This window comes from Streptomyces sp. IMTB 2501, from assembly GCF_001953885.1.
Lineage (GTDB): Bacteria > Actinomycetota > Actinomycetes > Streptomycetales > Streptomycetaceae > Streptomyces.
In genome coordinates this window covers 1-57,671 of sequence record NZ_MQUS01000006.1, presented here as the reverse complement: position 1 = coordinate 57,671, position 57,671 = coordinate 1, and the positions used below count along the sequence as shown (strand labels likewise).

50 protein-coding genes and 1 pseudogene (1 of these 51 running past the window's edge) are annotated in these 57,671 nt (G+C 70.3%); 19 read left to right on the top strand and 32 right to left on the bottom strand.

The annotated features are described in order from the left end of the window. From AV521_RS12420 to AV521_RS12405, 4 genes are all read left to right on the top strand, one after another. Positions 1-183, top strand: partial view of an isoprenyl transferase gene (locus AV521_RS12420; protein ID WP_076087573.1) — the 3' portion only. 591 nt of this gene lie to the left of the window's left edge; 183 of the gene's 774 nt are visible here — the last part of the coding sequence; its start codon lies off the left edge, out of view; the stop codon is at positions 181-183. Positions 184-557: 374 nt separating this feature from the next. After that, entirely contained in the window at positions 558-1,883 is a 1,326-nt protein-coding gene (locus AV521_RS12415) for a PhoH family protein (RefSeq protein WP_076087571.1), read from the top strand. Positions 1,884-2,283: 400 nt separating this feature from the next. Next, positions 2,284-2,985: a transglycosylase SLT domain-containing protein gene (locus tag AV521_RS12410; protein WP_256725519.1), complete on the top strand. Its 702-nt coding sequence runs from the start codon at positions 2,284-2,286 to the stop codon at positions 2,983-2,985. A 140-nt stretch (positions 2,986-3,125) separates the two neighbouring features. Beyond that, on the top strand, positions 3,126-4,493 hold the full coding sequence (locus AV521_RS12405; RefSeq protein WP_076087567.1) for an AI-2E family transporter: 1,368 nt from the start codon (positions 3,126-3,128) through the stop codon (positions 4,491-4,493). A gap of 4 nt (positions 4,494-4,497) precedes the next feature. Here AV521_RS12405 and AV521_RS12400 read toward each other — a convergent pair whose 3' ends face one another. The 5 genes from AV521_RS12400 to AV521_RS12380 all read right to left on the bottom strand — a co-directional run bounded on the left by AV521_RS12400 (position 4,498) and on the right by AV521_RS12380 (position 10,970). Further along, entirely contained in the window at positions 4,498-4,821 is a 324-nt protein-coding gene (locus tag AV521_RS12400) for a DUF6234 family protein (protein WP_076087566.1), read from the bottom strand. A gap of 75 nt (positions 4,822-4,896) precedes the next feature. Further along, on the bottom strand, positions 4,897-8,862 hold the full coding sequence (locus tag AV521_RS12395) for a GDSL-type esterase/lipase family protein (protein ID WP_076087564.1): 3,966 nt from the start codon (positions 8,860-8,862) through the stop codon (positions 4,897-4,899). 133 nt (positions 8,863-8,995) lie between these two features. Then, positions 8,996-9,538: a hypothetical protein gene (locus AV521_RS12390; protein WP_076087562.1), complete on the bottom strand. Its 543-nt coding sequence runs from the start codon at positions 9,536-9,538 to the stop codon at positions 8,996-8,998. A gap of 331 nt (positions 9,539-9,869) precedes the next feature. After that, positions 9,870-10,412 (bottom strand): alkyl hydroperoxide reductase, encoded by a 543-nt coding sequence (locus AV521_RS12385; RefSeq protein WP_076087560.1) that lies wholly within the window; start codon positions 10,410-10,412, stop codon positions 9,870-9,872. Positions 10,413-10,415: 3 nt separating this feature from the next. Then, complete coding sequence (locus AV521_RS12380) at positions 10,416-10,970, bottom strand: peroxiredoxin (protein ID WP_076087558.1); 555 nt, start codon at positions 10,968-10,970, stop codon at positions 10,416-10,418. A 135-nt stretch (positions 10,971-11,105) separates the two neighbouring features. Here AV521_RS12380 and AV521_RS12375 point away from each other — a divergent pair, with 135 nt between their 5' ends. The 3 genes and pseudogenes from AV521_RS12375 to AV521_RS50705 form a co-directional block, all read left to right on the top strand. Further along, positions 11,106-12,059 (top strand): hydrogen peroxide-inducible genes activator, encoded by a 954-nt coding sequence (locus AV521_RS12375; RefSeq protein ID WP_076087556.1) that lies wholly within the window; start codon positions 11,106-11,108, stop codon positions 12,057-12,059. 174 nt (positions 12,060-12,233) lie between these two features. Beyond that, positions 12,234-12,515: a hypothetical protein gene (locus AV521_RS47615; protein ID WP_305965165.1), complete on the top strand. Its 282-nt coding sequence runs from the start codon at positions 12,234-12,236 to the stop codon at positions 12,513-12,515. Between the two features lie 116 nt (positions 12,516-12,631). Further along, positions 12,632-12,868 (top strand): annotated as a pseudogene (locus AV521_RS50705) (hypothetical protein); the annotation flags it as partial. Positions 12,869-12,931: 63 nt separating this feature from the next. Here the strand turns inward: AV521_RS50705 and AV521_RS12360 are convergent. The 5 genes from AV521_RS12360 to AV521_RS12340 form a co-directional block, all read right to left on the bottom strand. Further along, positions 12,932-15,244 carry an ABC transporter permease gene (locus AV521_RS12360; RefSeq protein WP_076087554.1) on the bottom strand — a complete coding sequence of 771 codons (2,313 nt, stop codon included), beginning with the start codon at positions 15,242-15,244 and terminating at the stop codon, positions 12,932-12,934. A gap of 83 nt (positions 15,245-15,327) precedes the next feature. Beyond that, complete coding sequence (locus AV521_RS12355; protein WP_076087552.1) at positions 15,328-16,020, bottom strand: ABC transporter ATP-binding protein; 693 nt, start codon at positions 16,018-16,020, stop codon at positions 15,328-15,330. Next, positions 16,017-16,541, bottom strand: coding sequence for a PadR family transcriptional regulator (locus tag AV521_RS12350; RefSeq protein ID WP_076087551.1), 525 nt, complete (start codon positions 16,539-16,541; stop codon positions 16,017-16,019). The genes AV521_RS12355 and AV521_RS12350 overlap by 4 nt, the downstream gene beginning before the upstream one ends. Positions 16,542-16,635: 94 nt before the next feature. Then, on the bottom strand, positions 16,636-16,920 hold the full coding sequence (locus AV521_RS12345; protein WP_371917025.1) for a hypothetical protein: 285 nt from the start codon (positions 16,918-16,920) through the stop codon (positions 16,636-16,638). Further along, positions 16,866-17,801 carry an SPFH domain-containing protein gene (locus tag AV521_RS12340; protein ID WP_076087549.1) on the bottom strand — a complete coding sequence of 312 codons (936 nt, stop codon included), beginning with the start codon at positions 17,799-17,801 and terminating at the stop codon, positions 16,866-16,868. The genes AV521_RS12345 and AV521_RS12340 overlap by 55 nt, the downstream gene beginning before the upstream one ends. A gap of 230 nt (positions 17,802-18,031) precedes the next feature. Here AV521_RS12340 and AV521_RS12335 point away from each other — a divergent pair, with 230 nt between their 5' ends. After that, the gene (locus tag AV521_RS12335; protein ID WP_076087547.1) at positions 18,032-20,389 is read left to right on the top strand and encodes a transglycosylase domain-containing protein; all 2,358 of its coding nucleotides are present in this window, start codon (positions 18,032-18,034) and stop codon (positions 20,387-20,389) included. An 86-nt stretch (positions 20,390-20,475) separates the two neighbouring features. Here AV521_RS12335 and AV521_RS12330 read toward each other — a convergent pair whose 3' ends face one another. From AV521_RS12330 to AV521_RS12320, 3 genes are all read right to left on the bottom strand, one after another. Beyond that, a complete protein-coding gene (locus AV521_RS12330) occupies positions 20,476-22,578 on the bottom strand; it encodes a SpoIIE family protein phosphatase (protein WP_371917024.1) in 2,103 nt (700 codons plus the stop codon). Between the two features lie 265 nt (positions 22,579-22,843). Further along, positions 22,844-23,533 carry a DUF402 domain-containing protein gene (locus tag AV521_RS12325; RefSeq protein WP_179023038.1) on the bottom strand — a complete coding sequence of 230 codons (690 nt, stop codon included), beginning with the start codon at positions 23,531-23,533 and terminating at the stop codon, positions 22,844-22,846. A gap of 94 nt (positions 23,534-23,627) precedes the next feature. After that, positions 23,628-25,025, bottom strand: a complete 1,398-nt coding sequence (locus AV521_RS12320) for an aspartate ammonia-lyase (RefSeq protein WP_076087545.1) — start codon at positions 25,023-25,025, stop codon at positions 23,628-23,630. A 103-nt stretch (positions 25,026-25,128) separates the two neighbouring features. Between AV521_RS12320 and AV521_RS12315 the strand changes: the two genes are divergently transcribed. Then, positions 25,129-26,634, top strand: a complete 1,506-nt coding sequence (locus AV521_RS12315) for a ricin-type beta-trefoil lectin domain protein (protein WP_076087543.1) — start codon at positions 25,129-25,131, stop codon at positions 26,632-26,634. A 112-nt stretch (positions 26,635-26,746) separates the two neighbouring features. On the opposite strand, the gene AV521_RS12310 is transcribed toward AV521_RS12315, so the two are convergent. Further along, positions 26,747-28,135: a macro domain-containing protein gene (locus tag AV521_RS12310; RefSeq protein ID WP_256725518.1), complete on the bottom strand. Its 1,389-nt coding sequence runs from the start codon at positions 28,133-28,135 to the stop codon at positions 26,747-26,749. Positions 28,136-28,197: 62 nt separating this feature from the next. Here AV521_RS12310 and AV521_RS12305 point away from each other — a divergent pair, with 62 nt between their 5' ends. Further along, positions 28,198-29,094 carry a macro domain-containing protein gene (locus tag AV521_RS12305; protein ID WP_076087541.1) on the top strand — a complete coding sequence of 299 codons (897 nt, stop codon included), beginning with the start codon at positions 28,198-28,200 and terminating at the stop codon, positions 29,092-29,094. A 72-nt stretch (positions 29,095-29,166) separates the two neighbouring features. Here AV521_RS12305 and AV521_RS12300 read toward each other — a convergent pair whose 3' ends face one another. From AV521_RS12300 to AV521_RS12285, 4 genes are all read right to left on the bottom strand, one after another. After that, on the bottom strand, positions 29,167-29,886 hold the full coding sequence (locus tag AV521_RS12300; RefSeq protein WP_076087540.1) for a TIR domain-containing protein: 720 nt from the start codon (positions 29,884-29,886) through the stop codon (positions 29,167-29,169). After that, a complete protein-coding gene (locus tag AV521_RS12295; RefSeq protein ID WP_076087538.1) occupies positions 29,883-31,472 on the bottom strand; it encodes a hypothetical protein in 1,590 nt (529 codons plus the stop codon). The genes AV521_RS12300 and AV521_RS12295 overlap by 4 nt, the downstream gene beginning before the upstream one ends. A 21-nt stretch (positions 31,473-31,493) precedes the next feature. After that, positions 31,494-32,147 (bottom strand): hypothetical protein, encoded by a 654-nt coding sequence (locus AV521_RS12290; protein WP_076087536.1) that lies wholly within the window; start codon positions 32,145-32,147, stop codon positions 31,494-31,496. Between the two features lie 209 nt (positions 32,148-32,356). Beyond that, on the bottom strand, positions 32,357-34,054 hold the full coding sequence (locus AV521_RS12285) for a fumarate hydratase (RefSeq protein ID WP_076087534.1): 1,698 nt from the start codon (positions 34,052-34,054) through the stop codon (positions 32,357-32,359). Between the two features lie 167 nt (positions 34,055-34,221). Here AV521_RS12285 and AV521_RS12280 point away from each other — a divergent pair, with 167 nt between their 5' ends. Then, entirely contained in the window at positions 34,222-34,956 is a 735-nt protein-coding gene (locus AV521_RS12280; protein ID WP_076087532.1) for a DUF1707 domain-containing protein, read from the top strand. Between the two features lie 174 nt (positions 34,957-35,130). Further along, entirely contained in the window at positions 35,131-35,508 is a 378-nt protein-coding gene (locus AV521_RS12275) for a WhiB family transcriptional regulator (RefSeq protein ID WP_076087530.1), read from the top strand. A gap of 171 nt (positions 35,509-35,679) precedes the next feature. Here the strand turns inward: AV521_RS12275 and glpX are convergent, their stop codons facing one another. Then, positions 35,680-36,714, bottom strand: coding sequence for a class II fructose-bisphosphatase (glpX, locus tag AV521_RS12270; protein WP_076087528.1), 1,035 nt, complete (start codon positions 36,712-36,714; stop codon positions 35,680-35,682). 127 nt (positions 36,715-36,841) lie between these two features. Between glpX and AV521_RS12265 the strand changes: the two genes are divergently transcribed. Next, positions 36,842-37,369, top strand: coding sequence for a DUF4245 domain-containing protein (locus AV521_RS12265; RefSeq protein WP_076087526.1), 528 nt, complete (start codon positions 36,842-36,844; stop codon positions 37,367-37,369). 67 nt (positions 37,370-37,436) lie between these two features. Here AV521_RS12265 and AV521_RS12260 read toward each other — a convergent pair whose 3' ends face one another. The 4 genes from AV521_RS12260 to AV521_RS12245 all read right to left on the bottom strand — a co-directional run bounded on the left by AV521_RS12260 (position 37,437) and on the right by AV521_RS12245 (position 41,016). Then, positions 37,437-38,027: a malonic semialdehyde reductase gene (locus AV521_RS12260; RefSeq protein WP_076087525.1), complete on the bottom strand. Its 591-nt coding sequence runs from the start codon at positions 38,025-38,027 to the stop codon at positions 37,437-37,439. Between the two features lie 143 nt (positions 38,028-38,170). Beyond that, entirely contained in the window at positions 38,171-38,395 is a 225-nt protein-coding gene (locus AV521_RS12255) for an exodeoxyribonuclease VII small subunit (protein WP_076087523.1), read from the bottom strand. Positions 38,396-38,406: 11 nt separating this feature from the next. Next, positions 38,407-39,615, bottom strand: coding sequence for an exodeoxyribonuclease VII large subunit (gene xseA, locus AV521_RS12250; RefSeq protein WP_076087521.1), 1,209 nt, complete (start codon positions 39,613-39,615; stop codon positions 38,407-38,409). A 42-nt stretch (positions 39,616-39,657) separates the two neighbouring features. After that, a complete protein-coding gene (locus AV521_RS12245; RefSeq protein WP_076087519.1) occupies positions 39,658-41,016 on the bottom strand; it encodes an APC family permease in 1,359 nt (452 codons plus the stop codon). A 65-nt stretch (positions 41,017-41,081) separates the two neighbouring features. Between AV521_RS12245 and AV521_RS12240 the strand changes: the two genes are divergently transcribed. Continuing rightward, a complete protein-coding gene (locus AV521_RS12240; RefSeq protein ID WP_107480889.1) occupies positions 41,082-42,098 on the top strand; it encodes a 4-hydroxy-3-methylbut-2-enyl diphosphate reductase in 1,017 nt (338 codons plus the stop codon). A 29-nt stretch (positions 42,099-42,127) separates the two neighbouring features. Next, positions 42,128-42,874, top strand: coding sequence for a polyphosphate--glucose phosphotransferase (gene ppgK, locus AV521_RS12235; RefSeq protein ID WP_076087517.1), 747 nt, complete (start codon positions 42,128-42,130; stop codon positions 42,872-42,874). A 26-nt stretch (positions 42,875-42,900) separates the two neighbouring features. Here the strand turns inward: ppgK and AV521_RS12230 are convergent, their stop codons facing one another. Further along, positions 42,901-43,428 carry a DUF6542 domain-containing protein gene (locus AV521_RS12230; RefSeq protein ID WP_179023036.1) on the bottom strand — a complete coding sequence of 176 codons (528 nt, stop codon included), beginning with the start codon at positions 43,426-43,428 and terminating at the stop codon, positions 42,901-42,903. Positions 43,429-43,612: 184 nt separating this feature from the next. On the opposite strand from AV521_RS12230, the gene ychF reads away from it, so the two are divergent. Further along, positions 43,613-44,701 (top strand): redox-regulated ATPase YchF, encoded by a 1,089-nt coding sequence (gene ychF / locus AV521_RS12225; RefSeq protein ID WP_076087515.1) that lies wholly within the window; start codon positions 43,613-43,615, stop codon positions 44,699-44,701. Positions 44,702-44,755: 54 nt separating this feature from the next. On the opposite strand, the gene AV521_RS12220 is transcribed toward ychF, so the two are convergent. Next, on the bottom strand, positions 44,756-45,127 hold the full coding sequence (locus AV521_RS12220; RefSeq protein WP_076087513.1) for a hypothetical protein: 372 nt from the start codon (positions 45,125-45,127) through the stop codon (positions 44,756-44,758). Here AV521_RS12220 and AV521_RS48630 point away from each other — a divergent pair. After that, entirely contained in the window at positions 45,121-45,411 is a 291-nt protein-coding gene (locus tag AV521_RS48630; protein WP_143658601.1) for a hypothetical protein, read from the top strand. The genes AV521_RS12220 and AV521_RS48630 overlap by 7 nt on opposite strands. Before the next feature lie 240 nt (positions 45,412-45,651). On the opposite strand, the gene AV521_RS12215 is transcribed toward AV521_RS48630, so the two are convergent. Next, on the bottom strand, positions 45,652-46,899 hold the full coding sequence (locus tag AV521_RS12215) for an aspartate aminotransferase family protein (RefSeq protein ID WP_076087511.1): 1,248 nt from the start codon (positions 46,897-46,899) through the stop codon (positions 45,652-45,654). A gap of 248 nt (positions 46,900-47,147) precedes the next feature. On the opposite strand from AV521_RS12215, the gene AV521_RS12210 reads away from it, so the two are divergent. Then, a complete protein-coding gene (locus tag AV521_RS12210) occupies positions 47,148-48,161 on the top strand; it encodes a ferritin-like domain-containing protein (protein ID WP_256725517.1) in 1,014 nt (337 codons plus the stop codon). Positions 48,162-48,337: 176 nt separating this feature from the next. Here AV521_RS12210 and AV521_RS12205 read toward each other — a convergent pair whose 3' ends face one another. Genes AV521_RS12205 through AV521_RS12180 form a run of 6 tightly spaced genes read right to left on the bottom strand, consistent with a single transcriptional unit; the run spans position 48,338 to position 55,028 of the window. After that, positions 48,338-49,303 (bottom strand): TauD/TfdA family dioxygenase, encoded by a 966-nt coding sequence (locus tag AV521_RS12205; RefSeq protein ID WP_076087507.1) that lies wholly within the window; start codon positions 49,301-49,303, stop codon positions 48,338-48,340. Between the two features lie 5 nt (positions 49,304-49,308). Beyond that, a complete protein-coding gene (locus AV521_RS12200; protein WP_076087505.1) occupies positions 49,309-50,130 on the bottom strand; it encodes a thioesterase II family protein in 822 nt (273 codons plus the stop codon). Then, the gene (locus AV521_RS12195; RefSeq protein ID WP_076087503.1) at positions 50,127-51,722 is read right to left on the bottom strand and encodes a condensation domain-containing protein; all 1,596 of its coding nucleotides are present in this window, start codon (positions 51,720-51,722) and stop codon (positions 50,127-50,129) included. The genes AV521_RS12200 and AV521_RS12195 overlap by 4 nt, the downstream gene beginning before the upstream one ends. A 50-nt stretch (positions 51,723-51,772) precedes the next feature. After that, positions 51,773-52,120 carry an acyl carrier protein gene (locus AV521_RS12190; protein ID WP_076087501.1) on the bottom strand — a complete coding sequence of 116 codons (348 nt, stop codon included), beginning with the start codon at positions 52,118-52,120 and terminating at the stop codon, positions 51,773-51,775. 32 nt (positions 52,121-52,152) lie between these two features. Further along, complete coding sequence (locus tag AV521_RS12185; RefSeq protein WP_076087499.1) at positions 52,153-53,373, bottom strand: acyl-CoA dehydrogenase family protein; 1,221 nt, start codon at positions 53,371-53,373, stop codon at positions 52,153-52,155. After that, a complete protein-coding gene (locus AV521_RS12180) occupies positions 53,370-55,028 on the bottom strand; it encodes an AMP-binding protein (protein WP_076088005.1) in 1,659 nt (552 codons plus the stop codon). Before AV521_RS12180 ends, AV521_RS12185 begins: the two co-directional genes overlap by 4 nt. 261 nt (positions 55,029-55,289) lie before the next feature. Here AV521_RS12180 and AV521_RS12175 point away from each other — a divergent pair. After that, positions 55,290-57,671, top strand: a 2,382-nt coding sequence (locus AV521_RS12175) for an AMP-binding protein (protein WP_179023034.1), incomplete at its 3' end; no start/stop codon positions are given.

The window sequence follows — 57,671 nt, the reverse complement described above, 5'->3', positions numbered from 1 at the left end:
CAGCCGGATCCGGACCTCGTCATCCGCACCAGCGGAGAGCAGCGGCTGTCCGGATTCATGCTCTGGCAGACCGCGCACTCGGAGTACTACTTCTGCGAGGTCTTCTGGCCCGCCTTCCGCAAGGTCGACTTCCTGCGCGCGCTGCGCGACTACGCCGCACGTCACCGCCGCTACGGCGGCTGAGACCCATTCGGACACCCCGCTGACCGCCACGGCAGCGGGGTGCTCCGTATACCCCGGTTCGGGTGGACGTAACAAGGAGTTCACCGGCAGGCTGTTGGCTGCTTTTGCATGGCAGTGCATGTTCGAGGGCATAAGGCAAACAGGTCGACGCCCGAACCACGGGTGTCGGATCTCAGCGGACGGCACGGGGCCGTCCGCCCGGGAGGCCCTTTGCACCAGCCCGATCGTGCGGTCACTGCACGGAAGCAGCCGCGGGGGACCGGTTCTCGGCCCGCCGTACGCGGGGGCCGGACACCGGCCGTGCTACTCCCATCCTCCCGGCCCGGCTTCCACTCCGTCGCTCCCCGACCTCATCCGAGGGGGTACGTCCTTCCGTGGTGACCAGCACAAAGCGCCACAAGCCAGACCGGCGCACCTATGTTCTCGACACCAGCGTCCTGCTGGCCGACCCGAACGCCCTGACCCGCTTCGACGAGCACGAGGTCGTGCTCCCGATCGTGGTGGTCACGGAGCTGGAGGCCAAGCGGCACCATCCGGAGCTCGGCTACTTCGCCCGCCAGGCACTGCGCCTGCTGGACGACTACCGGGTGAAGAACGGTCGCCTCGATGCCCCCATCCCGATCGGGGAACTCGGCGGGACGGTCCGGGTCGAGCTCAACCACTCGGACCCCAGCGTGCTGCCCACCGGCTACCGCCTGGGGGACAACGACTCCCGCATCCTCGCGGTGGCCCGCAATCTGCAGGCCGAGGGGTACGACGTCACCGTCGTCTCGAAGGATCTCCCGCTCAGGATCAAGGCGTCCTCCGTCGGTCTCCTCGCCGAGGAGTACCGGGCCGAACTCGCCATCACGGAGAACTCCGGCTGGACCGGAATGTCCGAACTGACCCTCTCCGGCGAGCAGGTGGACATCCTCTTCGAGGAAGGCCACGCGTATGTGCCGGAGGCCTCCGACCTCCCCGTGCACACTGGCCTGACCATCCAGTCCGAGCGCGGCAAGGCGCTCGGACGGGTGACCTCGGAGGGCAACGTCCGTCTGGTGCGCGGCGACCGGGAGGCGTTCGGCATCAAGGGCCGCAGTGCCGAGCAGCGCATCGCGCTCGATCTGCTGCTCGACCCGGACGTCGGGATCGTCTCGATGGGCGGCAGGGCCGGCACCGGCAAGTCGGCGCTGGCGCTGTGCGCCGGCCTGGAGGCGGTCCTGGAGCGCCGCCAGCACCAGAAGGTGATGGTCTTCCGGCCGCTGTACGCGGTCGGCGGGCAGGAGTTGGGCTATCTGCCGGGGTCCGAGGCGGAGAAGATGAGCCCATGGGCGCAGGCCGTCTTCGACACGCTCTCCGCGGTCACCACCCGCGAGGTCATCGAGGAGGTCACCGCGCGCGGGATGCTGGAGGTGCTTCCGCTCACCCACATCCGCGGCCGCTCGCTGCACGACGCGTTCGTGATCGTGGACGAGGCGCAGTCCCTCGAACGGAATGTCCTGCTCACCGTTCTGTCCCGAATCGGCGCCAATTCACGGGTCGTTCTCACCCATGACGTGGCACAAAGGGACAATCTGCGGGTCGGCCGCTACGACGGTGTGGTCGCCGTCGTGGAGAAGCTGAAGGGGCACCCGCTCTTCGCGCACGTTACGCTGACCCGGTCCGAGAGGTCCCAGATTGCCGCGCTTGTGACCGAAATGCTGGAGGACGGCCACATCTGACCCCACCCGCACAGCAGTTGGCGCCGTCCGGCAAAGGCCAAGAGCCTAGCCGGGCGGCGCCTTCGCGCGTGGAGCTTTCCAGAAATCCCCTGGGGCAAACGAGATGTGAGCTTTCACACGCAACACAGAATTGCCACGCGGCGTCCGGTTACGGCAGAGTCTCACTCCTGTCAGGCCCCGCATACGACACACCTGTACCGCCAGCGGTACGGCACCACAGAAGCACCACCAACTCCATAAAGTTCGTCGTATGCCGCCCGAGCACCACGCGGCGCTCCCCGGAGGGGGAGTTGCCCACCGGGTCCGTGCCTCCCGTGACCCCGCAGTTGGGAGGCCAGTGTCAGGGGCACGATTGCGTCCGCCAGGGTCACCGAAGCGGGCGATGCTGGAAGGAAACCGTGTGAGCCGGATTTCGGTCCGGGGATTCGCAGTGGCCTCGGCCACCGCGGTCACCGCCGTTGGAAGCGTCGTCGGAGTTGCCTCGGGCAGCGTCGCGCAGAACAACAACGACGCCGAGGCGACGGCAGCCGACACCACGCTCCTCGCAGACATACCCGCGGGTCAGCAGGCCCAGGTCCAGTCCGCGTCCCTGACGCAGCAGGCCGACTCCCAGGCCATCGCCGCCGACGCGAGCGCCAAGAAGGACGCCGAGGAGGCAGCCCGCAAGGCGGCCGCCGAGACTGCCATCGCGAAGCAGGCGGCCGCGAAGAAGGCGGCCGACGAAGCCAAGCAGCGCGCCGAGGCGAAGTCCGCCGCGGCCAGCCGTGACAGCTCGCGGGCCTCCACCGACTTCCCGGTCCAGAGCAGCTACACGGTGGCGCAGGTCCAGGCCATCGCACGGCAGATCGTGCCGGCCGGGCAGTTCCAGTGCTTCAGCAACATCGTGGACCACGAGTCCACCTGGAACTACCAGGCGGTCAACGCCTCCTCCGGCGCCTACGGCCTCGTCCAGGCTCTGCCCGGCGGCAAGATGGCCTCCGCGGGCGCCGACTGGCAGACCAACCCGGCCACCCAGATCAAGTGGGGCCTGAGCTACATGAACGAGCGTTACGGCAGTCCCTGTGACGCCTGGACGTACTGGCAGGCGAACGGCAACTACTGAGCCGCGCCGCCGCTCTCAACCTCGCGTAGCCCCTCCCCGTCCTTCGAGGAGGGGCTTTCGCCCTGTACGGTCGTACCCGAATACCTCCAGGGGGAGGAGAGGTGGCGAGCACGCGGGGACGCGGGGGAAGAGGACGGATCATGTCGCGAGTGCCTGGGTGGCTCGGCAGGCTCGGTGCCGGTCTCACCGAGATGAGCGAGCGCCTGGACGAGCGCCGCGCCGAGGTGGAGCGCGAGCAGGTCGAGCAGCCTTCGGACGCCCCGCCACCCGCACCCGAACCGGCCGTCCCGGCCGACCCCGCTCCCACTGCCGAGGCCGTCGCACCGCCCGTCCCTCGGCCCGCGCCGTCGGCCGGCCCCCGCCCGGACCCCGCCGAGGCCGTCCCCTGGGGCGTACGGGTCGCCGCCGAGGCGGGCTGGCGGCTGCTGGTCCTCGCCGGCACCGTCTGGGTCCTGATGCGGGTCATCAGCGCGGTCCAGCTGGTGGTGTTCGCCTTCGTCATAGCCCTGCTCGTCACCGCGCTGCTGCAGCCGACGGTCGCCCGGCTCACCCGCCGCGGAGTGCCGCGCGGCCCCGCCACCGCGCTCACCGCGATCAGCGGGTTCGTCGTCATAGGGCTGATGGGCTGGTTCGTGACCTGGCAGGTCATGGAGAACATCGACACGCTCTCCAACCAGATCCAGTCCGGCATCGACGACCTGCGCAACTGGCTCCTGAAGAGCCCCTTCCACGTCACCGACAAACAGATCAACCAGATCGCCAAGAACCTGCGCGAGGCGATCGGTGCCAACGCCGACCAGATAACGTCCTTCGGCCTGGAGGGCGTCCAGGTCATCGTCGAGACCCTGACCGGCATTCTGCTGGTGTTCTTCTCGACGCTGTTCCTGCTCTACGACGGCAAGCGCATCTGGGAGTGGTTCCTGAAGCTGGTGCCCGCCGCGGCCCGCCCGGGCGTGGCCGGCGCCGGTCCGCGCGCCTGGCGCACCCTGACCGCCTACGTCCGCGGCACGGTCCTGGTCGCCCTGATCGACGCGACCTTCATCGGCATGGGCATCTACTTCCTGGACGTGCCGATGGCCGTCCCGCTGGCCGTGTTCATCTTTCTGTTCTCGTTCATCCCCCTGGTCGGCGCGGTCGCCTCCGGCGCGCTCGCGGTGATCGTGGCGCTGGTCACCCAGGGCGTCTTCACCGCCGTCATGACCCTGGTGGTCGTCCTCGCGGTCCAGCAGATCGAGGGCCACGTCCTGCAGCCGTTCATCCTCGGCCGCGCCGTCCGCGTCCATCCGCTCGCGGTCGTCCTCACGGTCGCGGCCGGCGGCATGGTGGCCGGCATCGGCGGCGCGGTGGTCGCCGTACCGCTGGTGGCGGTGACGAACACGGTGGTGGGGTATCTGCGCGTGTACTCCGAGGAGATGGCCATGAACCGGACCACGCCCGTGGCGGAGTCCGAGGCGGTGCCCATGACCACCGCGGAACCGGCGTCGCCCGGCGCGAGGGCGGACGGCTAGCCCGTCATAGGGTGAGGTGCCCGCTGAAACCGGCGGTGCAGAAGGCCAGTGTCGCGGTGGCGGCCAGGACCTGGGCGCCCACGCTCACCCGGTATCCACCCCGGTACAAGCCGATCGCCGAGAGCAGGACCACTCCCGCGAAGCCCGCCACATAGGAGAACACCGGCGTCATGTCCGCATGGCGATCCGGCTCGAACATGTTGAAGCCGGTCGACCCCAGAGCGGTCAGCAGGACGACGATCCCGACGATCGCGTCCAGAACCCACAGCAGTACGGCGAAGAAGACGTCCTCGCCTGTTGTGCGGCGGGAAGGCGCATGGTCACTCATGGCGGCAAGTCTCTCCGTTCGAGACGGGTGGGGCCTGAGTACGCGTACTCAGGCCCCACCACCGATCAGGGGCTGTTACTTGAGGGCGCTCTCCAGCACGTTCGCGTAGAGCCGCGCACCGGCGATCTTCGGGTGGAAGGACGCCATCCCGACCTCAAGGATGCCGCTGTTGTCCGCGTGGGACAGGCCGGTCTTGACGATGCCGTTCACGTCCTCCGGGTCACCGCACACGGTCTTGCCCTCGAAGTCGTCGCGCGGGTCGGCGAAGACCACCTTCGCGCCCGACTGGGTTCCGGCGTCCGCGGCGGCACCCTTCATCTCCTCGTCCAGGGTGTCCGCGACCGAGTTCAGCCAGGGAGCCTCCTCGGTGCCGATGCCGGGGATGCACTGCCCGCCGGCGGACAGCAGCCGCGGGTAGCCCATGAGGACGATCCGCGCGTTCCTGGCACGCTTGTGGATCTCATTGAGGACGTTCGCGATACGCGGACGGACCTGGTCGTGCAGCCACTTGGGCGCCCAGTCCTTGAGCGGACCGGTGTCACCGGCGGCGTCCTTCCCCGTGTCCGGATCCTTGTTGCCGATCGAGGAGTCCTGGCACAGGTCCAGCCCGGCCTTCCACACACACTGGTTGAACACGTCCGTGAACCGGGCGTCGTTGCCGCCGACCGACAGGGTGACCACGGTGGTGTTGTCGTCGAGGTAGCCCGCGTCGATCTGCGCGATCTCGCTGTTCTGGCCGTCGCGGAGCATGTTGAAGGTGCGTGCTCCGGAGCAGGCCACGAAGTGATAGTCCATCTGCGGGTCGAGGGCGTCGGCCATGGCCCCGATGGAGACCGATTGGCCCGGCATGACGGCCTGCCTGGACCAGGCGAACTTGGAGCGGTGGCAGCTGTCCCACGCCTTGTCGCTCTGCTTCTCGTAGTGGTCGGTCTCCGGATAGAAGTCCACACCGCCCGGAGCGCTGGCGCCCTCACCCGAGGAGTAGGAGTCACCCATCGCGACGACGGAGTTGGCCGGCTTGCCCGGAAGGGGCTGGAAGGCGACTGCGCCCCAGGCGACGTCCTCGTCCGCGGTCCCGTCCTTGGCCGTGTTCGACAGCTCGACCCGCGGGGTGCCGGTGAAGTGGAACGCGCCCAGGCTGACCCATCCGCCCGCACGCTGGAGCACGACCCGCTGTGGGCTCGTGCTGTCCGTGCCCAGCACGCTGTACGTGGCCTGCCGGGTCTGGGCGCCGGTGTCGGGCAACTGGACCAGGACACGAGCCCAGTTGAGGTTCTGGCCGAGCGTCCAGGTGCCGTCGATGGTCATGTAGCCGCCGTCACCGCCGAAGTGGGCGGCGTCGCGGGTGTGGGTGTACCAGTAGTGGCCGCCGTAGCCGCCGCCCACCTGGTGCAGGTCCGCCTTCGCTTCGTAGCGGCCCTCGGTGCCGGGGTTGAACGAGAACTGGAAGCTTCCCGCGGACGAGACCGACCCGCAGTCGCTCCAGGTCGGGGTTCCGTCCGGGACCGAGGCGACGACCTTGGACCCGCTCGGCGCGCCGGAGCACACCGGCGTACCCGTCTGGAGCCGGTAGCCGCGCCCCGGTTCCTGCACCAGGGACTGGTACTTGATGTTCTCGTGGCCGCAGGTGGTGGCGCAGTCGGCTTTCCAGCTCACGTTGGGCTGGTTCCACCAGTACTGCGCGTAGCACTCGGCGTCCGGGCACTTCGGCGGCGTGCTGGTGTCGCAGTTGTTCTTGGAGTTGCAGAACGCCTCCAGCGGCGGCTGGACGGCGGTGCGGTCGGTGGTCAGGGTCCACCAGGCGGGCCGGAAACCGGCCGAGGAGAAGCCGGACTCACCGGGCCAGTCCTGGCGGCCGGAGGTGGCGTAGGAGAAGCCGGTGTCCTGGGACCAGGCGGCCCAGCCCATCACCTTCTCCTCGTACGGCCAGTCCTGCGGATGGGCCGCGTCCTTGTTCGCCGCCGGTCCGTCCACGTCGGTGTTCATGAACGGATGGCCCCAGCCCTTGGCGTAGATCGGGTTGGCCGGGTTGTTGTACCAGCCCAGGCCCCAGTGCCCGGAGTGCTGGCCGGCCTGCGACGGAGGGTTGAAGCCGAGGTTGTAGTTCCACACGGCGGTGAACCAGTTCTCCACCATGGCCGGATCGTCGTTGTTGACGGTGATCTTCTGGCCGTCCTGGTGGACCTCGTTCCACTTGTCGGCGAGGATCTTCAGCGAGGCGGCGATGTTCGTCGCGTAGTCGACCGCGACCAGCTTCTGCAGGGCCGGGGAGAGGCTGGTCTCGTGGTCCTTCTCGTGACCGGCCAGCCGCATGCCGTCGGTCACCTGGCCGACGCCGTAGCCGCAGTCGGACTTGTCCCAGTTGATCTGCCAGTAGGCGGCCGGGTCGCTGGGCACGGCCTTGTGGCCGTAGTAGCCGTCGACCGCGGCCAGCGGGTTGCCCATCTGCCCGGGGATCGACCCGCCCTCGGCCTGCCACAGGTTGGACTCCTGGGCCATGATGCCGAGGATCACGTTCGCCGGGATCCTGCCGCCGCCGCTCAGCTTCGGCAGCGGGAACAGAGCCTGCGGGTCGACGGTGCCCAGGCCCGCCTGCGCACGGTAGCCGCCCTGTCGGATGTAGCCCGCGCTCAGATCACCGCGTACGGCCATGTCGACGGCCCACTCGACCTGGTTGGAGGTCGGCTGCAGCGCCTGGACGTTGACGTCGTTGCGGGAGACGGCGCACCAACGGTCGTCGTCGGTCGGGGAGTTCGAGACGACGGCCGTCTTCGCGGAGGTGCGCTTCGGCCGGTTGTGTGTCCCGCCGGCCGTGGCGAGGGCCGGGGAGGGACCGTTGCCCGAGCCGTCCACGGCGTCCTGCTGCACGCTCTGCGTCAGCCTGGTCCCGGTGGTGGTGGCGGTGCTGGTGACCGTCAGGGGTTCGTCGGCGGCGGTGTCGGGTGTCGCGGTTCGCGGGGCGGGCTCCTGGGACCTGGTGAAGCCCTTGCCCGCGTCCTTGACGTGCGTCAGACCGGCGTGCACACCGGGCGTGAGGACCGGGTCGATCGCGAGACGGCCGTGGGAGGACACATCGGTGCCGGCCGGGGCGGCGAGGCGGGTGACGCCGGTTCCCGCGGTGGCGGGAGTGCCCTTGGGGTGGCCGGTCAGGAAGACCCGGCCCGCATCGCCCTGCATGAGGTCGAGGTCGCCGAGCCTGCCCGAGGCGATGCCCTTCGGCTTGCCGTGGCCGGTGAACAGCTCGGCGCTAGCCGTGGAGTCGCCCTTGCGGTCGACGAAGGCGATCGTGCCGTCGGCCGCGGGCCGGATGTCGAACGGCGTGCTGCCCGCGTCCGCGAGGTTCTCCACCCTGCCGGAGCGGTCGAGGTGGACCAGCCGGCTGCCGAGTGCGCCGACCGTGCCGTCCTTCACCGGTACGGCGCTCGTGATCTCGCCCTTGGCCGCCACCGTACCCGTGGTCTTCCCGGACGCGTTCACGGTGATGATGCGCGTGCGTGTGCTCGCGGCGTCGTTCATGTCCCGGAAGCCGGTGAACGCGGCCTGGTGCGTGGTCGTGTCGCAGGACGGGTCGAAGGACGCCAGCGACGCGGTGAAGGGCAGCTTCGTCACCTTGCCGGTCGTCAGATCGACTACGGCGGCGAACGCGCCGCCCTGCATCAGGTCGGGTTTGTTGGTGAAGGCGCGCGGCGCGTAGACGACGGCCGCGTGCGCGTGGTCCATCAGGCACTGGTTGCCGATCCACGAATCCGCCGGCATGCCCGGTTCCGACAGCAGCGCGACGGTCTTCCACGCGTACGCCTTGTCGCTGTCGGCGACGAGAATACGCAGACCGTCCGCGTCGGCCGCGGCGGTGACCGCACGGTCGGGACTGTTCTGCCAGCCCTGGCCGAGCTTCTTGCCCGGGTCCGGTATTCGGCCAGGGGGCGCCGGTGGTGTGGTGGGGTGGGCGGAGGGGTGGGAACTGGGAGTGGCGCTCGCGGGTGCCGCCTGGAGCAGACCGCCGGTCACAGCGGCGCAGGCCACAAGGGCCACCAGGGGCATGCGAGTTCGTCTCTTGGATCTCAAGGAAGTTTTCCCCGTTTTCCTTCGAGTGTTTTCCTTGGAAGGGGCACAACAAGACGGACTCCACGCGAGAGACGCGTGGAGTCCCGGTTCAGAGGTCGTTCAGCAGCTGCTAGTCGCAGGCCGTGCTGTTCTGGACGTTGTTGACGATGAGCGGGCTGGAGCTGGAGGTGGTGCCGCTCATCAGCGACGTGACCGTGCCGCAGCCGCCGTGGTTGCGGTAGACGGGCCCGGCGTACTGGGAGTAGACGCCCGCGTCACTCGCGCAGCCCTCATCGGTGTAGTTCGAGCAGAGCTTGATTTTCATCCACTTCGCGCCGGACATGTTGTTGTCGAGGATGGCGCACGTGGGGGCGTCGTTGCTCGCGGGGTTGTCTCCCTTGACGTAGACGAAGAGAGTCGCGAAACGCCGGGCGTCGGGCAGCTGCTGCGCGTTGTAGAGGTCGTATCCCGCACCGCAGACGGTCGCGCCCGCCGCGGCGGCGGTGGGATGCGCCGCCGCGATCGCCCTCGTGTGCTGGTCGGCCTTGCCGGAGATGCTGGGAACCGGCTGGTCGGCGGCGGCGACCTGCGGAGTGGCCAGGCCGAGGATGCCCAGACCGGCTGCGGCCGCGGCGAGCGCGGTTCTCCCCGAGACATGGCTGAGTACGGACATGAGGTTCCCCCTCTGAAAAGCAATCAAGTAGCCGCCAAAGCATGCGCTTTGGCGGCTTGAAAGTGGTCGGTAGGAGCCAATCAGATCGCTTCTGTGGCTGTCGAACGGAAATTTCGGCGGGGAAATGGAGAATTTAATTCCGTTATGACTCTACGCGTGTGGATCTTCCTTACCCGAAGGGAGGAATCGGGCAATAGTTCGATGCTTTGCTTACGCGTGGTCTCCGATGCCGAGCGGGGTGAGTGGTGCATGTCACGTCGAGGGATGGTGAGGGGCATGTGAAGGCCCCTGCCCATCGGGTGGGCAGGGGCCTTGATGCGCCGGGACGGAGTTACTCGGCCGACTCGGCCAGCACGGCCTCGGCGTCCAGCGTGACACCGACGGCCTGAACCACGGAGGCGATCTTGAACGCCTCCTGGATCACGTCGCGCTCCACGCCGGCCTTGCGCAGCACCTGCTCGTGCGAGTCCAGGCACATGCCGCAGCCGTTGATCGCGGAGACCGCGAACGACCACAGCTCGAAGTCGGCCTTCTCCACGCCGGGGTTGCCGATGACGTTCATCCGCAGGCCCGCGCGCAGGGTGCCGTACTCGTGGTCGGACAGCAGATGACGCGTCCGGTAGAAGACGTTGTTCATCGCCATCACCGCGGCGGCGGCCTTCGCGGCCGTGTACGCCTCGGGCGAGAGGTTCGCCTTCGCCTCCGGCTCCAGCTCACGCAGCACGATCGGGGAACGCGAGGCGATGGCGGTCGCCAGCACGGTGCCCCACAGCTGCTGCGCCGGCAGTTCGGAGTTGCCTATGACCGAGCCCAGGTTGAGCTTGAGGTCCTTGGCGTAGTCCGGGACGCGGGACTTCAGCGAGTCGAGCGACATGGGTCACTCACCGGCCAGCAGCGCGACCGGGTCCAGGGTGTTCTCGCCCTTGCTCCAGTTGCAGGGGCACAGCTCGTCGGTCTGCAGGGCGTCCAGGACCCGCAGGACCTCCTTGGGGTTACGGCCCACGGAACCGGCGGTGACCATGGTGAACTGGATCTCGCGGTTCGGGTCGACGACGAAGACGGCACGCTGCGCGAAGCCGTCCTCACCCTCGATGCCGAGGTCGCGCATCAGCTCGTGCTTGGAGTCGGCCATCATCGGGAACGGCAGGTCGGTCAGGTCCGGGTGGTCCTTGCGCCAGGCGTGGTGGACGAACTCGGAGTCACCGGAGAAGCCGAGGATCTGGGCGTCGCGGTCGGCGAACTCGTCGTTCAGCTTCCCGAACGCGGCGATCTCGGTCGGGCAGACGAAGGTGAAGTCCTTCGGCCATGCGAACACGACCAGCCACTTGCCCTCGTAGGACTTGTGGTGGATCTGCTCGAACTCCTTGCCCTTCTCCAGCGAGACGCAGGCGGTCAGTTCGAACTCGGGGAACTTGTCACCGACAGTGAGCACACGCTCTCCTTGCAGCGAAGAAACACCCCTTTTGGGGGAGTTTCCCGTATGGGTTGGACGTTGCTGATGTTGGCACAGGGTGCATTGATTAGTGAAATAGCTACACTCGGTCGTGTTGATCGGAGGTAGTTATCAGTGACCATCAGTAACGGCAAGCGGAGGCAGCCGAGCCTCGCCCAGCTGCGTGCCTTCGCCGCCGTGGCCGAGCATCTGCACTTCCGGGACGCCGCGGCCGCCATCGGGATGAGCCAGCCCGCCCTGTCGGGTGCGGTCTCGGCACTGGAGGAGACCCTCGGGGTGACCCTTGTCGAGCGTACGACGCGCAAGGTGCTGCTCTCGACCGCCGGTGAGCGCCTCGCCGTGCGGGCGAAGGCGGTGCTGGACGCGGTCGGGGCGCTGCTGGAGGAGGCCGAGGCGGTCCGGGCGCCGTTCACGGGCGTCCTGCGTCTCGGGGTGATCCCCACCGTCGCGCCGTACCTTCTGCCCGCCGTGCTGCGGCTGGTGCACGAGCGCTACCCGCACCTCGACCTCCAGGTGCACGAGGAGCAGACCGCCAGCCTGTTGGAGGGCCTCAACTCCGGCCGTCTGGACCTGCTGTTGCTGGCAGTCCCGCTCGGTGTCCCCGGAGTCGTCGAACTCCCGCTGTTCGACGAGGACTTCGTGCTCGTCACCCCGCTCGACCACTGGCTCGGCGGCCGCGAGGGCATCCCGCGCGAGGCCCTGAAGGAGCTGAACCTGCTGCTCCTGGACGAGGGGCACTGCCTGCGCGACCAGGCCCTGGACATCTGCCGGGAGGCGGGGCGGGAGGACGCGCCGGTGACCACGACGGCCGCCGGGCTGTCCACCCTCGTCCAGCTCGTGGCCGGCGGCCTCGGCTGCACACTGCTACCGCGCACGGCGCTGAAGCTGGAGACGGCCCGCAGCAGCCAGCTCCTCACCGGGTACTTCGCCGAGCCCGGCCCGAGCCGCCGTGTCGCTCTCGCGATGAGGACGGGGGCGGCGCGCTCCGCGGAGTACGAGGAGCTGGCCGGGGCGCTGCGCGGGGCGCTCGGCGCGCTGCCGGTGCGGGTGCTCGACCCGGACGCCTGAGCCCGCCGGTCGATCAAATGAGTGTCGAACAAAGCAAGGTGAACGGCTCGAAACTCCAACTTCCGTCAGTCCGGGCCAGGTGGGGAATCACCGGCTGAAACATGCCGATCGGCTGATACGCATACCCCCTCGGTGCGACGCGTCAGGCGTCTGCGCGAAATACCGAGGGGACTGATGGATCACGGCGGGCTCGCGCACGCGTTGACCGCGTGCGGGCGTGACGGATTCACGGGGGAGCTGCGGTTACCGGGCAGCCCCGGCGGTGCCTTTCATCTCCGGGACGGACTCGTCGTGGCGGCCGAGAGCCCCGGCGCCCCGGGTGCCGAGGCGCTGCTTCCGCGCTCCGGGCGCATCGACGGGGAGCAGTGGGCGGGGCTGGTGCGCGAGTCCGCGCAGCGCTGGCCGGCCGCCGGGCTGATCGCGCACGGCTGCGCCGGGGCCGCCACACCGCCCTGATGGTGGTCCTCGGTGACGAGGGGATGGACGTGAAGCGTCTGCACCAGGCGACCCACCCGGCCCTTGACCGCATCGGATCGATCCTGACCGAGAAGACACCAGAGGGGGTGTGACGGATGGCGACGAAGCGCATGACGGGCTTTTCCGACCAGGTGATGAGCCTGTTCGAGTCGCTGCGCGCCGAGACGCCCGACTGCGTCGCGGCCGGAGTGGTCGACATGTCCACCGGGATGCTGCTGTCGTACGAGACCGTCGACAACCACCCGCCCGAGGTCCTGGACCTGGAGATCCTCGTCAACAGCGAGAACCTCACCCACCTGTTCCTGCGGATGAACGAACAGCAGGACGTCGTGGTGAGGAACCGGCCGTGGGCCCCCTCCGGGAGGGAGGGGGCCCACGGCGCACCGCGCTCGCTCCTACTCCGTACGCAGTCCCTCCGGGCGCATCATCCGGACCAGAGGCGGCAGACTCAGCGCGGTGACCGTGAGGACCACCGCCGCGCCCGCGCCGGTCAGGGACAGCACGCTCGGCCAGTCCACGCCGACCGTCGCGCCCACCATCTTCAGCAGTACCGCGCCCAGCGTCAGGCCGACGGCCGAGGCGAGCAGCAGGCCCAGGGCGATCGGGATCGCCGTCTGCCAGAGCACCGACATGCTCAGCGTGCGTCGCCGGGTGCCGAAGGCGACCAGCGACGACAGCAGCTTCCTGCGTTCGCGTAGCTGCTCCAGCTGGGAGACCAGCAGGCTCGCGCCGATCAGGGCCAGCACACAGATGGCGCCGGCGAGCGTTCCGGTGCGGATGGAGGTGAACTGCTTCGACCGCTCGGTGGACGACCACACCATCGCGTCCGCCAACGGGTCCATCCGCGCGGCCGTGTTGCGGACGTACTCGTGCGCGTCCGGCAGCGACTCGTCCAGCGAGAGGTACACCGATCCGGTCAGCGTCGTGCTCATCCGCTGGGACACGGCCGCCGGTGTCATCAGTACACCGCTCTCCTTGTACCCGACCGGGCCGGTGAGCGCGCGGCCCCGTTTCATGTCGCCCGGTACGGTCCACACGACGTCCGGGCTGTCGCCCGTGCCGTAGCTCGCGTTGAGGTGGAGCGTGCGGCCGGGCCGGGCGAGCTTCGCCACGTCGGCGTCCCGGTCCCCGCCGGTCACCGCGAAGACGTCCCCGTCGCGGCAGCTGGGCAGGTCGGCCATCTCGCGCAGCGAGGCACAGGTGCCGACGGTGAGGCCGACGGTGTTGTCCGGCCCCTTGTCGGGGCTCCAGCGCCGGTCGCCCAGTTCGGTGCTGCCCAGCGAGGTGGCCTTCCGTACGCCCTGGGTCGTGGTGAACTTCTCGGCGGCGGGGACGAAGGGAACGCCTCGCGGCAGGTTGACCTGCATCTGCACCCGGTCGGTGTGCTGCGCGGTGACCTTGGTGTAGTCGCCCTGGATCCCCGCGAACAGCATCTGCATCGCGATCGCCCCGGCCACCGCGACCGCGATGCCGTTCACCATGCGCGCCGCCGTACCGCTGCTCAACTGCAGCCTTCGTACGGCCAGTTGCCAGGCGATGCCGCCCCGGCCCAGCCGGGCCACGACGGCCTCGACGACCCAGGGCAGCAGCGCGGTGACGCCGACGAGCAGCAGCAGGACGCCGCCGATCACCAGGTACTGGTTGAAGTTGCCGTTGTTGCGGCCCTGTCCGACCATCGGCGTGAGGCACGCCAGGCCGCCCAGTGGCAGCAGCAGCCGCCACCACAGCCGGCGGCGTGTGGGCTTGGCCGTACGGACCACGCCCAGCGGCTCGATGACCACCCCGCGCAGCGCGAACAGCGTGACCAGCACCGCCGCCGCCGGAACGGCGATCGCGACCAGGGCGGCCAGTGCGGGCGAGGGGTTGAGGTAACTGGGGAAGACACTGATGCCCACGACCTCGACCGAGCCCGCGAGCTCACGGCCGAGCAGGAAGAAGACGGTGCCGAAGACCAGCCCGACGAGCGCTCCGGCGAGTGCCTCGCCCGCCGCGATCCGGCGGGTCATCCGGCTGTCGGAGCCCACCAGCCGCAGCGCGGCCAGCCTGCGGTCGCGGCGCTCGCCGCCGAACCGTACGGCGGTGGCGATGAACACGGCGACCGGCATCAGCAGCACCGCGAAGACGACCAGCACCAGCAGGATCAGGACCGGGTCCATCGGATTGGTCGGGGACGATGTGTCCGGGTGCCCGAACTGGCTGATCCGGGCCGTCCGGTAGCCGTCGATGTGCGGGGCCAGGTTCGTCGCGCCCGCGTAATAGGCGAGGTCCTGCGAACCGACGAGCCCGCTCTCGCCGATCGTCCCGGCGATCCGGTACGGCAGCCGCTCGCGCAGCAGCTTGCCCTCGCCGGAGCCGAGCAGGTCCTTCAGCGCGGGGGAGACGACCATCTCGCCCGGCGCCGGGTACTTCGACAGACCCGGGGCGAGCGGTGCCCGCGGCCCCTCGGGCTCCACCAGCCGGCCGCGGACGTCCTCGCCGCGGTACGTCGTGTCGGTGTCGGAGATCAGCAGGGTGTTCGCGGCCTTCGCCCGGTGCGGGCCGTAGGTGTAGTCCAGACGGGCCTCGGCGCGCTGGTCGCGTACCGCAAGCGCGTTCGGGATCGCGGTCGTCAGCAGCAGCAGCGCCACGCCCAGGCCGACGCCGACCGCCGTCAGCAGCATCCGGATCCAGCCCTCGCGCCCGCCGGTGAAGGCGAACCGGACGCCCATGCCCAGATCCCGGGACCATTTGGATTTGGAAGGGGCGGCGCGCAGCGCCTCAGGCAGGGTGGTGGTGGGTGACGGGCGGGAAGTCACAGCGCGCGCTCCATGTCCCGAGACTTGCCGTCGCGTACGACGATCTCCCGGTCGGAGTAGGCGGCCACCCGGGCCTCGTGCGTGACCAGGACGACGGCCGCGTTGGTGGAGCGGGCCGCGTCGGTCAGCAGCTCCATCACGCGCTCGCCGTTGAGGGAGTCGAGCGCGCCGGTCGGCTCGTCGGCGAACACCACGCGGGGTCCCGTGACCAGCGACCGCGCCACCGCGACGCGCTGCCCCTGGCCGCCGGAGACCTCGCCGGGCCGCTTGTCCTTGAGGTCGTCCACCTCCAGGCGCTCCATCCAGCTGAGCGCGGCCCTCTCGGCCTGCTTGCGGGAGGTGCCGTTCAGCCGGAGTGGGAGGGCCACGTTCTCCACACAGGTCAACTCCGGGACGAGCTGGCCGAACTGGAAGACGAAACCGAACTCGGACCGGCGCAGGGCGCTGCGTTCGGCGTCGTTCATGCCGGACAGTTCGCGGCCGTCGTAGGTGATGGACCCGGAGTCGGGCGGCACGATGCCGGCGAGGCAGTGCAGCAGCGTCGACTTGCCGGAGCCGGAGGGGCCCATCACGGCGACGACCTCGCCGGGGTGGATGGAGAATTCGGCGCCGTCGAGCGCGACGGTGGGGCCGTAGGCCTTGTGCAGGTTCTCGGCGGCGAGCAGGGAGCCGGCAGGGGGAGGAGTCACTTGGCCACCGCCTCACGGAGCTTGTCGAGGCGCGCTGCGGTCAGTTCCAGCCAGCGCAGGTCGGCCTCCAGGTGGAACAGCGCGTGGTCGCAGATCAGCTGGTCCGCGAGATCGCCCTTGCGCTTGCGGTCGGTCAGGATCCGCATGCTGCGCAGGTGCTCGGAGCGCTGGGCGTCGAGGATGCCGGCCGCGTTCCGGTGGGTCAGCAGCGCCAGGACGACCTTGGTGTAGAGGGTCGACTGGAGGTACTCCTCGGGCTTCTCCGGGGTCGCGAGCCAGCGCTCGACGTCGGTGATGCCGGCGTCGGTGATGGCGTACCGCTTGCGCTCGGGGCCGCCGCCGGCCTCGATGCCGTCGACCTCCACATAGCCGTGCTTCAGCAGCCGGGACATCGTGGAGTAGACCTGGCCGTAGTGCAGTGGCCGGTCGTGACCGAACTTCTCGTCGAAGGCCCGCTTCAGGTCGTAACCGTGACGCGGGCCGGATTCCAGGAGCCCCAGGAGGGTGTGACCGATGGACATGCGAAGCACTCTACACATGGTGTATACGCGGCATGTATACGCGGAGTGTGCAGATCATGGCCCGTAGTACGGCAGTGCAGGTGGGAGCCGATTGTCACGGTTCCGAAACGGGCGGCCTGCCTCTGCGCGGCAGTGGGCTGGTGTCCCGAGGCAGCCGGCCCGCGTCCGCCAGCGCCTTGCGCAGCAGGAACTCGATCTGCGCGTTGGCCGACCGCAGCTCGTCCCCGGCCCACCGCGCGAGCGCCTCGTACACGGACGGGTCCAGCCGCAGCAGCACCTGCTTGCGCTGCTGCGGCCGTCGCTTCGGAGCCTGCGAAGGGTCCGTCACTGGTAGAGGGATCCCGTGTTGAGGACCGGCTGCGGGCCCCGGTCCCCGCACAGCACGACCATCAGGTTGGACACCATCGCCGCCTTCCGTTCCTCGTCCAGTTCCACGATGTCGGCCTCGGCGATCCGGGCGAGCGCCGCCTCGACCATGCCGACCGCGCCGTCCACGATCTGCCGCCGCGCGGCCACGACCGCCCCCGCCTGCTGCCGCTGGAGCATCGCCGAGGCGATCTCGGGAGCGTACGCGAGATGCGTGAAGCGGGACTCGATGATCTCAACTCCGGCCGCCTCCACGCGCACTTGCAGCTCGACGGCCAGCTTCTCGGTGATCTCCTCGGCGTTGCCGCGCAGCGACAGGCCGTCCTCGTCGTGGGCGTCGTAGGGGTACTCGATCGCGATGTGCCGGACGGCCGTCTCGGTCTGCGTGGCGACGAACTCGGTGAAGTCGTCCACCTCGAACGTGGCCTGCGCGGTGTCCTGGACCTTCCAGACCACGACCGCGGCCAGCTCGATCGGGTTGCCGTAGGCGTCGTTGACCTTCAGGACGGCGGTCTCGTGGTTGCGCACCCGGGTGGAGATCCGGGTCCGCGAGGTGAAGGGGTTCACCCAGCGCAGGCCGTCCTGCCGGATCGTGCCCCGGTAGCGCCCGAAGAGCTGGACGACCCGGGCCTCGCCGGGCGCGACCGTGTTCAGGCCGCGCAGCGAGATGATCGCGGCGAGGAAGACGACGATCCCGGTGACGATGAGCCCGGCCTTGGCGCCGGAGGAGGAGGTGGCCGAGGCGCCGGCGAGCAGCGCGGCGGTGGCGCCGAGCCCGAGCAGGCCGAGCAGCAGGGCGAGCCCCCCGCCGATGCTGTGCGCGGTGAACTCGCGCACCCGCGGCGCGGGCATCTCGGGTACGTCCGCGGTGGCGGCCGGGTCGAGTGCGGTCATGGGTGGGCCCCGTTTCTCATGAGGCCTGCAGTGGCAGGCCTAGCTTTCTTCTATCTAACTGATAACACTTTTTGCGGTCCAGGCAACCCTCTGGCTTCCAGATCCGTCGGTTCCCTTGGAGCAGGTGCTGATTGTCACGTCCGTAAAAGAACGGATCGGGCGTCCTTTGTCATATAGACGGGTGTTAGCTTTCGGAGCTGACCCCGAGACGGAAGCGAGCGTAGGGACCGATGGGACGAGCGGAAGAGAGACGAGCGCGACAGCGCGGTGGCCACCGCGCGGCGCCCAGGCGCCACCGCTCCGCGCCCACGGCGGCCACCCCGGCCGAGGGCAGGCCCGGCAGGCCCCCCAAGGGTCGCGGCGGCAAGCCCCCCAAGGGCCGAATACGCAGGCTGTTCACCTGGAAGAAGATCCTCGGGACGTTCTTCGGGCTCTGCCTGCTGGTGATCGCCGCCTTCATCGGGCTCTACATGTACGTGGACATCCCGGCGGGGAACGCCGACGCCCAGTTGCAGAGCAACATCTACAAGTACAGCGACGGCACGATGCTCACCCGCACCGGCTACCTCAACCGTGAGAGCGTCGACCTCACCGAAGTCCCCAAGGACGTCCAGCGCACCTTCGTCGCCGCCGAGAACAAGAACTTCTACCACGACGCCGGCGTCGACCTTCAGGGCACCGCCCGCGGTCTGCTCAACACCGTCATGGGGCGCGGCACACAGGGCGGTTCGACGATCACCCAGCAGTACGTCAAGAACTACTACCTGGACCAGAACCAGACCGTCACGCGCAAGCTGAAGGAACTGGTCATCTCGCTGAAGCTGGACCGCCAGAAGTCCAAGGACTACATCCTCGCGGGCTACATCAACACCAGCTACTACGGCCGCGGCGCCTACGGCATCCAGGCAGCGTCACAGGCGTACTACCACAAGGACGCCAAGAACCTCACCGTCCAGGAGGGCGCCTACCTCGCGGCGCTGCTCCAGGCACCGAACCAGTACGACTGGGCGATCGCCAGCGACACGGGCAAGAAGTTCGCGCAGGCCCGCTGGAACTACGTCCTGGACAACATGGTCAAGCAGCACTGGCTGGACGCGAGCAAGCGCCAGGCCATGAAGTTCGAGGTCCCCAAGGCGCCCAAGGCCGCGCCCGGTATGAAGGGCCAGACCGGCTACCTGGTGGACGCGGCCAACACCCAGCTGGAGAAGCAGCTGGTCGCCCAGGGCAGGGCCAACTCCCTCGGTGACGCCGAGGCGCTGGTGAAAAAGGGCGGCTGGACCATCACGCTCAACATCGACAAGAAGAAGCAGCGCCAGCTGGAGCAGGCCGTCAAGGAGCAGCTGACCAGCAAGCTGAACGCGAAGAAGCGCTCCGTCGACGGCGACGTCCAGCCGGGTGCCGTGTCCGTCGACCCCAAGACGGGCAAGGTGCTCGCCATGTACGGCGGCGCGGACTACTTCCAGCACTACACCAACAACGCGACCCGCCGCGACTACCAGCCCGCCTCCACGTTCAAGCCGGTGATCCTGGCCGCGGCTCTGGCCGAGAGCGCCCAGACGCAGGACAACCAGCCCATCACGGCGAGCACGATCTACGACGGCACCAGCGGGCGCGAGGTCGTGGACCACGGCGGCAAGGTCGGCTTCGGCCCGCCGAACGAGGACAAGCAGGACTACGGCCCCATCACCGTCCAGACGGCGATGAACAAGTCCGTCAACTCCGTCTTCGCGCAGATGGGCGTCGACGTGGGCATGGACAAGGTGATGTCCGTGGCCGGCAAGCTGGGTATGGACACCAAGGGCATGGAGGCGGTCCCCGCACAGACGCTGGGCTCGATGGGCGCCAGCCCGCTGGAGATGTCCGGCATCTACGCGACCCTCGCCAACCACGGCGTGAAGGTCACCCCGGCGATCATCAAGTCGGCCGACCACAAGGACAGCAGCGTCACCCTGCCGGACCCGATCGGCGACCAGGTGATCCCCCGCGAGGCCGCCGACACGGTCACCTCGGTGCTCACCGGTGTGGTCGACGACGGTACGGCCAGCGACTCGGTGGCGCAGAACCCGGCGCGCAACGGCCAGCAGGTCGCCGGCAAGACGGGTACGTCCGACAACAACAAGTCGGCCTGGTTCACCGGCTACACGCCCGGCCTGGTCACCTCGGTCGGCCTGTTCGGCGAGTCCGCCAAGTCCCACGCCCAGGTTCCGCTGACGGGCGCCACGGGCCTCATCACCACGGGCGGCGGCCGCATCAACGGCGGCGGCTACCCGGCGAAGATCTGGGCCGCCTACACATTCAACGCGATGGGCGACGTCAGCAAGTTCGACCTGAACACCACGCAGGGCGCGGCCGTCCAGCCGACCTACACGCCGACGCCCTCCTCGACGCCGTCCCGCACCCCGTCGCACACGCCGTCCAGCACGCCGTCGACCTCCACGTCGCCGTCCCACAGTCCGTCGCACACACCGACCCAGTCGCCCACGCAGTCGCCGACGCAGAGCCCCACGCAGTCGCCGACGCAGTCGCCGACGGGCGGTATCTCGGGCAACCCGCTCGATCCGGGCGGCGGACAGAACTTCGGCCAGTAGGAGCGCATACGCGAAGGGCGCCCGGGACTCCCCGGGCGCCCTTCGTGTCGTAGATCCAGAAGAGCGGCTGGATCCACAGGACCGGCTCAGCTCCGGTTCAGCTCGAACCAGACCACCTTGCCCGTGCTCAGCCGGGTCGCGCCCCAGCGCCGGGCCAGCCTGTTGACCAGGTACAGGCCGCGGCCGCCCTCGTCCGTGGCCCGCGCCTGGCGCAGCCGCGGCAGTTGCGGCACGTCGTCGCCGACCTCGCAGCGCAGCACGTCCGTGCGCAGCAGCCGGAGCGTCACCGGCCGGGACGCGTACCGTACGGCGTTCGTCACGACTTCGCTGACCAGCAGCTCCACCGAGTCCGACAGATCCTCCAGATCCCAGCGGGCGAGCGCGCGCCGGGCCAGCCGGCGGGCCTGCCCGGGGGCCGTCTCCTCCGGCTCCAGCCGCCAGAACGCGACATCGCTCGGCGCGATCCCGTCGAAGCGGGCCGCGAGGAGCGCGATGTCGTCGTCCCGGTCGCCCGGTCCGAGCATGTCCAGGACCTCGTCGCACAGGGCTTCCAGCGGCGGCGGATGGTCGGGGCCGGTCAACTGGGCGGTCGCGGCGAGCTTTTCCCGCAGCTGCTCTATGCCGGTCCACACGTCCCGCAGCCGGGACTCCACCAGGCCGTCGGTGTAGAGGAGCAGCGTGGCCCCGGCGGGCGCGTCCAGCTCGACCGCCTCGAAGTCGACCCCGCCGACCCCGATGGGCGCACCCGGTGGCACCCGCAGCACCTCGGCCCGGCCGCCCAGATGCAGCAGCACGGGCGGCGGATGGCCGGCGTTGGCGATGGTGATGCGGTGTGTGACCGGGTCGTAGACGGCGTACAGACAGGTGGCCATGCGGTCGGTGCCGAGCCGCTGCGCCTGCTCGTCCAGGTGGTGCAGCACCTCCTGCGGCGGCAGATCGAGCCCCGCCAGCGTCTGCGCGGTCGTGCGCAGCTGGCCCATGATCGCCGCCGAGGTCATGGAGTGCCCCATGACGTCACCGACGACGAGGGCCACCCGGCTGCCCGGCAGCGGGATCGCGTCGTACCAGTCGCCGCCGACCCGCGCGGTCTCGGCGGCCGGCAGGTAGCGCGAGGCCAGCCGCACCCCGGTCGGGCGGGGCAGGGTCTCGGGCAGCATGGTGCGCTGCAGCTCGTCGGCGATATAGGCCTCCCGGCCGTACAGCACCGCCTTGTCGATACCGAGCGCGCTGTGCGTGGCCAGCTGGGCCGCCACCAGCAGGTCGTCGGCCTCGAACGCGAGCCGCTCCGGGCGGCGCAGGAACAGTGCCGCGCCGATCACCCGGCGCCGGCCGCGCAGCGGCGCGAGGATCGCGTGCTGCCCGGACGGTACGACCGTCTCGGTGCCCTCGCCGAGCAGTTCGGGCAGCGCGGCCCGGGCGGCGGGCGCTTCCGCGAACACCGGCCGCACCCCGCGCAGCACCTCGTTCAGCGCGCCGCCGGGGCGCACCTCGCACAGCTCGGTGGTCAGGGAGGACAGCTCGGCCAGCGCGCTCGGCTCCGGCTCCTGCTCGAAGGCGGGCGGCAGCAGCACACCGTCGTTGTCCCGCTCCTCCGGGATCCGGTCGGTACGGCGCAGTCGCAGCACCACGGGCCCGGTGGGCCGCTCGTCGCCGACCGGCAGCGGGTCGCGCAGATAGACCAGGATCGCGTCCGAGAACGTCGGTACGGTCGCCCGGCACAGGCCCATCACGATCTCGTCCAGATCGAGGCCGCGCGCGATCCGCCGGGTGGCCGCGCCCACGAATCTCAGCCGGTCCCCGTCGCGCCGCATCGGCGTCGGCCGGCCCGGCGGCAGAGCGTGCCCGGTACGGCGGTCCTGACCGCCCGGTGCCCGCTCCTGCTCGGCGCCGGGCTGCGGCGGGATGCCCTCCGGTGCGGGGCGCGGGCGGTGTGCGCCGGGTTCGGCGGCGGCGGGCTGGGAGTGCTCGGGGCCGTTGACTGGGGGCTCCTTCCCCTTGTTCCCCTTGCCGCAGGGCGTGGTCGTCCCCGGGCCGGAGGGCGTGCCGTCGGTCCGGGCCTGGACCGGTAAGGCGGCGGACCCGCCGAGCTGCTTCGGGGTATGCCGGAGCGCCCCGCGGCCCTCCGCGGGGTCGGCGCCCTGGGGGCGCTCGAAGGAGGTGGGCTGCTCCGTCACGCGTGTCGCATCCATCCGTACGGCACTGCGCGCCGGGCGCGCAGTTGCTCCCGCAGAAGTCCCGATACCCGCAATACGTGCCCCAGGAACGGAATTTCCGCGTGCTCAGAGGTTTCCGTGCCGCCTCCGATCGCGGTGGTTACGCCGTCGTACCCCTCGCTCACGTGCTGCCGCCCCTCGGTGACGATAGGTCAAGCCCGGCGCATGCTCCGGGAGTTGCACTGGTGCGCCCTTGCGGAGGACGATCCTACGTTTTGTGCCCGGGGGCGCATCAAGGGTCTCATGAGGACACGTGCGCGGGCGTACGGTCCCAGTCCTCGGGGAGAGAAGGTACCGCCCAGGACGGATCCGGGCGCCAGTGCTGCCAGCCGTCCGCGAACGGCGGTCCCCAGGCCTCGATCACGTCCACCGCGTCCCGCCCGGCCACCCGGACCCGATCGGCGGTGGCCGCGTCCATCAGCCCGTCCCGCTGGGCCTGCGCGAACTCGTCCTCGTCACGCCAGTGCCAGCTGCGGTCGGGGTGCACGGAGATGTCCAGGAAGTAGTCCTCGGAGTCCACCCCGCCCGCCCAACGGGCCAGGGGCTGTTCGAGGTTGACGTACCAGTTCTTGAACCGCCAGCCCGGATCCCAGAACAGCCACACCGACCAGGGCCGGCCGGGCTGGGCCAGCTTCAGCACGCCCGTGCCGAACCAGCGGTCCCGCTGCACCGTGCGCGGCTTGGTGTAGCGGGACTGCAGCGGCTCCAGATGCACGGGCGTGCCGTCGGCCAGGGCCGGCTTCATGCACTCGGTGCCGGGGGCCAGCCACACCGCGAGCAGATCCTCGTCGTCGCGTACGACGGTGACGGGCCGGGCGATGTGGAAGTGCTCGCCCGCGTTCTCCCGGTAGCGCCACAGGATCCCGGTCCCGGGGGTCCAGTGCGTCGCAGGTCCCGCGTCCACGCGTGTCATCGCTCCGTCGTCCGTCATGGACAGATATTAGGTGCCGTAGGCATACGACGCTGCGGCGCACATCACGGTCCGCGCGACCGGGCCGCCGGTGGCCGGAAATGTTCGCTCGCGGTTACGGACGCGTCATCCGCAGGACATCCAGCGCCTCGTCGAGCTGCTCCAGCGTCAGATCGCCGCGCTCCACGTACCCGCCCTCCAGCACGACCTGCCGGATGGTCTTGCGCTCCGCGAGGGACTTCTTGGCGACCTTCGCGGCCTCCTCGTAGCCGATGTACTTGTTGAGCGGGGTGACCACGGACGGGGAGGACTCGGCGTACTCGCGGGTCCGCTCCCGGTCAGCGGTGATGCCGTCGACCGTCCGGTCGGCCAGCAGCCGCGAGACATTGGCGAGCAGCCGGATCGATTCCAGCACGTTCTTGGCGATGACCGGGAGCATGACGTTCAGCTCGAAGTTCCCGGCGGCTCCGGCGGTGGCGATGGTGGCGTCGTTGCCGATGACCTGCGCGGCGACCATCAACACGGCTTCCGGTACGACCGGGTTGACCTTGCCCGGCATGATGGACGACCCCGGCTGCAGATCGGGCAGCCGGATCTCGGCGAGCCCGGTGCGCGGCCCGGAGGACATCCAGCGCAGATCGTTGGCGATCTTCGTCAGCCCGACCGCGATGGTCCGCAGCTGTCCGCTGGTCTCCACGATCCCGTCCCGGGCGCCCTGCGCCTCGAAGTGGTCGCGGGCCTCCGTGAGCGGCAGCCCGGTGGTCCGGGCGACCTCCTGGATGACGGCGGCGGAGAATCCGGGCGGGGTGTTGATGCCGGTGCCGACGGCGGTGCCGCCCAGCGGCAGCTCGGCGAGGCGGGGGAGGGAGGCCCGAAGCCGCTCGATGCCGTACCGCACCTGGGCCGCGTACCCGCCGAACTCCTGGCCGAGGGTCACGGGCGTGGCGTCCATCAGATGCGTCCGCCCCGACTTCACGACGTCGGTGAACTCCTCGGACTTGCGGGCCAGGGAGCCGGCGAGGTGTTCCAGCGCCGGGACCAGGTCGTGCGTGACGGCCGCGGTGGCGGCGATGTGGATCGAGGAGGGGAACACGTCGTTGGACGACTGCGAGGCGTTGACGTGGTCGTTGGGGTGTACGTCCCGGCCCAGCCGCTCGCTCGCCAGGGTCGCGATGACCTCGTTGGTGTTCATGTTGGACGAGGTCCCGGACCCGGTCTGGAACACGTCCACCGGGAAGTGCTCGTCCCACGTCCCCGCGACGACCTCCGCGGCGGCCTCCTGGATCGCCTCGGCCACCTCCTTGTCCAGCACGCCGAGTTCGGCGTTCACCTGCGCGGCGGCCGCCTTGATCCGCGCCAGCGCCTCGATGTGCGCCCGCTCGATCCGCTGTCCGGACACGGGGAAGTTCTCCACGGCGCGCTGCGTCTGCGCCCGCCACTTGGCATGGGCCGGGACCCGGACCTCGCCCATCGAGTCGTGCTCGATCCGGTACTGCGGCTCTTCGGTCGTCATCGTCGTACCTCCGAAAAAGTGAGCACATGTCGCCGCATGTGTATTCCCTATGGGACTACCCGCCAGTAAATACCCCGGGTAACACCTGCTTCGGGGAGGCGTCATGCACCGCTTCAGATCCAGGATCAGAGGGACGGCCGTCGCTGTCGCGGCGGCCGCCACCGTGTTCGCGGGCCTCACGGCCCCCGCCGCCCACGCGGCCCCGGCCGCCACCGCGCTGCCGCCAGACCTGGAGCGCATCCGCGCCGCCGAGGCGGGCGCCCTCTACGGCGACCCGGCCGAGCGGCCCCTGGCCGACCGCAGGACCGCCCTGATCTCCCTCGGCGACAGCGAGATCTCCGGCGAGGGCGTCGGCACCTACGAGGCCGGCACCGACGGCCCCGACAACTGGTGCCACCGCTCGCCCGACTCCGCCATCCACCGCACCGGCATCCCCGCGGACCTCACCTACAACGTCGCCTGTTCGGGTGCCTCCACCGGCAACATCCGTATCGGCGGCAGCAAGCAGTACGCCGACGAACTCGTGCAGAGCGACAGCCTCGCCATCAAGGCCCGCAACACCCGGATCAAGATGATCGTGCTGGTCATCGGCGCCAACGACGACCTCCAGTTCGGCCCCGTCATGACCGACTGCGTCACCCGCTACGTCACCCTCCAGGGCCCCTGCCGGCCGAAATACGACCCCGGCTGGCAGGCCCGGGTCGACGGGCTGGTCCCGAAGGTGGAGGCGACCGTCGCCGACCTGAAGACGGTCATGCGCGACGCGGGCGACGGCGACGGCGACTACAAGCTCGTCCTCATGGGCTATCCGAGCCCGATCGGCCCCGACATCCACGACAACCCGAACTTCCCGGGCAAGCTGGCGGGCGGCTGCATGGGCTACGACTCCGACGCCGCCTGGGGCCGGAACACCGCCGTCCCGCTCTTCGAACGCGGGATGCGCGAGGCCGCCGAGCAGAGCGGCGCGTACTACCTCGACGACTCCCGGCTCTTCCACGGCCACGAGGTCTGCATGGAGGACACCTGGGCGCGCGGCCTGTACATCGACCTCACCAACCCCTTCCCGCCCGACTCCAACTCGGTACGGCAGTCCTTCCACCCCAACTACCGGGGCCACGGCGCCTTCGCGTCCTGCCTGACCCAGTTCTACGACTCCGGCTACCGCGAGGCGGGCTGCGCCGACCCGGCGAGCACCGGCAGCCCGAAGCTGTACCCGGGCGCCTGGGACGACGCGTTCCGCCCGCTGACCGACGCGGCCACAGGCAACTGCCTCGACGCATCCGGGGGTTCGAGCACGAACGGAACGGAGGTACTCGGCTGGGACTGCCACGGCGGCCGCAACCAGGGCTGGTGGTACGACCCCGGGCAGCGCTCCTTCCATCTGGAGCTGACCCACGACCGGTGCCTGGACGTACCGGGTGCGTCCTACACGGCCGGCACCGGCCTGATCATCTGGAACTGCCACGGCGGCACCAACCAGCAGTTCGTCCGGGAGGCGGGGACGATACGGCCGGCGGCGGCACCGGGGCTGTGCCTCACCCAGGCGGCGGTGAGGGACCGGGTCCGGCTGCAGACCTGCGACGGCTCGGCGGCCCAGCGCTTCAGCTGACCGACCCGGCCCGCTGAAAAGCGATCCGCTGCCCGCTTCCGGAAGCGTTCCGGAAGCGGGCGGCGGCTGTCGGCGGAAGCGGGGACCGGCCTTTGCTGGAGGGGTGAGCAGATCAGCGCACCGTGGCCGGCGGGGAGGCCGGACCCCGTTCGTCGACGCCGCGCAGGTACGCCTCGACCGCCGAGAGATCGGTCCGCTCCAGCTCGTCGGCGCGGATGACGATGCGCAGCTCCGGGGAGGCTGCCGGGTCCTGGCGCAGGCTCGCCGTGAAGGTCTCGACGATCAGCAGCACGAGCTGGGTGCGGTCCAGTTCGACTATGCGGGACAGACCCGCGCCGATCAGCGGTATCGCCACCGGTTTGAACAGCCCGTGCCGGGCGACCGACGGCCACAGCCGCTCCAGGCTCAGCCGCAGGTCCGCCGGTCCGGACCGGGCGCGCAGGTCGTTGCCCAGCCGGGAGTAGGCCACGGCGAAGACCCGGCGTCGGCCGACGGGCACCGCCACCACCGTCCCGATGGGAAAACGGGTGCGCCGGCCGCGCCGCTTCGTGTGGACGCTCTCCCTGCCCAGCGGGGTGAACGCGCCCAGCCCGCGGCGCAGCTTGTCGTCCAGGAGCCGGTGCCGGCCCTGGAAGAGGCGGTCGACCAGCTGGCCCTGCACGCTCTCCCGGCTGATCACGACGTCGTCGGCGAAGGTGTCGAAGGTGTCGGAGAACCCCACGACCAGGTTGGCGTCCTCCTGGTCGAACAGATCGCCGCGCACCACGACCACGTCCACCCGCAGCCCGCGCAGGGTGTGGCGCAGCAGCTCGTCGCCGTGCCGCTCACGCAGCCGGGCGTTCAGCCGGGCGAGGACGGCGGCGGCCTCGGGGTCGTCGGGCCGTTCCCGGACGGTCTGTTCGGCCACCGGCAGGGCGAGGTCGTAGCGGGCCAGCGCGGTGTGTCCGTTGATCAGTTCGCGCCGCGCCGTCTCCCGGAGCTGGGTCAGCCGTCGGACCGGGGCGAACGCGAAGTCCTCCTCGTGCACCTCGGTCAGCGGCCGGCCGCGCCAGAGCCGCAGCGCGTCCGCGAGCAGCCGGACGGCCGAGGCCGGTGCCGCGTGCAGCGCGTCACCGACCAGCCGGGTGAACTCGGCGCTGTCCAACTCGTCCTCGGACAGGTCCAGTTGGTAGGTGCTCTGGGCGCCGCGCGGGGACGGCAGCTGTCCGGTGCGGATGATCCGGGCGCCGTACCCCGGCCCGGCGAGGTCGAACGCGCGCCGCAGCTCCAGGATCCGCTTCTGCACCTCGTTGCGGTTGCGCAGCTCCTGGCGCGGCAGCTCGACGGTCTGCTGCCAGACGTCCCGGTACAGCCGACGGGCCGTCACGGCCTCACCGTCGGCCGCGACCAGCCGGACCAGCAGACGGGCCGTCAGCGGAGTGAGGCGTACCTCGGTGCCGTTCACGTCCAGCCGTACGGGACCCAGGACGCCCACGCGTACGCGCGATATGCCGATCTGCACGCGCTTCGCCCCCTCCGCCGCGTGACTGTGCGTCAGCGTAGCAACAGGACCTGGAGGAAATCATGCGATTGTCCGTTTCGCGGCTCACCGGTTCGCGATGGTCGCGGCGCGGACGGCGGGCATTCGCCGGCAGTGTGCTGGCGGCCTTCGGTGCCGTGTCGGCCGTCGTGCAGTTCGTGGGGCAGCTGTTCCCGGCCGCCGTGTCCCCTCCGGGGCCGGTCCTGGCCGGTTCCGTCGCCCTGTGCCTGGCCTGGGGACTGGCCAGGGCACGCCCGCAGTCCACGGTGCGGCAGGAGTTCGGGCGCCCCGGGATGACGGTGGTGGTCGAGGAGGGCGACCTCTTCGACCAGCCGGGTCATCTGGTGGTGGGGTTCACCGACACCTTCGACACCTTCGTGGACGACGCCGTCGTCATCAACGACGGCAGTGTGCAGGGGCAGTTGCTCACCCGCCGTTACGCGGGGGATGCCCGGCTGCTGGACGCGGAGCTGGCCGTGGCGCTGGACGGGACGGCTCCGGTGGCGCGGGAGCGGGTGGAGGACAAGCCGCGGGGCAAACGGAACCGGTACCGGGCCGGGACCGTCGCCGTCCTCGGCACCAGGCCCCAGCTGGTCTTCGCCGTCGCCTACAGCCGGATGGGCAACGACTGCGTCGCCTCCTCCAGCGTGCACGACCTGTGGTTCGGCCTGGACCGGCTGTGGGACGCGGTCCACCGGCACGCCCAGCTGGAGCGCGTCACCATGCCGCTGACCGGCGCCGGGCTCGCCCGGCTGCACGACCTCGACGAGGACAGCCTGCTGCGGCTGATCCTGCTGTCGTTCGTCACGCACTCGTGGGAGCGGCTGGTCTGCCGGGAACTGCACGTGGTGATCCGCCCCGGCGAGCTGGACCGGATCGACCTTCCGGAGACCGGCGCGTTCCTGGCCGGCCTCGCGGCGGGTGCCCGCCGTCACCCCTGACGCCGGGTGCCCGCCGGGGATCGCCTGAGCGGTACGGGCCCGTCCCCCGGCCGGCGGGCCCGTACCGCGGTCTCAGCGGGCCGGCGGCGCCGCCCGCCCGGAGCGGGCGTACGCCGACAGATGGCGGTACGGCCAGGTCTGGCGCCAGTCCGAGCCGGTGTCGTTGACCCGGCAACCGGCCAGCTTCAGCCGTTCGACGATCTTGCCCAGAGCGGTCGCCGAGCCGTCGAACCGGATGACGTTCATGCCCCCGATGTCGGAGATCTGACGCAGCGCGCCGATCTCCACCAGCAGCGTGCGCTCCGGGTAGGCCATCAGCAGCATGCCCAGTTCGATCAGCACGTTCGGCCGGGGCTGCCCGGTCGGCTCGCTCTCGAACGGCGGCTCGCTCGGGCCCCGAAGATCCGGGTGCAGCTGGACGATGTCGTCCGGTGTGAGCAGCACCAGCGCCGCCTGGGCCTGCGCGGGGGCCTGCGCGATGACCTCGCCGAGGAACGGCGCCGTCTTGCCGGTCGCTCTGACCAGGTCCTCCCACTCCAGCGGCCGTAGATCGAGCAGACGCAGCAGGTCGAACACCTTGAGCCGCGCCTCCTCGTCCCGTCCGTGGACGACGAAGACGTTGCGGCTGCGGTCCGGGGACGGACCGGCACCGGGGCCGCCCTGCGCCGGGGCGGCCGGAGCGGCGGCCGCGGCCGTGCCGCCGTGGAATGTCTGTGTCCCCGAGTTGACGTTGCCGCCGTTGTTGTTGTTCACGTAGTTGCTGTGGTGCCCCAAGCCGGGACTGTTGCTCATGAGGTTCCCGCCCCCTGCCCGCCCTCGGGACCGTGATGGAAGTGCTGCGGCCCGGAGTTGACGTTGCCGCCGTTGTTGTTGTTCACGAAGTTGTTGTTGTTTCCATAGGAGTTGAGGATGTTCGTCTGGCGGGCCTCGTGCTCCGCCACGTCCACGTTGTGCTCGTACAGGAAGTCACGGATGACCTGCAGCAGCTGGCGCTCCACGATCTGCGTGTACTTGATCGTGTCCGTCTCCTGGAAGAAGACGTGGAAGTCGTCGCTGGTCGCCATCTCGCGGATGCTGGTGAGCGCCCCACGGTTCAGCACGGTGTCCGCGTAGCGGCCGAGGCGGAACTCGCTGGTGTCGGGCGGCTGCAGCACCATGACGCGGACCTTGCCCCACCGCCAGGGCAGCAGGCCGGGCAGCCAGGAGCGCAGCCGGCCGAGGACGGGGCGCAGCGCGGCCCCGGGAGTACTGCGCAGGGTGTGCCACGCGACCTTGAGCAGCAGCCGGCCGTTCAGTGCGGCGGGCAGCCGGTCCACCAGATGGAAGCTCGCCTGGATCGGCGCCAGCACATACGAGTAGAACTCGGTGTGCAGGGTGTTGCCCTTGAGGTCGAAGCCGACGAACGCCGTGGTCACCAGCTCCTGGTTCCACGTGCCCACCCGCACGCACAGGTAGGCGCGTGGTGAGTCGTAGCCGTCCTCCCAGTGGCCGTCCCGCTTGTCCCGGGCCGGCTCCCACACCCCGAGCCGGGTCGTGACGGCCGTGGTGAACGTGCTGCGCTCGACGGCGAGTCCGTCGATCCGCGCCGGCTGCCGGGCCCGGTCACGCAGGTCCGCGCTCATGCGGTCGGCGACATAGGCGGTGATCTCGTCGGCGGTGAAGGCGACGACCTCCTTCCGCCTCGGCTCCTGGCCGCCCGCGGCGGCCGCCGGGGGCTCGCCCGGGAAGTGCTGGTGCTGCTCGTACACGGGGGCCGGCGCCCCGATCAGCAGCTCGGCGGTGGACCACCGCCGCACCGGCTCGCCCGCGCCGACGAACGGTTTGTAGCCGCCGTAGCGGATCAGACTGCCGTCGGCCAGCTGCTCCCGGTCGATCTTGGCCACGAGTTCGGCCGTCAGCCGGGGGTGCTCGGGGTAGGCGCCGTCGAAGCCGCTCGTGGGGCTCGCCGGGTCGGTACGGCGGCGCAGCCGGGTCATCAGGGTCTGCAGGGTGACGACTCGGCGCAGATACGCGGTGACCCAGACCAGCCACAGCGCCGTCAGCCACCCGGCGGCCGGGTCGAGGACGCCGGCGCCCATGAGGACGACCGTGAGGACGAGGCCCGCGCCGAGGACGGCCAGCCGGGCGCGGTGCAGCCGGCGCGCCGCCAGGGCGTGCGCGAGCACGGGCACCGCGTCGTAGCCGTACGACGGCGCCACCACCCGGAAGCGGTGGGTCAGCAGTTCGCGGATGACGGTGGCCCGGTAGACCGGGTCGAGATAGGTGCCGGCGCACAGCAGCCGGGTCGCGTTGCTCGTGGCGTCCCCGGCCGGGCGGCCCGGGGCGGACCCGGTCGGCTCCGGCGGCGGAGCGGAGGGGGAAAGGATGTCACTGGCCATGTCTTCGTTGCTCCGCTCTGCTCAGCCGGCAGGGGTGATGGAGGCGCCGGTGATGACCCCGGCCACCACCGTGTACCGGCCGCTGTACGACTTCCGCGTGCCGTCCGTCTGTGTGGCGACGAGGCTCACCGAGACGGTCGTGCCGTCGACGGAGCCGACCGTGAGGTCGTCCCGTTCGGTGCCCTCGAAGCCCGAGACGAAGGCGGAGTACGACGAGTCGAGGTTCTTGCCGCCGAGGTCCCAGGCGGTCTGGAAATCACGGCTGTTGATGGCCTCGAAGTACTTGGTGACCGTCGCGCCGGGGCCGTCCGCAGCCGCCGTGCCCGCCGCACCGGGCGTGCCCGTCGTGTCCTCGGTGCCGGCCGGGCTCGGGGAGAGGCCGGTGGTGGTGCCGGTGCCGGAGTTGGGCACCGTGGAGAGGTCCGGCGTCACCGGCGCCGTGGAGGAGGGCTCGTAGGAGGGCTGGAGGGAGGGCTCGTAGGACGGCGGCTGGTACGAGTAGCCGCCCCGACCGTCCACGGCGGTGCTCGCGGAGCCGCCGCTGTCCGAGGCCAGTCGGGGCAGGAAGGCGGTCAGCAGGATCAGCAGTAGCGGGACACCGGCGATGATCAGCGCGTACGTCCGCTCCTGGCCGGCGGCGGGTAACAGGCTCAGCGGCCTGTAGGTGTGGTTCATGGGTCCTCGCAGCTCCCGGCAGACCGCCGGGTCTCGCTCGTCTCTTTGGTACGAACGCAGATACCTTGCCCGACAACCGCCGGACTGGAGCTGCTTTCCCCGCTTCCGAAGCGCTTCCGATCCGGGTGCGGCGGCCCGGCCGTGCAACGCCCCCGGAACGGGCAGAGCCCCTGGCGGAGGGCTAGGGGCTCTGTGCGGGGTCCGTAGGGTCAGCCGAGGCCGGGCCCCCGGACGGGGATGCTGGTGAACGTCGGTTGCTCCGGTTCCCGTGAAGTGAAGAAGTCGTTGCCCTTGTCGTCCACCACGATGAACGCCGGGAAGTCCTCGACCTCGATCTTCCAGACAGCCTCCATGCCCAGCTCCTCGTACTCCAGGACCTCGACCTTCTTGATGCAGTCCTGGGCGAGGCGGGCGGCCGGGCCGCCGATGGAGCCGAGGTAGAAGCCGCCGTGCGCGTCGCACGCGTCGGTGACCTGCTTGCTGCGGTTGCCCTTGGCGAGCATCACCTTGGAGCCGCCCGCGGCCTGGAACTGCTCCACGTAGGAGTCCATGCGGCCGGCCGTCGTAGGACCGAAGGAACCGGAGGCGTAGCCCTCGGGGGTCTTCGCCGGGCCGGCGTAGTACACCGGGTGGTCCTTCAGGTACTGCGGCATCTCCTCGCCCGCGTCCAGCCGCTCCTTGATCTTCGCGTGCGCGATGTCACGGGCGACGACCAGCGGGCCGGTGAGCGACAGCCGGGTCTTGACCGGGTACTTGGTCAGCTCGGCGAGGACCGTGTCCATCGGCTGGTTCAGGTCGATCTTGACGACGTCACCGGATTCGTCCAGGTGCTCGTCGGTGGTCTCCGGCAGGAAGCGCGCCGGGTCGGTCTCCAGCTGCTCCAGGAAGACCCCCTCGGCCGTGATCTTCGCGACCGCCTGTCGGTCGGCCGAGCAGGAGACGGCGATGGCGACCGGGCAGGACGCGCCGTGCCGGGGGAGCCGGACCACACGGACGTCGTGGCAGAAGTACTTGCCGCCGAACTGCGCGCCGATGCCGATCTTCTGGGTCAGCTCGAAGACCTTCTCCTCCAGCTCCTTGTCCCTGAAGCCGTGGCCGAGCGGGGAGCCCTCGGACGGGATCTCGTCCAGGTAGTGCGCGGAGGCGTACTTCGCGGTCTTCAGCGCGTACTCGGCGCTCGTGCCGCCGACGACGATCGCCAGGTGGTACGGCGGGCAGGCGGCCGTACCGAGCGAACGGATCTTCTCCTCCAGGAACTTCATCATGGAGGCCTCGTTCAGGACCGCCTTCGTCTCCTGGTAGAGGAAGCTCTTGTTGGCGCTGCCGCCGCCCTTGGCCATGAACAGGAACTTGTAGGCGCCGCCGTCGGTCGCGTACAGCTCGATCTGGGCCGGCAGGTTGGAGCCGGTGTTCTTCTCCTCCCACATGGTGAGCGGAGCCATCTGCGAATAGCGCAGGTTCAGCTCGGTGTAGGCGTCGAAGATGCCGCGGCTCAGCGCCTCCTCGTCGCGGCCCTGCGTCAGCACGTTCTGTCCGCGCTTGCCCATGACGATCGCCGTGCCGGTGTCCTGGCACATCGGGAGCACTCCGGCCGCCGCGATGTTCGCGTTCTTCAGCAGGTCCAGGGCGACGAACTTGTCGTTGCCGGACGCCTCCGGGTCGTCGATGATGCGGCGCAGCTGGGCGAGGTGGGCCGGGCGCAGATAGTGCTGGATGTCGTGGATGGCCTCCTCGGCCAGCTTGCGCAGCGCCTCCGGCTCCACCTTGAGGAACGTCCGCCCGTCCGGGCCCTCGACGGTGGAGACGCCCTCGGACGTCACCAGCCGGTACGGGGTGGTGTCCGCTCCCTGGGGGAGCAGGTCGGTGTACGCGAACGCTGGGCGGGGCGGGGGGGAACTACTCGGCATCTCAGCCCATTCCTCACTCTGACGGACGGCCGCCCGCCGACGCTGGCGGGCCTCACCAGCCTAGAACCTGCCACCGACACGGAACCTGTGAGGTAAGGCTCAGTTCGACACGCCCCGGTTTTCCACACCCCTAGTCGCGATCTATCGCGTTTCGGTACGCTGCTGTCGTGGACCTTCAGAAGCCCGCCCGTACCCAGGACGCCGCACCGGGCGTCACCGAACTGCGCGCCTCGGACGCCGACCGCGACCGGGTCGCCGACATCCTGCGCGAGGCCCTCGCCGAGGGCCGGCTGACCGCCGACGAGCACGCCGAGCGCGTCGAAGGAGTGCTGCACGCCAAGACAGTGGGCGAGCTGGAGGTCTTCATCCGGGACCTGCCCGCCGCCCACCAGGGCCCCGCCGCCCCCGCCTATACGCCGGTCCCGCCCCGCCCCGCCCCGGGCGCGATCCCGGCCGAGGCCGATGCCAACGTGGTCGCCGTCTTCAGCAGCGCGGTGCGCCGGGGCCGCTGGCGCGCCGGCCGCCGGCTGCACGCGTACTCGGTCTTCGGCAGCGTCGAGATCGACCTCAGCGAGGCGATATTCGAGTACCAGCAGGTGGTGATCAAGGCCGTCTCGGTCTTCGGCGACGTCCAGATCCGCGTCCCGGAGAACGTGTCGCTGCGCGGCACCGGAGGCGGTGTCCTCGGCAACTTCGAGGTGGACACACTGGACTCGGTCGAATCCGACGCGCCGGTCGTCTACGTCGACGGCTGGGCCGTGCTCGGCAATGTCGAGGCGCGCCCCAAGCGCGGCAAGCGCGTGGCGGACATCCTGGACCGGGTGCAGAGCAAGGTCGACCGGAAGCTGGAGCGGGTCCAGGACAAGGTCGACCGGAAGATGCGCAAACACCTGGGCCGTTGACGGTCGCGAATCCGCCGGTGACCGGAAGGTTCCGCTCCACCCCGGTCATCGCGGCAGGGGCGTGAACGAGCCGCCGTACGCCTGCTGTTCGGAACGCTGTGCATAGGCGTGCGCACAGCGGGTAGGCCTTGCTGCATCGTCTCTCGCTCGCGAAGCCGTCGTCAGGAGTAGACCGTGCTGCAACCGCCGCATTCGTCCCTGCAGGTCGCTGCCGTTCCGGCCCAGCGGATGCCAGCGCGAGACAGGGATCAAGACGCTCCCTGGCACACCGAGGCGGTGTGCCGTCGCGACGAGGCCGGCCTGTTCTTCGCCCCCTCGAAAGAGCCGACCGCCGCCCGGCTGTCCCGCGAGGAAGCGGCCAAGCGCGTCTGCGCCCGCTGCCCGGTGATGGTCGAATGCCGCGAACACGCCCTCCTCCAGCCCGAACCGTACGGAGTCTGGGGCGGCCTCACGGCGGCGGAGCGCCGCGTGGTGCTGGCGAGGCGCCGCCGCCGCGAGATGGAACTGAAGAAGGCGGCGAGGGCGACAGCGGCGAACCGCATAGCCGGATAAGCGGATGATGAGGGGCGCCCCCGCCGCACCGGGGGCGCTTTCCTGCTGAAAGGGGCGCGGGGCTGAGCCCGGTATGCGGCTCCCGCTGCGTGGGCGCGACCGGCCACGGACGACCGGCACTCGCCGACGGACGCGCAGCCTCCTCCGAGCAGGCGCCACCAGCCCCCGGAACTACTTGGCCCGGTCGAAGTCGACCGCGCTGTAGGCCCGCAGTTTGCTGAGTCGGTGCTCGGAGTAGATCCTCCGTACCGTCCCCGACTTCGACCGCATCACGATCGACTCGGTCAGCGCCGTCTCCGACCGGTACTGGACACCGCGCAGCAGCTCGCCGTCGGTGATACCGGTCGCGACGAAGAACACGTTCTCACCCGAGACCAGGTCATCCGTGGTGAGCACCCGGTCGAGATCATGCCCGGCGTCGATGGCCCGCTGGCGCTCCACGTCGTCCTTGGGCCACAGCTTGCCCTGGATCGTGCCGCCCAGGCACTTCACGGCGCAGGCCGAGATGATGCCCTCGGGGGTGCCGCCGACACCGAGCAGCAGGTCGACCCCGGTGCCCTCGCGCAGCGCGTAGATCGACCCGGCGACGTCGCCGTCGGAGATCAGCTTGATGCGCGCACCCGCATCCCGGACCTCCTTGATCAGGCCCTCGTGCCGCGGCCGGTCGAGGATGACGACGGTGACGTCCTCCGGCATGGCCTTCTTGGCCTTGGCGATCCGCCGGATGTTCACGGCCACGGGCGCGTCGATGTCGACGAAGTCGGCCGCTTCCGGGCCGGTGACCAGCTTGTCCATGTAGAACACGGCGGACGGGTCGAACATGGCGCCCCGCTCGGCGGCGGCGAGGACGGAGATCGCGTTCGGCATGCCCTTGGCCGTCAGCGTGGTGCCGTCGATCGGGTCGACCGCGATGTCGACCTCCGGACCGGTGCCGTCGCCCACGTGCTCCCCGTTGAAGAGCATCGGGGCCTCGTCCTTCTCGCCCTCGCCGATGACGACGACGCCGTTCATCGACACGGTGGAGACGAGGGTCCGCATGGCGCGCACCGCGGCACCGTCGGCGCCGTTCTTGTCACCGCGCCCCACCCAGCGCCCCGCGGCCATGGCGGCGGCTTCGGTCACCCGGACGAGCTCCAGGGCGAGGTTGCGGTCGGGAGCCTCGGAGGGAACATCGAGCTCGGACGGCAGATGATGATTTTCGGTCATCGGAGCGCACCTTTCTGATACGACGACGGCCGGATGAGGGTATTGGTCCTGACTCTATCGTTAGGCAGACAAAATGAGCAGGGGACCCCACGGATGAGCGCCTGGGGCACCTGCGACGATAGAGGGCGTGGCAGGTTCGAACGGCAAGCAGAAGACGGCCCGGGACATGGTTCTCTCCCTGGCCCTGATCGGCATGGCGGCGGTGGTCGTCTACTTCCTCGCCATCCCGCACGACGATCACGCTCCCGATCTCAAGCGGGTCGACTACCGGGTCGAACTGCTCACGGCCCGCCGCTCGGCGAGCTACCCGGTGGCCGCCCCCGAGGGCCTGCCGAGCACCTGGAAGGCGACCTCCGTGCGCTTCCAGGGCGAGAGCGGCGACCGCTGGCACCTGGGCTTCCAGACCCCGGACAGCCAGTATGTGCAGATCGAGCAGTCCACGCAGAAGCGGTCCCCCTTCATCGATGACGCCAGCCAGGGCTCGTCGGCGACGAAGCAGACCGAGACGATCGACGGCCGCACCTGGACCCGCTACACGGGTGGCCGCTACGACGCCCTCGTCCTGGAGGGCGCGAAGGGCTCCACCACGGTCGTGGCCGGCACCGCGTCCTTCGCGGACCTGACGAAGATGGCGGCGGCGCTGAGGACGCAGTGAGCCCGCGCACACGACAGAGGCCCCCGGCGGTGCTGGGGGCCTCTGTCGTGTCTCCGGCGGGGACGGCTCAGACGGTCGTGACGACGTCGTCGTACGCCAGGCGCGGCGAGCGCGGGAACCAGGCGTCGGGGCCCGGCCGGCCGATGTTGACGACCATCAGCGGGGAGTGGTCGTCGTCGAGGAACTCCTTGCGGACGCCCTCGAAGTCGAGGCCGGTCATCGGACCGGCGGCGAGGCCGGCGGCGCGGACGCCGATGATGAAGTACGCGGCCTGCAGGGCGGCGTTCAGCGCGGCGGCGCCCTCACGGGCCGGACGCTCGCTGAAGAACACGTCCTTGGCCTGCGGGAAGTGCGGGAAGAGGGCCGGCAGCTCCTCGTGGAACTCGTTGTCCGCGGAGAGGATCGCGACCAGCGGGGCGGCGGAGGTCTTGGCCTGGTTGCCCTCGGCCATGTGCCGCACCAGACGCTCACGGGCCTCGGGGGAGCGGACCAGGGTGATGCGCAGCGGGGACTGGTTGAAGGCGGTGGGGCCGTACTTGACCAGGTCGTAGATCGCCTGGACGTGCTCGTCGGTCACCGGCTCGTCGGTGAAGGTGTTCGCGGTACGGGCCTCGCGGAACAGCAGGTCCTGTGCGGCGGGGTCAAGAACGAGAGACATGCGTGAACTTTCTGGGTGGCGCCTTGATCCGACGTACCGGACCGCGGTCCGGATCGGCTGACGGCATGACCCTACGCCAGTTAAGTTCAACCTTCAACAAAGGTCGGGGTGTGGTGACCCGCTTCACAACCCCGGGCCGGCGCCTACTCGGCGTCCTCGTCCTCGGCCTCCTCGGCGAGCGCCGCGTCCAGCCGGGCCCGTGCCCCCTCCAGCCAGCGCCGGCACACCTTGGCCAGCTCCTCGCCGCGCTCCCACAGCGCCAGGGACTCCTCCAGCGTCGTACCGCCCGCCTCCAGGCGTCGTACTACCTCGACCAACTCGTCCCGCGCCTGCTCGTACGAGAGCGCCTCATCCACCTTGCCGGTCATCCACCCAATCCCTAGTCGTCGACTCGAACCGAGAACTCGCCCTCGGCGACCCGCGCGCGCAGTGTCTCGCCGCCGGTCACCTCGTCCGGGCCGCGCACCACATGCCCGTCGCCTTTCTGCAGTACCGCGTAGCCCCGCCGGAGCGTGGCCGCGGGGGAGAGGGCGACCACGCGCGCGTGCGTGTGCGTCAGCTCCGAGTCCGCGCGGTCGAGGAGGTGCCCGAGACAGCGCCGGGAACGCTCGGCCAGCGAGGCGACCTGGTCCGCCCGTTCGTCGATCATCCGGTGCGGATCCTCTATCGAGGGGCGGGCCAGGGCGTGGGCCAGCCCCCGCTCCTCGCGCTCCACGAGAGCTTCCACGCACCGTCGGGCCCGGCCCCGCAGCATCCGCACCCGCTCGAACTCCTCGCCCACGTCCGGCACGACCTTCTTGGCCGCGTCGGTGGGCGTGGACGCACGCAGATCGGCGACATGGTCCAGCAGCGGGTTGTCGGGCTCGTGCCCGATCGCGGAGACGACGGGCGTACGGCACTCGGCCACCGCCCGTACGAGCTGCTCGTCGGAGAACGGCAGCAGGTCCTCCACGCTGCCGCCGCCGCGCGCGACGATGATGACGTCCACGTCCTCGATCGCGTCCAGCTCCTTCACCGCCTGCACGACCTGCGGAACGGCGTGCACACCCTGCACCGGGACGTTGCGCACCTCGAAGCGGACGGCGGGCCAGCGGTGCCGGGCGTTCTCCAGCACATCGCGCTCCGCGGCGGATGCGCGACCGCAGACCAGCCCGATCAGCTGCGGCAGGAACGGCAGCGGCTTCTTCCGCTCCGGCGCGAACAGGCCCTCGGCCGCGAGCGCCTTCTTCAGCCGCTCCAGCCGGGCCAGCAGCTCGCCGACACCGACGGGCCTGATCTCGGCGGCACGCAGGGACAGTTGCCCGCGCGGCGCATACCACTCGGGTTTCGCGAGTACGACGACCCGCGCACCCTCGCCCACGACGTCCGCGACGGTGTCGAACACCTGCCGATAGCAGGTCACGCTCACGGAGATGTCGTACGACGGATCCCGCAGCGTCAGAAACACGACCCCGGCACCGGGCCGCCGCGACAACTGCGTGATCTGCCCCTCGACCCACACCGCACCGAGCCGGTCGATCCACCCCCCGATCAACCGGGAGACCTCGCCCACGGGGAGGGGGGCGTCGGAGGTGGTGTTCACAGCCATGGGGTCGAGAGTAACGGGGAGTACTGACAGCGGGGGCCGCTCCTAGCCGTGCCCCCGCTGCCCGACCAGCACCAGCCCCCCGATCACCAACCACACCGCCCCCACCACCTGCGCCACCCCGCTCGCCTCCACGATCACCGCCACCGTGATCGCCGCCCCCACCCCCGGCACCAGCACATGCCGCCACCAGCTGGGCCGCCCCTCCCGCCGCCGTACCGCGAAATACCCCACCACGCTCGCGTGCAGCAGGGTGAACGCCGTCAGCGCGCCGACGTCGACCACCGAGACGAGCTTGTCCAGACCGTCGTCCCGCCGCGCCGCCCACCCCGCCGCGACCAGCGTGATCACCGCCGAGCACAGCAGAGCGACCCGCGGCACCCCGGCATCCGTCCGGGACAGGGCCCGGGGCAGCCGGCGCTCCCGGCCCATCGCGAACAGCAGCCGCCCCGCCGCCGCCTGCCCGGCCAGCGCCGCGAACGCCGCCCCGACGGCCTTGCTCACGGCCACCAGATCGTGCAGCCAGCCGCCGACGGAGACGTCCACGGCGTCGTAGAAGGCCGAGCCCTGCTTGCCGGGATCGGCGGCCAGCCGCGCGGACGACGTCGGCTCCAGCAGCGCCACCAGATACGTCTGCGCCACGAACAGCACCCCCGCCAGCGCCAGACAGAACAGCAGCGCCCGCGCCACCTTCGCCGACCCCCCGGCGACCTCCTCCGCGAACGTCGCGATCGCGTCGAAGCCCAGATACGACAGCACCGCCACCGACACCGCGCCGATCACCGCCGAGAGCGCGAAGGGACCCTGTGTGCCGTCATCGGACAGCGGCGACCACAGCCCCCGCGCCGCCCCGTCCCGCGCCAGCACCACGAGCGCCGCCACCACGAACACCAGCAGGACGACGATCTCCATGGCCAGGACGAGGAAACCCACGAGCGCGGCCGTCCGTACGCCCCACAGGTTCAGCAGTGTCGTGACCACGACGGCCAGCGCGGTCCACACCCACCGGGACACCTGCGGGACCAGTGCGTTCATCGCGATCCCGGAGAAGAGATAGGCCACCGCCGGGATGAGGACGTAGTCCAGCATCGCCATCCAGCCCGCGACGAACCCGGCCTCCGTGCCGAGCCCCACGCGCGCGTAGGCGAACACCGACCCCGCCTGCGGCACCACCCGCACCATCTGCGCGTAACTGAACGCGGTGAATCCCATGGCGACCGTCGCCACCACGTACACCAGCGCCACCGCGCCGTGCGACCTGGCGTCCAGCGTGCCGAAGACACCGACCGGCGCCATGGGGGCGATGAAGAGAAGTCCGTAGACCACGAGGTCCCGGAAACCGAGGCTTCGCCGCAGCCCGCGGCGCTCATCCGCCGCAGAGGCCGTGGTTTCCGTGTCGGACATGGCACCCAGTGTTCCCCGCACGGCACCGGGGCCGCGATCCCGGCGCCGCCGAACGCGGCCTTACGATGGGACGCATGACCGCTTCGCCTGGCCGCCGTGTCCTGCTCGCCGCCCCCCGGGGCTACTGCGCCGGTGTGGACCGCGCCGTCATCGCCGTCGAGAAGGCCCTCGAACAGTACGGGGCCCCGATCTACGTCCGGCACGAGATCGTCCACAACAAGTACGTGGTGCAGACCCTGGAGAAGAAGGGTGCCGTCTTCGTCGAACGCACGGAGGAGGTGCCGCCGGGCAGCATCGTCATGTTCTCGGCCCACGGCGTCGCCCCGATCGTGCACGACGAGGCCAGGCAGGGCCGACTCGCCACCATCGACGCCACCTGCCCCCTGGTCACCAAGGTCCACAAGGAAGCCGTCCGCTACGCCAAGGAGGACTACGACATCCTCCTGATCGGCCACGAGGGCCACGAGGAGGTCATCGGCACCTCCGGCGAGGCCCCCGACCACATCCAGCTCGTCGACGGCCCCGAGGACGTCGCCAAGGTCGAGGTCCGCGACCCGTCCAAGGTCGTCTGGCTGTCCCAGACCACCCTCTCCGTGGACGAGACCATGGAGACCGTCGACGCCCTGAAGACCAAGTTCCCGGGGCTCGTCTCCCCGCCCAGCGACGACATCTGCTACGCCACGCAGAACCGTCAGCTCGCCGTGAAGCAGATGGGCGCCGAGGCCGAGCTGGTCATCGTCGTCGGCTCGCGCAACTCCTCCAACTCCAAGCGGCTCGTCGAGGTCGCCAAGCTCGCCGGCGCCCGCGAGGCCTACCTGGTCGACTTCGCCGACGAGATCGACGAAGCCTGGCTGGAGGGCGTGACGACCGTCGGCGTCACCTCCGGCGCGTCCGTCCCGGAGGTCCTGGTCGAGCAGGTGCTGGAGTGGCTCTCCGGGCGTGGCTACGGCGACGTGGAGATCATCAAGGCGGCCGAGGAGTCCATCACCTTCTCGCTGCCCAAGGAGCTGCGCCGTGACCTGCGCGAGGAGGCGACGGCCCTGGTCGCCGAGCGCGGCGGCACCGGCCCTTGCGAGGAGTGACTGTCAGTCCCGCGTCGTAACGTAGTGCCATGCAGATCTTCGGCGTGGACATCGGCGGATCCGGGATCAAGGGCGCCCCTGTGGACCTGGACAAGGGCGACCTGGCCCAGGAGCGCCTCAAGGTGCTCACCCCGCACCCGGCGACACCGGACGGCGTGGCCGACGGGGTGAAGCAGGTCGTGGACCACTTCGGCTGGACCGGCCCGGTCGGTCTGACCTTCCCCGGGGTGGTCACGGGCGGCGCCACGATCCGTACGGCGGCGAACGTCGACAAGAGCTGGATCGACACGGACGCGCGCGCGTTGTTCAGCGGCAGACTGGGCGGCCTCCCGGTGGTCGTGCTCAACGACGCGGACGCGGCGGGCGTCGCCGAGATGGAGTTCGGCGCCGGCCGGGACCGCAAGGGCACGGTCATCCTGCTCACCTTCGGCACCGGCATCGGCAGCGCCGTCTTCGTGGACGGTGCCCTCGTCCCGAACACGGAACTGGGCCACCTGGAGCTGGGCGGTCACGACGCCGAGAAGCGGGCCTCCAGCAAGGCCAAGGAAGATCACGAGCTGAGCTGGGAGCACTGGGCGCAGCGCGTCCAGAAGTATCTGGCGCACGTGGAGATGCTGTTCTCGCCGGAGCTGTTCATCATCGGCGGCGGGGTCAGCCGCAAGGCCGACAAGTTCCTGCACTTCCTCGACGGCATCAAGGCCGAGATCGTCCCGGCCCAGCTGCAGAACAACGCGGGGATCGTGGGAGCGGCGATGAGAGCGGCCCAGCTGACGTAGGGTCCGGGCGGCTGCGGCACGCCGTCTCAGGTCCGGCGTCGGCGCCGCCGTACCCACTGCACCCGGCGTACGAGCACGATCACCCCGGCGAAGAGCGTCCCGGTGTACAGCCAGCCGGCCTGGGTGGCGAGCCCGGTGAACACCCCCATCAGCCGGCCGAGCAGCCCCCCGTTTCCCTCGGCGGCGGGGATCAGCCCCAGGGCGAACGCGATCGGTACGACCACCGGGGCGGTCAGCACGTCCCCCGCCCGCACCCACAGCGCGGTCAGCACGCACACCGGGAGAAACAGCACGCCGTACACGGGCATGTACCCGTCGAACAGCAGCGCGTCCAGACAGCCGAGCAGGAACATCACGACGACACAGAACAGCCCGCTGCCGAGCCCGGTGAGCCGGGGGTTCGGCAGCCGCGGGCCCGGCTCCGCCCGAGCCGCCCGCGCCCCCGATCTGCCCTCCCGGTCCGACCGGCCCCGGGCCTGCGAGGGCAGGTGCGCGGGCTGCGGCGTGCCACGTCGCGGTCCGTCGTTCGAGGGTCGCGATCTGTGTTGCTCCACTGGACCAACTTAGGTCTGTTTATGTGCCGAATCACCCATCAGACACGCCGGTGGGCAGAGCTTGGCCAGGAGTTCGAAGCACCCGCGAGCCGGTGGGCGTGGACGCCGTAAACTGGGGGATCGGCCAGTGTCGCTCTCCGGCCCCTGGCACCCCCTGGCCCACTCATCTACGGGAAGTCGCAACGTGTCGCTCACGATCGGAATCGTCGGCCTGCCCAATGTCGGCAAGTCGACCCTTTTCAACGCCCTGACCAAGAACGACGTGCTGGCGGCCAACTACCCGTTCGCCACGATCGAGCCGAACGTCGGCGTGGTCGGCGTCCCCGACGCCCGCCTCGCGCAGTTGGCGTCGATCTTCGGCTCGGAGCGTATCCTCCCGGCCACGGTCGACTTCGTCGACATCGCCGGCATCGTGCGCGGCGCCTCCGAGGGTGAGGGCCTGGGCAACAAGTTCCTCGCGAACATCCGTGAGTCCGACGCGATCTGCCAGGTCATCCGCGCCTTCAAGGACGAGAACGTCGTCCACGTCGACGGCAAGGTCTCGCCGAAGGACGACATCGAGACGATCAACACCGAGCTGATCCTGGCGGACCTCCAGACGATCGAAAAGGTCCTCCCGCGCCTCCAGAAGGAGTCGCGCATCAAGAAGGACGTCGCCCCCAAGGTCAAGGCGGTCGAGGAGGCCAAGGAGATCCTGGAGAAGGGCGACACCCTCTTCGCGCACGGCATCGTCCAGGGCACCGAGCGCAACGAACTCCTCCACGACCTGCACCTGCTCACGACGAAGCCCTTCCTCTACGTCTTCAACGTCGACGAGGACGAACTGATCGACGAGGACTTCAAGAACGAGCAGCGCGCCCTGGTCGCCCCCGCCGAGGCGATCTTCCTCAACGCCAAGCTGGAGGCGGATCTCGCCGAACTGGACGAGGAGGAAGCCCTTGAGCTCCTCCAGTCCGTCGGCCAGGACGAGCCCGGCCTCGCCACCCTCGCGCGCGTCGGCTTCGCCACCCTCGGCCTGCAGACCTACCTCACGGCCGGCCCCAAGGAGTCCCGCGCCTGGACGATCAAGAAGGGCGCCACGGCCCCCGAGGCGGCCGGTGTGATCCACACCGACTTCCAGAAGGGCTTCATCAAGGCCGAGGTCGTCTCCTTCGCCGACCTGCTCGAAACCGGCTCGGTCCCCGAGGCCCGAGCCAAGGGCAAGGCCCGCATGGAGGGCAAGGACTACGTGATGCGGGACGGGGACGTGGTGGAGTTCCGGTTCAATGTTTGATCGACCAATTACTGTACGGTAATGCGATTCCGGGTTTGGGGTCGAGTCCTCTCGTCAACTCGGCACCTTCGCCGTTCCTGTGCTGGCCCTGGCTGCGCCTCGCGGGCGGTGCCTGTGTGGTGGCTTCTCCTGCACGGTGGCCGCGCCGGACCGGTGGTGGATCGCTGTACTGCTCGATGAGCATCCGGGCGACGGGTCGAACAGCCGCTTGGGTTCGGGCCGGACGTAGTGCAGGAGGGCTTTCGTCGCGAGGTCCCGCATGCTCGTATCCGTGGAAGCCAGCAGCCTTGCGAGCGCGTCGACAGTCTCATCGTCCTCATCGTCGAGAAGGCCAGACTCGGTATTGAGTTCCTGGGCGAGCACCAACGAACGGTGCTCATCCGGGTCGACGCGCCGCAGCTGGTGCCTGGTGAAGCGGCGTGGCACCGGTGCACCCTGCTGAGTACCTGGCCCTCTGCGCGATCTGCAACCGCCTTGCCCGCAGCCGGATACGCGGCATGAACACGGAAGGTGCTCAACCGGGGCTGCTGAGCAATCTCGCCGACGATCCCAACTGGGTCATCAGAGGTTTCCGAGGCACCGGAGCGTTCTATGACACGGCGGCCTTCGAAGAGCGGGACCTGTTCCGATTGCTCACCGGGGACGATCGAGGTGACAGCCAGGTTCTCTGCTCGACGGCAGCCACAGGAATGCGTCCCCTTCGGTCGTGACCGGTGACGGATGCCGCGTCACCGAACCGGAAGGGCCCATCCCCGCAGGATGTGTCGCGTGATTCCTCCGGGGACACGCGGTGCTCAGGCCGGCTGATGACTGGGCCCCGTGGTCAAGAAGTCAGTGCTGAGGAAGCCCCCGTCAGGCGGTGGTGCGAGTTGGCGAGGTGCCTGGTTCGGTGGCGAGTTGGCGGTGACTTTCCGGACGGTCCTCAGGGGGCGGGAAGTGACGGGGCAGGCTCAGGCCGAGGTTCGGCGGGCGACGGCCTGGCAGGCGGCGCGCAGGCTTTCGGCGGCCGACTTCATCTGGTTCTGTGTGGTGACGACCGGGGGCAGGACGCGCAGGACGGTCGGTGCGGTGAGGCACTGGGCGAGGAGCAGTCCGCGTCGGCCGGCTTCCAGGATCGTCAGGCCCGCCTGCGCCTCGGTGGCGAACTGCAGAACCCCGAACAGGCCGACGGCGCGGGTCTCGACGACCACGTCGGGGAATTCCTCGTGCAGAGCCGCGAGCCACTGGCCGAGCGGGGCTTCGTGTGCGGCGAAGAGATCCCCCATCGTGTCGAGGAGGTCCAGGGCGGCCAGCCCCGCCGCGCACGAGGCCGGATGGCCCCCGAAGGTGGCGGTGTGGAAATAGGGGTCGGCGATGAGGGGGGCGTACAGGGCCTCGGTGCTCACCATCGCGGACAGTGGCATGACACCGCCGCCCAGCGGCTTGCCCAGCAGTACGGCGTCGGGCTCCAGTCCCGCCTCGACGGCGACGGACATCGGCCCGCAGCGGCGCAGCCCGCACTGGATCTCGTCGGCGATGACGAAGGCGCCGGCGGCACGGGCGTCCGCGCTCCACCGGCGCAGCAGCTCCGGCGGCAGGATGCGACCGCCGCCCTCGCCCTGTACCGGTTCGAAGACCAGGGCGGCGGCGGGCCGTTCGGTGAGCGCGCGGGCCACCGCGTCCGGCTCCAGGGGGAGATGGCGTACGTCACCGAGGAAACCCTGGACGGGTTTGCGGCGCTCGGGGTCCGAGGTGAGGGCCAGGGCCCCCATGCTCTTGCCGTGGAAGCCGCCCTCGACGGCGAGCACGGAGGCGTGTCCCGTCCGGGCGATGGCCAGCTTCAGGGCCGCCTCCACCGCATCCGCGCCGTTCAGGCCGAGCCAGACCCTGGTGAGCCGGTCGGGCGCGAGGGCCTGCACCAGCCGGGCCGCGATCCGGGCGGCGTAGGGGTTGGCGAGCAGCCGCGTCGACGTCGGCATCTCGTCGAGTGCCTGGTGCACCGCCTCCACCACGGCGGGCGGCCGGTGGCCGAACAGCGGCACCGCGTAGCTGCCGAAGTCCAGTACCTTCCGGCCGTTGGACAGCAGTACCTCCGCGCCGTTCGCCGTGGCCTCGACCGCGCCGGCCCCGATGATCCGGTGGCGTTCGGCCACACCCGGCACGAGGTGGTGACGCGCGCTGTCCAGGACCGTCGGTGCGCCGTCCAGGTGTGCGGTCATGCGGGGCTCCTCGGGATCGCCTGTGAATACCGCCTCCACGTAACCGGGGCCGGCACGGTGCCTGCCAGGTAAGGCGTCGGCAACTTGCCTGCCCGGCAGTTGCCTCTCGGATGCCTGGAGACGAGCCCGGGCGCTCGTGAGGATTGCTGGCGCAGAAGTGTGTCGAAGGAGCCTGGTCGAGCCGCGGGCCGGATGACTCGCGGTCATGGTGAAGACCGGTTCACAGCCTGGGAAGGATGGCCAGCTCGGTGATCGACAGTGAAGCGGAGAACCGCGCGGACGAACTGTTCACGCTCGACGGGGCAGCGCCGGGGCTTCTGGAGGTCGACGCGCACATACGCGCGATCATGAACTGGGACTACACCGCCACGACGAGTCGGCTCTGGGGCCTGTACGAGAAGAGCAAGGTCTCGCAGTGGAACGCCACGACCGACATCGACTGGAGTTACGACGTCCGGTTCGGCGCGCCCCTCGACGAGGAGTTCGGCAAGGCCGTCGCCCCCTTTGCCGCGTCACCGGAGAGCCCGGTGCCCAGGGAGCTGTGGGACGCCTTCCGCTGGGAGTACCAGGCGTGGATGGTCAACCAGTTCCTCCACGGTGAGCAGGGCGCTCTGCTCACCACGGCGCGGCTGGTCGAGACGGTTCCCGACATGGCCTCGAAGGTGTACGCCGCCGCGCAGGTCGCCGACGAGGCCCGGCACGTCGAGGCGTACGCCCGTTACATCGACGAGAAGCTCGGTGTCACCTATCCGATCAACCGCGGCCTGAAGGCGCTGCTGCGGGATCTGCTCGGCGATCCCCGGTGGGACGTCGTCTACCTGGGCATGCAGGTCATCGTGGAGGGTCTCGCCCTCGCCGCGACCCGGGTCGCGAGCGCCGGCTTCGGTGATCCCATCATCACCTCGATCACCAAGATGATCGCGCGTGACGAGGCGCGTCACATCTCCTTCGGAGTCATCGCCCTCAACGGGCTCTACGAGGAGATGTCGACCGCGGAGCGGGACGAGCGCGAGCAGTTCCTGCTTGAGGCGATCCATCTCATGTCCCAGCGGTTCCTGCTGCGCGAGGTCTGGGAGAAGATGGACCTGGACGTGGACCAGGGAGTCCGCTTCGCCCGCACGGACCCGATGATGGTCGGCTTCCGGCAGCTGCTGTTCCGCAAGATCATCCAGGTTCTCCGGCAGATCGACCTGCTCAGCCCCAAGATCCGGGATCTGCTCCTGGACGAGGCGCTGGCCCGCCCCGAGTACCTGGCAGGCTGACCGGACACCGTCGTACGGGGCGGCTGCGCCGGAGGACCCACGCGTCCTCCGGCGCAGCCGCCCTCCTTGTGTCGTGCGCCGGGCCGGCGCGCCGGACATGTGTCGCGCACGCGGACGGCACGAAGCCGCGACCCGGTGAAGGCCGCGGCTTCGTGCCGTCCGGGTGTCCCTGCCGGTCAGCCCCGCAGTGGCACGGCGAAGTCGGGCTGCTCGGCGCGCGTGAGGGCGTCGGACATCGAGACCACGATCCTGCGTGTGCCCGTGAACGCCTCACGGCCGTGCGACCAGCGCATGTTGTCGACCACCATGAGGTCGTTGCGCTCCCAGTCGAACCGCTGGGTGTGACGCGCGAAGGCGGCGCGCACCGCGTCCACGGCCTCGTCGGGGATCGTCTCCCCGTCGCCGTAGAGGACGTCGTTGGGCAGCCGGTCGGCACCCAGGACCTCCACCAGGCCGGTCCGTACCTCCGGCGCCAGCGCCGACTGGTGGAAGAGGACGAGGTGGTTGAACCAGACGGGGACCCCGGTCCGCGGGTGCACGGCCAGCGCGGGGGCCTGGCGCACCGTGCGCAGGCAGTCGTCGTCGAGCCACTGCCACTGCAGCGCGTGATCGCGGCAGAACCGCTCGACCTCGCCGCGGTCGGAGGTCTGGAAGGCCGTACGCCAGTCGAGCCCGACGCCGCCGCCGTAGTTCCGGACGTATCGCAGGCCACGCTCGTGCATCGTGGTCACGACGGCGTCCGGAACGTCGGCGAGGACCGCGGACACGTCGGCGATGGGGGTGGCGCCCCCCGTCTCCGGCGGGGTCACGCAGAAGAACGCCAGCCGGCCGGGCCACACATCGGAGTAGGACGACTCGCAGTGCTGCGGGATCACCTCGCGGGCCGGGTACTCGGTGGAGGTGAACACCCCGTCGGCCACCTCGCTGCGGGGGGTGGACCGCTCCGTGTACTGCAGCGGGGCAAAACCCAGGTGGTCCAGGGCCTGTTGGAAGTGCTGCACGTCGGCCGCCGTACAGCCCCTGACCAGGACTGCGCCGTGCTGGTCGAGCCGGTCCGCGATCTCGCCGCGGAACGTGTCGAAGAAGACGGCCAGGTCCTCTCCGCGTGAATGGAGGGTGTAGATGCTCGTCGGGTCGCTCAACTGCGTCACCTCTGCGGCGGGTTGGTCGAAACGGGGCGGGAGGCGGCGGGTGCCGACAGCTGCTCGGGCAGGGCGGCCGCCATCGCCGAGAACATGGCCCGCGGGTCCGTGTGCGGGTAGGCGTGCCCGCCGGGCAGCACCGTGACCGAGAAGTCCGCGGTGGTGTAGCCGCGCCAGGCGTCGAGGTCCGTGGGCGGAACCACGGGATCGTGGGAACCGCCGAACGCGTGGAGCGGGCAGCCGACCGGGTCGGGCCGCTCGACGGAGTAGGTCTCGGCCAGCACCAGGTCCGCGCGGATCGCACGCATGGCATAGGTGACGAACGCCGTGTACTTCAGCAGTTCCCGTGGCATTCCGTCGTTCTTGAGCAGCCATTCGAGCAACGCCTCATCGCTGCGTTCCGAGACCCTTTTGACCGGCGGAACGTGCGGGGCGCGAGAGGCCGAGACCAGCAGTGCCCGGGGCGCCGGCAGCGCCGCTCGTTCGATACGGCGGGTCAGCTCGTAGGCGAGCAGCGCCCCGAAGCTGTGGCCGAAGAGCGCGTACGGTGCCCGCAGCTCGGCGCTGATGCCGTCCAGGAGCTGGTCCGCCAGCTTGTCGAAGTCGTCCGGCAACGGTTCGTCGCCCCGGCCGCCGCGTCCCGGCAGCTCGACCGAGACCAGCTCCACGCCGGGCGGCAGGTGCGGCCGCCAGCTGGAGAACGCGCCGGCGCCGCCGCCCGACTGCGGAAGACAGATGAGCCGCAGACCGGGGCGGGCGCTCAGGAAGCGTCCGGAGACCCAGGGGTTGTGCGCCGTGGTGTCCGGCCCGGATACGGGGGCGTTCATGGGGCCACCTGCTTCTGCGGATCGGTGGTCGGGTGCGGGGGAGCGGCCAGGTACCCGGTGAGGCGGGCCAGCAGGCCGTCGGCCAGCCGACGGCAGAATGCGCCGGAGACGGCGTCGGGCTGGTAGCCGATGACCAGCAGCCCGCCGTCATCCACGGACGGCCAGATCTCGGCGTAGATCTCGCTGGACACCCCCGGGTAGCGGGGACGGAAGAACTGCGCGGGCAGCCCCTGGAGCGGCAGCCCGCCCGGGTCGTTGTCCTGGAGGACGAAGACGTTCTGGAACAGCGGGTTGCGCGGACCCGGCTGCGGGTTGCTCTGCAGCTCGGCGATCTCAGGGACGGAGATGTCGAGGTGGCGGAAGGCATCCGTGGCGGCGCGGGCCGCCGACGCGATCGCCTCCGGTGGCGGGCTGTGCGGGCTGATGGACGGCCGCAGGACGGAGATGTCCATCTGGCTGGAGATCGTGGTGCTCAGCGTGCTGTGCGCCCGCCGGTTGACCGGTGTGCCCACGGTGAAGTCCGATATGCCGGTCAGTTCGCCCATCGCCTGCGCGTACGCGCCGAAGTACACGGCGAAGGGAGTGACGGCCCTGGACGAGGCGAGCCGCCGTACGCCTTCGACGGTCCCCGGGGGCAACGGCATCTCCACCATGCGGCAGGCGGTACCGCGCGGGGCCTCGGGCCCGCCGGGGTAGGTCAGCGGTGTCAGCCCCGTCACCGTCTCGGTCCAGTACGCGTGCTGGGCGTCCAGGTCGACGTACGGCAGGTGCGCGTCGCGGGCCACCGCGACGCGCACCGGGTCGGCGGCGGGCGGCAGTTCGGGCGTGCGGCCGTTCACAGCGGCGTTGTAGGCCCGTGCCAGCTCGTCGGACATCAGCCCGGCCGCTCCGCCGTCCAGCGCGATGTGGTGCACGGAGAAGCCGAAGAGCGTCAGGTGTTCCTGCCGCACGGCGACATAGACCGGACGCCAGACCTCCCCCTTCGTCAGCCGGAAGGGCCGGGCGAGTTCCCGCGCCAGCACCTCCCGGGCCTCCTGCTCGGTATCGGCGATCAGCTCGCTCATCACCGGGGGCGGAACGTCGGCCGGCTGGATGTAGGGAGCCTCTTTGAACAGGTACTCCGAACTCAGGAAGCGATGCCTGCGGTGCACGGTCGCGCACGCCTCGCGCAGCGCCGCCCGGTCCGGTCGACCGGTCAGCCGCCAGCTGCGCACCACATGCAACGAGAGGTCGTCCGGACTGAACATGTGCTTGAGGAACATGTACGACTGCATGCGCGACAGCGGCGTGGGTCCCTCGTACCCGGCGCCGGCCGGGGCCGCCGCGGGGGCGGACGGGGCGCTCGCCTCGCGACCGGCCCGCAGCCAGGCCGCGAGGGACTCCACGGTTCCTGTGTGGTGCAGCTGTGACAACGGAACCGGGCGGCCCAGTCGGTCACCGAGCCGTGCACACACCACGCCCAGCTGCAGCGACGTGCAGCCGAGCGCGGTGAACGAGGTGTCCGGCCGGACGTCCGGAGCCGGGAGCCCGAGAACCGCGCCGACGACCTCGGTGATCGTCTCGTCGAGGAGATCGACCGTGCGGGTGGTCATGGGAGAAGAACCTTTCGCTTCCCGCCCCTGGCGGGGTGGTGGGTGCCCGGTCAGGCGGCAGGGTTCCAGGTGGTGCCGTACTGGGCGCAGACGGTCTCCACCTCGGCGGTGGCCGGCAGCTCGGCGGCGTTCTCGGCCAGCGCGTTCTCGATGAGGTCCACGATGTCCTCGACGGTGCGCAGGGCCATGGCCCGCTCGGGGGTGATGGAGTCCAGACGGAACAGGTCTTCCAGCGTGAAGCCGAGTTCGGCCAGGGCCAGCGAGTGGAAGCCCAGGTCACCGATGAGCTGGTGGTCGCTCTGGAGGCGCTGGGGGGCCTGCGGTGCCACCAGGCGGATCACCTGGTGCACCACGGCGGGAACCAGATCCGCCTGCAGGGCGGACGCGTTCTGGGCCATGTCTGTAGCTCTCTTCCTGTGGGAACGGAACGTCAGCGCGAGGAGACGGACGGCGTGCTGTGGACGCGGTTCTCGTGCTCTTGGAGGACTGCCGCCGCCGCAGCGTCGGGCACGTCGAGATGCAGGCAGATGATCTGCCGCAGCATCTCGTCCGTTCCGCCGCCGATACGGGTCAGCCGCGCGTCGCGGTACATGCGCTCAAGGGGGTAGTCGGTGGTGTAGCCGCGCGCGCCGAGGAACTGGAGGGTGTCGTCCACGGCTGCGCTGCCGGCGCGGGCGGCCACGAGCTTGGCCGCCGCGACCAGATGGTGCGGGAGGTGGTCGCCCTTGGCCGTGCGGCAGGCGGTGTCGAGCAGGGACGCCGCGGCCTCCACCTCGGCCCAGCGGTCCGCGAGACGGTGCGCGAGCGCCTGGTGGTCGAAGAGACGCTTGCCGAACTGCGTGCGCTCGCGCAGGTGTTCGGCGGCCATGCCCAGGGCGGCCCGGCCGACGGCCACCAGGCCCACCGTCGCCGCGAGTCGCTCGTAGTCCAGCAGTTTCAGCGCGTACATCAGGCCGGCGTCGACGCGGCCCACCACCTCGTCCTCCGTCAGCCGGACGTCGAACTCGATGCCGCCGGTGTCGGCCGAGCGCACGCCGAGCGTGTCGAAGAAGCGCGTGATGCGAACGCCGGGTTGGTCCAGCGGAACCACGAAGAGGGTGAAGGCGTTCTCCCCGGGGCCCGTCCTGGCGAGCACCATGACATGGGTGGCACGGCCGACGTTGGTGGTGAAACGCTTCTCACCCGTCAGGTGCCACCCGCCGCCCTCCACCCGCTCCGCCCTGGTCCGCATCGCGTAGAGATCCGAGCCGCCGGTCGGCTCGGTGAACGCCGCGCAGCCGATGGCCCGGCCCGCCAGCGCGTCCTCCAGCGTGCTCGCCGTCCGCGCGGTCCCATAGCGGTGCAGCGCGTGCACGAACAGCTCGCTGTGGATGGAAAGGGCCAGCGCGGCCCCGGCGTTGACCGGCGAGATCTCCTCGACCAGGGCGCGGGCGAGCGGGAGTCCGGCCGCGGGGCCCACGGCCCACCGGTCACGGAAGAACCCCGCGGACCCGAACGTGGCGAACAGCTCCCTGGGCAGGTGCCCGTCGCGCTCCCATGCGTCGGTCTCCCCGCGGAACGGGTCGAAGACCTCCCGTATCCGTGCGCGGTGGACGTCGTGCACGTCGTACACGTCCTGGGCGCCGGCGGCGGATGTTCCAGTGCTGCTCATCGGGTGCCTTCCGCTGGTTGGGCGCACGGCTGCGCATGCTCGGTGAGTGCGCCGACCCGGCCGGTCAGGCTGCCGGCGGTCAGCGCCTGCCACATCACGCGTCGGCGTGGTTTACCGCTGGAGGTGACGGCCAGCCCGCCTCGGCCCACCTCGACGCGGAGCAGCTCGGTGTCGACCAGCCATTCACGCAGCACGTCCGCCGCCACCTCGAACCACTCGGGCTTCGGGATCTCGAACACCACAGCCGCCGTGTTCACACCGTCCCGGACCCCGAGGAGTACGGCCACCCGGCGCTCGGGGATGCCCTTCTGGTGCAGCAGCGCTTCGAGGCTCTCCGCGAAGACCATGCGGCCCCGTACCTTCAGGCCGTCGCCGAGCCGGCCGACCACGAAGAGCTGTCCGTCCCGCAGGAATCCCGCGTCGCCGGTGCGCAGCGTGCCGTCGGCCAGCGTGGTCCCGGACGCGGCGCTCGCCCGGCCCACGTAGTCGGTGGCCACCGACGCTCCCCTGACGACGATCTCGCCGACGGTTCCGTCCGCGACCACGGCACCGTCGTCGTCGACCACCTCGACCTCGACGCCCTCCAGCGGGCGTCCGCAGCCCACGATGGGCGCGGCGGTCTCCTCCGAGCCGCTCGGCGCGAGCGCGGTCCAGTCCTCGTCGAGCGGCAGCCCGGTGACGCAGAGCGTGGCCTCGGCCCCGCCGTAGGCCGGCAGGAACGCGCGCCGGTCGAAACCGTGCGGGCCGAGGAGGTCCTCCACGCCCGTCAGCGCCTGTGGGTCGATCCGTTCCGCGCCGAGGATGACCGAACGCAGCGAGTCGAACCGCAGACCCTCCAGATCGGCGGGCCTGATGCGGCGCAGCAGATAAGCGAGGCCGAAATTCGGCATGGCGGCCAGCCCGACCCGCTGGTCACTGATGCAGCGCAGATAGCGCGACGGGGAGCGGATGAAGTCCTCCGGCTGCATCATCCAGCCGTCGCATCCCGTGGTCACGATGTTCAGCAGGCAGCCGATCAGGCCCATGTCGTGGTGGACCGGCAGCCAGGTGATACCCGGCAGGTCCGGTGTCCACCGCAGCCACCGGCGCATGGCGGTCACGTTCGCCCGCAGCGCCTCGTGGGTGACCCGCACGCCCTTGGCGTTGCCGCTCGACCCGGAGGTGAACTGCAGCAGCGCGAACCTGGCGGGCGGCAGCGGCCCCGGGAGCGGGGCGACGTCCTCGACGAGCTGGTCGAAGAGCACCGGCGGCTTCAGCCCCAGCCGCTCGGCGACCCGGCTGACCTGGGGCAGCGAGTCCTCGTCCGAGATGATCAGAGCGGGCCCGGCCGTCTCGAACAGCGGGGTCACATGGCTCTCGTAGGCATCGGCACGCTGGAAGGCGAACGGCGGCGCGATGGAACAAGCGGTCGCGCCGGCGGCCATGGTGCCGAACAGTCCGGCGACGAAGCCCGGGCTTGAGCGCTGGACCACCACGACCGTGTCACCGTTGCGCACCCCGTGGGCGGCCAGGGCCGCCGCGGTGCGGCAGGTGAGGTCGGCGAGGCGGGCGTAGGACCAGTGGTCCCAGCTGTCGCCGGGGCCCGCGAAGTGCAGTCCCCGGTCGGCAGACCGCTCCTTGAGCCATTGCAGTAGTCCTCTGTCCGGGATGCTCACCAACGGGTGCTCCTCGTTCACGCGTGTTTGCCTGGGCACGGCGCATCGGCCGACGTCGCGCAGCGGCATCCTGCCCAGCGCCCGCACAGCGCGGCCAGGCAAGGCCCCGGCAACTCGCAGGTAATGGAACGGCCGGATCAGGTGCCGGTTCATTGCCTGGTGGCGCCGGCCGCGCGCGGGGCAGCATCGTCGCGCGCAACCGCACCCCAGCGCATTCATCGAGTCGCGGCCAGTGCGCCAGGAAAGGTGATCGAAGCCCGCATGAGCACATTCACCGCTGAAGCCACGTCACTTCCGCTGTCGGCAGCTCAGCTCGGCGTGTGGTTCGCCCATCAGCTGGACCCGAAGGCCGCCACGTACAACCTGTCCAACTACATCGAGATCCACGGCCCGGTGGACGCGGAAGCGCTCAAGCAGGCCATCCGACGGGCGGAACTGGAGTGCGGCACCTTCGACGTCCGGCTGCGCGAGGAGTCCGACGGACCGCGCCAGGTGCCAGTCGACCGGGCCAGCCCCGGACTGCAGGTGATCGACCTGAGCGGCCGGCCCGATCCGCTGGCCGACGCCCGCGCGTGGATGGCACAGGACCAGTCCGCACCCGTCGACGTCCTGCACGGCTTCCTCTCCGTGGACGCCCTCTTCAAACTCGGTGACGACCACTACGTCTGGTACAACCGCTGCCACCACCTCCTGGTCGACGGTTACGGCGGCGCCCTCTTCACCAACCGCGTCGCGGAGATCTACACCGGACTGCTGAGCGGCACCGCACCGAGCGGCAGCCCGCTGGGCGAGCTGGGCGACCTGCTCGACAACGAGCTGAGCTACCGGACCTCACCGGACTTCGACGGTGACCGGGCCTACTGGGTGGACCGGTTCTCCGACCTGCCGGACGCGGTGAGCCTCGCCGAGGGCGAATCCGCCGTCGCACGGCAGGCCTTCGCGCGGCAGCACAGCCTGCTCGCGGAATCCGAACTGCAGCTGGTCAGGGACCTGGCACGCAACTCGCGCACCTCCTGGACGGTTCCCGTCATCGCGGCGGTCGCCGCGTACCTGCACGGCATGACGGGCAGCTCGGACATCGTCCTGGGCGTGCCGGTCAGCGCACGGCGCAGCGCCGTGGCGCAGAACGTGCCGGGCATGGTCTCCAACCAGCTTCCGCTGCGGCTCTCCATCCAGCCGGGGATGACCGTGTCGGCCCTCGTCCGGCACGTGGCCGCGCGTCTCGGTGAACTGCTGCTGCACCAGCGCTATCCCTACGAGGACCTGCGCCGCGAACTGAAGCTCGTCGGGGACAACCGGCACCTGTTCAACGTCTCGGTCAACATCCTTCCGTTCGGCGAGGACCTGCGTTTCGCCGGGCACACCACGACCACCCGCACGCTGTCCACCGGACCGGTGCACGACCTGGCGCTGACCATCTACCCCGGCACAGCGGGCAGCGGACTGCAGATCGACTTCGACGCCAACCCCGCCCGCTACACCGAGGACGAGATCGGCGCCCACCGGCTGCGCTTCCTGCACTTCCTGCGGAACCTGACCACCGCGGCGCCCGACACACCGGTCGGCCGGGTGCCGATGCTCACCGACGACGAGCGGACGACGGTCCTCGACACCTGGAACCGGACCGAGCGGCCGACCCCCGGCACCGGCATCGTGACCCTGATCTCGCGCCGGGCGGCCCTCACCCCCGAAGCCGTCGCGGTGATCTGCGAGGGAATCCCCCTGGCCTACGGTGACCTGGAAAGCCGCGCCAACCGGCTGGCGCGCCGGCTGATCGCGCTCGGTGCCGGCCCGGAGCGGCTGGTCGCGCTCGCCCTGCCGCGCTCCACGGACCTCGTGGTGGCGCTGCTCGCGATCGTCAAGACGGGCGCGGCCTACCTGCCGCTCGACCCGGAACACCCGGCCGAACGGATCGACTTCGTACTCCGGCAGTCCCGGGCGGTCTGCGTCGTGACCACGGAATCCATCGCCACGACCCAACTCGCCGCCGCCGCTGCCGACGTCCACCGGCTGACCCTGGACAGCCCCCGGACCGTACGGGAGACGGCCTCCCTGTCGGCCGCCGGACTCCAGCCGGACGAACTGCTCGCCACACCTCGCCCCGACCACCCGGCGTACGTCATCTACACCTCCGGTTCCACCGGCACGCCCAAGGGCGTCATGGTGACCCGGGCCGGGCTGGCGAACATCGTCGACTTCATGTGCGCCGAGACGGCGATGACACCCGACGACAGGGTCCTGGCGGTCACCACCATCGCCTTCGACATCGCCTCGCTGGAGGTGCTGCTTCCCCTCGTCACCGGCGCCGGCATCGTGATGGCCACCGACGAGGAGATGGGCGACCCCGTCACGCTCGGCCGCCTGGCAGCGGCCCACGGCGCGACCACCCTGCAGGCGACACCGTCACTGTGGCGGGCGCTGCTTGAGACGGACCGGCAGGAACTGCGTGGACTGCGCATGCTGGTCGCCGGCGAGGCGCTGGCGAAGTCCCTCGCCGAGACCATGCGCGAGGCGGGCAGCCAGGTCATCAACGGATACGGCCCCAGCGAGACCACGATCTATTCCTCCGTCTGCCCCGTCGAGGAGGGCTGGAACAACTCCATCGGCCGGCCTGTGGCGAACACACAGGTGTATGTGCTGGAT

Excerpts from the sequence above, each read along its gene's own strand:
- AV521_RS12405 (WP_076087567.1), top strand. The coding sequence starts at position 3,126 with ATGTCGCGAGTGCCTGGGTGGCTCGGCAGGCTCGGTGCCGGTCTCACC.
- AV521_RS12400 (WP_076087566.1), bottom strand. The coding sequence starts at position 4,821 with ATGAGTGACCATGCGCCTTCCCGCCGCACAACAGGCGAGGACGTCTTC.
- AV521_RS12395 (WP_076087564.1), bottom strand. The coding sequence starts at position 8,862 with ATGCCCCTGGTGGCCCTTGTGGCCTGCGCCGCTGTGACCGGCGGTCTG.
- AV521_RS12390 (WP_076087562.1), bottom strand. The coding sequence starts at position 9,538 with ATGTCCGTACTCAGCCATGTCTCGGGGAGAACCGCGCTCGCCGCGGCC.
- AV521_RS12385 (WP_076087560.1), bottom strand. The coding sequence starts at position 10,412 with ATGTCGCTCGACTCGCTGAAGTCCCGCGTCCCGGACTACGCCAAGGAC.
- AV521_RS47615 (WP_305965165.1), top strand. The coding sequence starts at position 12,234 with ATGGATCACGGCGGGCTCGCGCACGCGTTGACCGCGTGCGGGCGTGAC.
- AV521_RS12360 (WP_076087554.1), bottom strand. The coding sequence starts at position 15,244 with ATGGGCGTCCGGTTCGCCTTCACCGGCGGGCGCGAGGGCTGGATCCGG.
- AV521_RS12350 (WP_076087551.1), bottom strand. The coding sequence starts at position 16,541 with ATGTCCATCGGTCACACCCTCCTGGGGCTCCTGGAATCCGGCCCGCGT.
- AV521_RS12340 (WP_076087549.1), bottom strand. The coding sequence starts at position 17,801 with ATGACCGCACTCGACCCGGCCGCCACCGCGGACGTACCCGAGATGCCC.
- AV521_RS12335 (WP_076087547.1), top strand. The coding sequence starts at position 18,032 with ATGGGACGAGCGGAAGAGAGACGAGCGCGACAGCGCGGTGGCCACCGC.
- AV521_RS12330 (WP_371917024.1), bottom strand. The coding sequence starts at position 22,578 with ATGGATGCGACACGCGTGACGGAGCAGCCCACCTCCTTCGAGCGCCCC.
- AV521_RS12325 (WP_179023038.1), bottom strand. The coding sequence starts at position 23,533 with ATGACGGACGACGGAGCGATGACACGCGTGGACGCGGGACCTGCGACG.
- AV521_RS12320 (WP_076087545.1), bottom strand. The coding sequence starts at position 25,025 with ATGACGACCGAAGAGCCGCAGTACCGGATCGAGCACGACTCGATGGGC.
- AV521_RS12315 (WP_076087543.1), top strand. The coding sequence starts at position 25,129 with ATGCACCGCTTCAGATCCAGGATCAGAGGGACGGCCGTCGCTGTCGCG.
- AV521_RS12305 (WP_076087541.1), top strand. The coding sequence starts at position 28,198 with ATGCGATTGTCCGTTTCGCGGCTCACCGGTTCGCGATGGTCGCGGCGC.
- AV521_RS12300 (WP_076087540.1), bottom strand. The coding sequence starts at position 29,886 with ATGAGCAACAGTCCCGGCTTGGGGCACCACAGCAACTACGTGAACAAC.
- AV521_RS12295 (WP_076087538.1), bottom strand. The coding sequence starts at position 31,472 with ATGGCCAGTGACATCCTTTCCCCCTCCGCTCCGCCGCCGGAGCCGACC.
- AV521_RS12290 (WP_076087536.1), bottom strand. The coding sequence starts at position 32,147 with ATGAACCACACCTACAGGCCGCTGAGCCTGTTACCCGCCGCCGGCCAG.
- AV521_RS12285 (WP_076087534.1), bottom strand. The coding sequence starts at position 34,054 with ATGCCGAGTAGTTCCCCCCCGCCCCGCCCAGCGTTCGCGTACACCGAC.
- glpX (WP_076087528.1), bottom strand. The coding sequence starts at position 36,714 with ATGACCGAAAATCATCATCTGCCGTCCGAGCTCGATGTTCCCTCCGAG.
- AV521_RS12260 (WP_076087525.1), bottom strand. The coding sequence starts at position 38,027 with ATGTCTCTCGTTCTTGACCCCGCCGCACAGGACCTGCTGTTCCGCGAG.
- AV521_RS12255 (WP_076087523.1), bottom strand. The coding sequence starts at position 38,395 with ATGACCGGCAAGGTGGATGAGGCGCTCTCGTACGAGCAGGCGCGGGAC.
- xseA (WP_076087521.1), bottom strand. The coding sequence starts at position 39,615 with ATGGCTGTGAACACCACCTCCGACGCCCCCCTCCCCGTGGGCGAGGTC.
- AV521_RS12245 (WP_076087519.1), bottom strand. The coding sequence starts at position 41,016 with ATGTCCGACACGGAAACCACGGCCTCTGCGGCGGATGAGCGCCGCGGG.
- AV521_RS12240 (WP_107480889.1), top strand. The coding sequence starts at position 41,082 with ATGGGACGCATGACCGCTTCGCCTGGCCGCCGTGTCCTGCTCGCCGCC.
- ppgK (WP_076087517.1), top strand. The coding sequence starts at position 42,128 with ATGCAGATCTTCGGCGTGGACATCGGCGGATCCGGGATCAAGGGCGCC.
- AV521_RS12215 (WP_076087511.1), bottom strand. The coding sequence starts at position 46,899 with ATGACCGCACACCTGGACGGCGCACCGACGGTCCTGGACAGCGCGCGT.
- AV521_RS12200 (WP_076087505.1), bottom strand. The coding sequence starts at position 50,130 with ATGAACGCCCCCGTATCCGGGCCGGACACCACGGCGCACAACCCCTGG.
- AV521_RS12195 (WP_076087503.1), bottom strand. The coding sequence starts at position 51,722 with ATGACCACCCGCACGGTCGATCTCCTCGACGAGACGATCACCGAGGTC.
- AV521_RS12190 (WP_076087501.1), bottom strand. The coding sequence starts at position 52,120 with ATGGCCCAGAACGCGTCCGCCCTGCAGGCGGATCTGGTTCCCGCCGTG.
- AV521_RS12185 (WP_076087499.1), bottom strand. The coding sequence starts at position 53,373 with ATGAGCAGCACTGGAACATCCGCCGCCGGCGCCCAGGACGTGTACGAC.